The following is a 55815-nucleotide window of genomic DNA, read 5'->3' as shown; positions in this document are numbered from 1 at the left end:
CGGCCGGCACCTGCTCGGCAGCCGCCGCCTCCTCGACGGCGAGCACCTGCTGCACCGTGACCGCCGTGTACGGGGCGGGGGCGACGGCGGTGAGCTGCACGCCGGGCGCGAGGTAGCGGTCCACCTCCCCGGCACCGGTCAGATAGGCGGTCAGGAACTCCTCGAGCGCGGAGGACAGATCACCCTCCGGGACACTCACGCCATACGACGACGCCGGCACCTCGGCCCGGGCCGGGCCGGCCACCACGCCCGGCGCACCGGCCACCGTGAACGAGGCGCCTGCGCGATCGGCGGCCACCGGCACCGCGTAGTACCGCACCGATTGATCGGCGTACTGCGCAGCCACCGTCACCGACCACGCACCGTCGGCGCGGTGCGCACTGCGCACCGCCGTCACGGACTGAGGCGCGGGCTGCGCAGCAGCGGCCGGGTCGGGCAGTTCGACGTTGGGCGCCATCGACTGCGCAAGCCGCGCCTGCACACTCGTCGCGTCATCCGCGCTGCTGCGCAACCACGCGGCTACGAACAGCTGCGCATAGCCGGACGGGTCGGCGGCGTGCGCAGTGGTGCGCACAGCGGTGGGCTTGGCCTCGGTGGCCGCCTCGACCACGGTCGGGGTAGAGGTGAGGGCGAGGCCCAGGGCGATCGGGCCGGCTGCGATGACAGTCCAGAACGCCAGGTGCGAAAGACGGACACGGCGGCGCATCGCCTCCAGCCGGGCGCCGGCCGCCATCGGAGCAGCGGCCTCGTTCTCCGAGGCCTGCTTGCCAGGAGACATGGTCAAACTCCCAGGTCAGAACGGATGTTGCTGACCTTGAGGAAACCCGCCGACCCCGACCCGACCACCGACCACGAGAGGCCGACCACGGTCACGATGGGGACACGAAGTCCGTGGTCGGGGTCATGGTCGGGCCGACCATGACCCCGACCACGGGTCTGCGCGAGCTCGTGACACTCACCCTGTCCTGCGCAAGCCCAGATGCCGGCGACCGCTGCGAGGGCTTCATGCCGCGCGGCCAAAGGACCCGCACACCAATGCGCAGACGGCGTCCGCCCGGGACGGCTGCGGAGCCTGCGCAGTGCGCCATCCCAACCTGCGCACGAGAGCATCAGGAACTCTCGGGCGGACTGCGCAGCCGCTGAGCGCCACCCGACTGCGCACGACCCTCGACCAGGTGTGCAGACCCGATTGCGCACCGCCCCTCCGGGGATACGCAACCGGACCTGCGCAATGCGTGCGCGTCGGGCTGACGCCGCGTGGTCGGCCCGACCATGAGCCCGACCACGGCAGCTAGACGGGCATGTTGCCGGATCGTGACCGATGGTCGGGGCCGGTGGCCGTCAGCCTGGTCGGGGCCGGCGAGTGAGCTGACGGCATGCAACACACGCACGCCTCCACGCCCAGGACCACCGGCCGTCCCACCTCGGCGAGCCCGGTGCGCCGCCGTGGCCACCGCCTGCGGCCGGCTGCGGGGGCACGGCGGTGAGCCGCTTCGGGGCGGGGATCCGCCGGGGCATGATGGCCGGCGATCAGTTCACCCAGGTCGCCAACGCGCTGTTCCGCGACGCCCGGCTGTCGTTCAAAGCGAAGGGGATCTTCGGGTACGTCAGCACGCACCGAAACGGCTGGCAGGTGGCGATCGCCGACCTGGTCCGCCTGGGCCCGGACGGACGGGAAGCGGTCCGTACCGGCCTGAAGGAGTTGGAGGCGCACGGCTACCTGATCCGTGAACGCCTGCGCCGCCCGGATGGCACCCTCGGCGAGATCGTCTACTGCATCACCGACCGCCCGGCCGCCCTGGACATCGCGCTGGGCGAAGCCGACGTGGTGGTCACGGCCCCCGAGACCGAGTCGGCCGGCGGGTTCTGGGCGGGGATCCGCCGGGGTGTGATGGCGGCCGATCGGTTCACCCAGATCGCCAACGCGCTGTTCCGCGACACCCAGTTGTCCTTCAAGGCCAAGGGACTGTTCGGACTGCTCTCCACGCACCGGGAGGGCTGGCGGATGACCGTCACCGACATCGCCCGCCGCGGCCGCGACGGCGAGTCAGCCGTCAGGAGCGGGCTGAAGGAACTGGAGAAGCACGGCTTCCTGGTCCGTGAACGCGAGCGCGACCCAGACGGCACCCTCGGCGCGGCCGCCTACGTCATTACCGACCTGCCCGCCCTGCAAAACACCAGGTCCGGGCCAGAGTCGGGTTTTCCACCAGTGGATGACCCTACGTTGGCTGACCGGCCCCCTAAGAACACCAACAGAAAGAAGACCACTCAGCAGCACACCAGCCCCCTCCCTCCCGGCGCCCGCGCAGCGCGACCGCGCCGCGAGGCACCACCATCCCCACGGACGGCACCGACCGCACCGGCGCCCGCGGACCTCGGACCAGGAATCCGCCTGCTGCTGGCGATCGGCGCGCAGCGCCCCGAACTGCTGCTGACCGACCAGGTCCTCGCCGAGCAGGGCCGGACCGTCACCGCCATGCTGGAAGCCGGCTGGACGCGCAAGCAGCTCCAGCACGTCATCAGCGACCGCCCTCTGCCCCAGCCGGTCCGCACCACCGTCGGCGCGATCATCGCCGCCCGGCTCCGCGCCGCCCAGGCCTACCCACCGCCCGCCACGGTGGCCGACCACCACGCCACGCCCCCGTGGCACGACCCGCCGCCGCGATCGGCCAGTCCTGCGGCCGCCCGCACGGTGAGCGAGGCCCTGACCTACCGGGCCCTCACCGAATGCGCCGGCTGCGGTATGCCCGCAACCGCCCTGGGCGAGGACCTGTGCCCGGCCTGCCTCGGCTGGCCGCCGTGCCGTTCCTGCCCGGGCCCCACCCCCCGGCGCGCCCGCCCCGACGGCGACGGCCGCTGCACCACGTGCGCCTCCATCTTTATCGACCCACTGGAAGGAAGCAGCCCGTGACGGACACGCTGCACACCCCACCGCCGGCCGCGGCCGCGCACCACCGGCACCCCTTCACCCGCGACCCGGGCCGGTGGCAGACGGAGCAATCCCGTGCCCTGCGCACCGGCCACGTCCGCGACCACACCTGCTCGGCCGCGTGTCAGCCCGTGCTCGTACACGAACGCACCCCATGGGACTGGCTCGCCTGGACCGTCCCCGGCGACGGCACGCTGCCCGAGGTCCCCCATCAGGTCGGGGTACTGACCCCGGCCGCGACCCGCACCCAGCGCCTGGCCCTGCGCTGGCCGACCAGGCGCCCCGCCCAGCGCATCGCCCTGGACACCGTCTCGGTATCCCTGCGCTTTTCCGCCGCTGCCGTCGCGCTCGTCAGCCTGCTCGCCGCACTGTTCGCCATGAGCCACGGCGTCCCCGCCGACGTCGCTCTGCCGGCGATGCTGCTCGCCCCGCTGCTCGCCGAGCACCTGCCCGGCCGACTGGACGCCCGGGCCCGCGAACACGTCCGCAGCGTCGAAGACGACGGCGCCTGCCGCTACCTGCAACGCCTCGCCGCCCTGCACACCTCGCTCGTCCAGGCCGCCGCCGCAAGCGACCGCTACGAACTGCGCCGCTGGGCCGAGATCGGCCACAACCTGCTGTGGGACGCCGCCGACCAACTCCAGACCCAGGACACCCGCGCGGCCTCAGCCAGCCTCATCGCCCGCGAACGGCTGATGCTCCAACTCGCCGACCAGGTCGCCCAGATCCTCCAGCGCACCGCCGAGGACGGCACAGCCAGCGCGGGCCAGACCCGCAAGCCCGGGCGGGGGTGACCACTGGGCCCGTACCCGCCTGGCGTCCGTCCGACGACACCCCGGGCACCTCGCCACACACCCGGCACGTCACCTCTGAAAGGAACCTTCCTCATGCCCCAGCCCGAACCTGGTCCGGCTGTCCGCACGTCGGACGTCTACTTCCTCTTCGCCCACGAGCCGTACTACCCCGGCCCCGGAACGCAGGAGATCAACACCACCGTGGTGGCCGCCGCCTCTCTGCTCCACCAGCAGGTGCGCCAGCCCGACGGCGCCCGGATCCATGACCTGCTCACCCAAGGACGGCAGCCGGGCCAGATCATTCCGCTGGCCACCCTCACCCACGAACTGAACGGCGGCGCTGACTGGCCTGCGATCGGCGACTGGGAGCGCGTCACCACCGACCTCGTCCAGCTCGTGCAGACACAGATGTGCGATGCCCTCAGCCTCGGACTCCCCGATATCGCCCGGGCCCTGATCTGCACCGGACCCGGCCCGGACAACCAGCTGCAAGCGATCAACCCTGCGGCGGGCGAGCTCATCGTCTACGGGCCGGACGACCGCGCCGAAGTCCTGGCCGAGGTGGACCTGTTCCTCACCGCCCTGGTGGCCGAGCAGCCTTTGTGGCCGGGCGAAGGCCTCCTGCCGCCGCGGTATGAGCGCACCTGAATCCGGCGTTGGCAGGCCGGCCTGCCACAGGTGATGGCGCTGAACGGCCATCTCCTGCTCGGCGGTGAGCCCAGACCTGCTCAGTAAATCTCCCCACCCAGGGGCAGACCTGCGAATGAGCGCCACAAGAGAGGGGCCGCCCGATAGCCAGCCAGCCAGCCAGGTCCAGGGGCAGGGGCGGACCAACTCGGCCGCGGACCGCCTGCTGAGGGCGGCACGCGCCAGAGCCCGCGTACGCGTTGAGATCTCGTGCCTGAGAGAGGCGGCCTTCACGCGGTGTGCGTCCCTGGCGGTACGGCGGTACGCCCGGAGGCGACAGCCAGCGGGGGGTCGGCAGGGCTCAGGTATGGAGCCAGTCCTGGCCGGCCGTCACCTCGCCTGCGATGCGACACCATTGGGCCTCCCCGCCGGGCAGAGGCCAGGCCCAGGTCGGCTGTTCTGCAGCGTTCAGGTCGTGAAGGAGGCGGACGAGCTGTGGGCCGGCGGTGGCGGCGCCGTCCGGGACGGTGGGGCCGTGGACGGCGCGGAGTTCGGCGAAGCGTGCCAGTTCGTACTCGTAGAAGCCCACGGCGTCATCGATGCGTGCGGCCAGGTCATCGCGCGGCACCGTGCGGTGCAACTGCAGCAGCGCAGGCTCGATGGACTCGGCGATCGCCGCGGCGAGCCGTGCGTGACCATCCAGGATCAGATGGCAGTCCAGGCCACTGACCCACCACAACAGGACGGGTGGGAGCGTCCCTTCCCGGGCCTGCTTGCGGTACGCCTTGACCCGGCTGTCGTCGGCACCGGGCATCGGCCGCAACGGAAGAACCTCCCACGATCCGGAGTGGACAAACCAGTCGATGTATCCGTCCGGATGGCCCTCGACGAGCATCGAGCTCCAGTACTGGGCATGCGCAGTGTCAGCGTGGCGCCAGCGCCGCAGTGGACTCTCGCACGAGAGCAGCCATCGGCCCTCGTGCAGCGGGCTGTCCGGCGAGTCGATGAGGTACTGCGCGAAGCGGTGAGCCCACCGTTGCGGGCTGCCCGCCAGGGCTCGCCCCACATCGGCGCGTAGCGGCGGGACAATGGAGCGGTACTCGTCGGTGCGCCAGAAGTCCACGCCCTGGAGCTGCTCGTCGACAACGGCGAGCAGCACAGGCCGCGACAGCCGGGAGACCAGCAGTCGCGCCCCTGCGCTGAACACGCACAGCCCCGGCAGGTGGCAGTCCTGTACGTCCAGGGACAGGCCCACCCAAGTGCCGTCGTCCCGCGTGACGTCGCTGCGCTGCATGCCGAGAGCGTAGACGGCTGCTGCAGGGGAGGTCGATGGCACTCAGCCGGCCGACTCGACCCGCACACTTCCCGAGCGGGTGGCTCCGGCCGGAAACACCCGCGGTGCTCGTTGAAGCTCCTCACTCCGTTGAACACGGGACGGAGCGAGGCGACGAGCGGCCCTGGCCGATTTCAGGGCTCTGTCCGCGATTGTGTGAAGGAGAGCCTGAGCGGCGTCAGCACGTGGGCGGCTGCCGTGTGGCCTTGGTCATCTGAGCCCTTGCTGGACATTGACGGCCCTCCGTCAGACGCACACGATGGCCTGCATGCGTTTCCTGCGGCGCGTGCGCCAGGATGTCACCCGGGGCGAGAACCTGGAGATCTACTCGACGGCACTGCTCTCCGTGACCTTGGCAGTGCTCGGAGCTCTCGATATAGCCAGCGGCAAGGTGCTGGCCGCCGCCACGCTCGCAACGCTGGCCCTGCTCTCCGGTGGGCTGCTCGGCAGCCGCAGGCAAGTATCAGAGTTGGCAGCGCAGGTGCGCTCCCGAATGGCAGGAGAGGTCTCGGCGGAAGACTTCCTGACCCATGACAAGCCTGACCTCATCGAGCAGGTACGTGGCGCGCAGGACATCAGAGTCGTCGGGGTCACGCTGTCGCGGACCCTGCGGAACCTGGTTGACGAGTTGCAGCGCCGTGCTGCCGCCGGAGCGACTATCAAGGTGGCGCTGATCGACGCGGCCACCTCTGCCCCAGCAGAGGCAGCTCGTCGCAGCACCCTCTCCGACCGGCCGACCGTGTTCGAGAATCGGCTGCGCCCGTCCATCGACCTGCTTCGAGAGCTGGTGGAGTCCCCGGGAACTGACGGAAGGATCGCCGTGCGCTTTCTGCCGTTTGTCCCTGCCTTTGGCCTCGTGCTGCTGGACCCGCAGCGGCCCAGCGGATGCATCCATGTCGACATCTACTCCCACAGCTCCGCTTCCGGAGACGCCGTATTCAGTGTGTTGCCAGACCGTGACGGCCACTGGTATCAACACTTTCAGGATGAATTCGATCGAATCTGGGCATTCGGACGGCCAGCCGATGCCTCGGACGGCTTCCCGCCGGCTCCTGTCGCCGTTCCGTGAACCGTGACCCCCTATCGGTCGATGAAAAGTGACCCCTTCCGTGATCAAGTGATCAGTCTGGCTCCATGGGAGTCAGGTGGAAGAGGTGATCGGTGTGGAGGACTGGGCTGAGATCCGGCGGCTCCACCGTGCGGAGGGCATGTCGATCAAGGGGATCGCGCGGCATCTGGGGATCGCCCGGAACACCGTGCGGCGGGCTGTGGCCAGCGACGATCCGCCGAAGTGCCGGCGGGCGCCGAGGGGCTCGATCGTGGACGCGGTAGAGCCGGCGATCCGTGAGTTGCTGGCCCAGTATCCGCGGATGCCCGCCACTGTGATTGCCGAGCGGATCGGGTGGGAACGGTCGTTGTCGGTGCTGAAGCGGCGGGTGCGGGAACTGCGGCCGGTGTATTTGCCGGCGGATCCGGTCTCCCGGACGGCGTATCAGCCCGGCGAGCTGGCCCAGTGTGACCTGTGGTTCCCGCCAGCGGACATCCCTCTGGGCTTCGGGCAGACCGGGCGCCCGCCGGTGCTGGTGATGGTGGCTGGGTACTCGCGGGTGATGACCGCGCGGATGCTGCCGTCGAGGCAGGCCGCCGATCTGGTGAGCGGGCACTGGGACCTGCTGTCCGGCTGGAATGCGGTGCCCCGGGCGTTGGTCTGGGACAACGAGGCGGCCATCGGTCGCCGCCGCGAGGGGCGGGTCGTGCTCGGTCATGAGTTCGCAGCCCTAGCCGGGCTGCTGGCCTGCAAGGTGATCTTGTGCCGGCCCCGCGACCCGGAGGCCAAGGGGCTGGTCGAGCGGGCCAACGGCTACCTGGAAACGTCATTCCTGCCCGGCAGGGTGTTCACTTCCCCGGCCGACTTCAACACGCAGCTGGCCGCATGGCTCGAGGTCGCCAACCGACGAGTGCACCGCACCCTGGATGCCCGCCCGGCCGAGCGGTGGGAGGCCGACCGGGCCGCGATGCTGCCGCTGCCGCCGACCGCACCGCCGCGCTGGTGGCAGACCTCGGTGCGGATCGGCCGGGACCACTACATCCGCCTGGACACCTGCGACTACTCCGTCCACCCGGCCGCGATCGGACGGATCGTGCGCATCGAGGCGGACACCGAAACGGTGCGGGCCCACCTGGACGGCCGCCTGGTCGCCGAACATACGCGCTGCTGGGCCCGCCACCAGACACTGACCGACCCCGACCACGCCGATGCCGCCACGGCGATGCGGCACCAGTACCGCCAGACCGGTGGGGTCGGCGCCGCGGCGGTGGAGGTCGCACAGCCGGATCTGCCGGCCTACGACCGCGTCTTCCAGCTGATCGAGGGCGGCGGAGGACAGGAGTAAATGCCATGGCCACCCGCACCACCACATCCCGGGACGTCGCCGCCGAACTTGCCTTCCTCAGCCGTGCATTGAAGGCACCAGCCCTGCTGGACGCTGCCGACCGGCTCGCCGAACGCGCCACCGCCGAGTCCTGGACACATCAGGAATACCTGGCCGCCTGCCTGCAGCGCGAGGTCGCCGCCCGCGAGGCCCACGGCGGCGAAGGCCGCATCCGCGCGGCCCGTTTCCCCGCCCGCAAGACCCTGGAGGAGTTCGACTTCACCCACCTGCGCGGGCTGAAACGGGAGGCGGTGGCCCACCTGGGCACCCTGGACTTCATCACCGGCAAGGAGAACGTGGTCTTCCTCGGCCCGCCCGGCACCGGCAAGACCCACCTGGCCATCGCCCTGGGCATCCGTGCCTGTCAGGCCGGACACCGCGTCGCGTTCGCCACCGCCTCCCAGTGGGTCGACCGCCTGGCCGCCGCCCACGCCACCGGCAAGCTGCAGGACGAACTCCTGCGGCTGGCACGCGTCCCCGTTCTGGTGATCGATGAGGTCGGCTACATCCCGTTCGAACCGCAAGCGGCGAACCTGTTCTTCCAGCTGATCTCCGGCCGCTACGAACGCGCGTCCGTGATCGTGACCAGCAACAAACCGTTCGGACGCTGGGGAGAGGTCTTCAGCGACGACACCGTCGCCGCCGCCATGATCGACCGTCTCGTCCATCACGCCGATGTGCTCTCCTTGAAGGGAGACTCCTACCGGCTCAAAGACCGCGACATCGGCCGAACACCGAGCGCGGCAACCGGGTGAACAACTGCACACGGGGTCAAAAGTCACCGACCCCAAAGGGGTCCAGGTTCAGAGACCGCCGACAGCTCCACGCGTGTGAACGTCCGGCAGGCTGATCAGTTCCGTGAAGGTCATGGCTGGATGAGGATGCGGTCCGGAGGAGTTCGAAGGATGCTCGGCCGTACATGGCTCGCCTGAGTGTTTTCACCCGGTTCACGTGGCCTTCGACAACTCCGGAACTCCAGGGAAGGGTGAGGCCTGCAGTGACGGCGTCGAGGTCCTGGCGGAGTGAGCCGGCGAAGCGCCGCATCGGCTTCGGGGCGTCCTGCTCGGCCTGGCGAATCCACTCCAGCAGCAGGAATCCACGCCGGTGACGGACGAGATCGGCGAACGCGCGGGCAAGGTCGCAGGCCCGGGTGATGTCCGGGCAGGCGAGCCGGACCTCCAGCAGCCGCTTGTCCTGGCTCTCGGTGAGGGTCTCGCGGGACCGCATGATCCACGAGGCGATCTTCCGGGGACTGGGGATGTCGGCCCGGACCGGTTCGGCGGTGCCCGCCCGCAGGGCGGCGAGGTGCTTGCGGACGACCTGGCGGCTGCCCCGATCGCCGCGCTCGTGGATCTCCTGGAACAGGCGGCTGCCGCTGACCTGACCCTGCGTCTCGGTGAAGCGGGCGTTGAGATACGCCTTGAACGGCTCCAGCACGCCGTTCGGGCGGCGGTCCCGGGCGGAGGCCAGGAGTTCATCGAGGTCGGTGTCGCGGAAGCGGCGCACGGTCTTGCGGTCGAGGTTCAGAAACGGCTGTGAGCCGGGCTGCCTCTACGACGGTCCATTGCGGACACTGGGCGCCGATACGCCCGTTCCGGTCACCGGACCACACCTGTCGGCGGCGAGCAGGCCCGCGCTGCTCGTGCCCGTGCGATACGCCGCTGGCTGCTCCGACGCGCCGTCGATGATCTCCTGAACGTCTGCGATGAGACGGACGGACGAGCTGCTGGGATGTCAGCAGATCGGCTGGATAGGGTGACGGACTGTGGATCACAACAGGCACATGAGGACGAGTAGCACGTCCCGCGAGAGCGGTCTTTCCGGGCTGCTTCTCGCGGTGCCAATGGTCTCTCGTGAGATCCTGGCGCGCAGGAAAGACTCAGCGGAGTCCATTCGGCACGGTGGTCTCGCTCAGGGGGGCAGCTCGGCCGAGCGGCTTGGAGTTCCGCTCTACGTGAGGCATGGTCATGGCCTCTGAGCAGGAGCGGCCACCGGTATTCCTGACGCGACTACGCGTGGAGAGCTACCGCTCCATCGCATCCTGCGATGTGTCGCTTGGCCCGTTGACAGTCCTGGCCGGGCCGAACGCAGCAGGCAAGTCGAACGTCCTTGACGCGATTCGATTCGTCCGCGACGCCTTGCAGTCCTCGCCTGGGCGGGCGCTGGAGCGGCGGGGCGGCCTCGAAGAAGTGCTCCACCGGGACGCCTCGGGTGGTCAGGCCGACGTCTTCCGCATCCAAATGGACCTCGACATCCCCGCCTCCAGAGGGCCGGCGTTCAAAGCCGCCTACCTTTTGGAAGTCGGAACCCGCCCAGACAGCGATGATCCCGGTCCGGTCCTCCGCAGAGAAGAGCTTCGGATCAACGGACGGCTCCAGGCAGATGCCTTCATCCCGGAACTGGCAGGGGAACACCTTGTTTCCTGGAGGGACGACATTCTCCTGCCGCAGGCGTCCCGGACCAGCCGCGAGGCAGGCACGGTGTTCCGGAGCCTGACCCACATGCGCTTCTACGAACTCCTCACTCCTGTACTCCGGGCGGTCGACGACACACCTCAGAGAAGGGGTGACAGGCCGCTCGGCGAAAGCGGGGAGCACCTGGGCCGCGTGCTGGATGCTCTCTCGAGGGAGCACCCCTGGGTCAAGGACACCGTCGACGGCTATCTCGCCACCATGATCGACAATGCGGTGGGACTGGACGGGGTGGAAGTACGTGAGGCCGACCTGGCCTTCGTCGTCGGCCGTTTCCTGGGCGGCGAGGGACAGGTGGTCAAGGTGGATCGCCGGGCGCTGTCGGAGGGGACCCTTCGTCTGGCCGGCGTGCTCGCTGCCTTGTTCCAGCCGCGCGCGCTCAGGGGCAGCATCCCGCTCATCGCCCTCGAAGAACCCGAGATCTCCCTCCACCCGCCGATGCTCGGTGCGTTGTACGACGCACTGGCCGCCGCTGCTCGCAACACCCAGGTGATGGTGACGACCCAGAGCGCCGACCTGCTCGACAACGCAGCGGCCGATCCGTCGCACCTGCTCGTGGCCCGCGACGACGGGGCGGGCACCGTGATCGGTCCCATTGACCCAGCCGGGCGGCAACTCCTGGCCGACGGTGTCCTGACGCTGTCCGAACTCCTACGCAGCGGAGAACTGCGCCCAGCAACGCCCTCCGCGCGGCGAGCAGATCAGGGGGAGGACAGCGAGCGGTGAGCATCCCGTATCCGGTGATCGCGTCCATTGTTGAAGGCCACGGAGAGGAAAAGGCCCTCCAAGGCCTGCTGTACCGGCTTGTTCCGACCTTGGTGCCCGGCGCATACGCCGAGATCCAGCGTCCCTACCGCGTACCCCGGGACCGGATGCTCCGGCGCGACGTCCTCGACAACACGCTGACCATCGTCACCAGACGCACCCCGTCACCTACCGGTGTCCTGGTCCTGCTGGACGCGGATGACGACTGCGCCGTAGAACTGGCCGAACGCCTACGCACGCACGCTCACGCCACTCACGGGCACATGCCGCTCGTGGCGGTCGCGGCCGTCCGGGAATTCGAAGCATGGTTCCTGGCCGGCGCCGCGGGCCTGGCCGGACGGGCCGGTCTGCCCGAATCCTTGGTACCGCCACCTGAGCCGGAAGCCATCCGCGGTGCCAAGGAATGGCTCTCCCGGCACATGCCCCGCGGCTCCTCCTACCAGGAGACCGCCCACCAGCCATCCTTCGCCACCCTCTTCGACCTCGAGGCCGCCCGCGCTACGGCACCCTCGTTCGACAAGTTCTGCCGCGACGTGCAGTTTCTGCTCACTGGCGAGCCCGATGCGCGGCTGTGACGTCCCGCTTACACGGTTTCCCTCGCAGTCGGCCTGGCCCTGTCGGTCGGGCGGCCCGGTCCCTGGAAACCGTCGCGGGATCTGGTCACCCATGCTTCGGCAGCTGTCCCACGCCCCTCACGGAGGAGGCTGACGAGCCGACGCGTTCTTCGTGGTGCTCCGCGACAGCGTTTTCCGTCAGCACCCCTTCCACAGGGCCGTAGAGCCTCGTATCGCCGAGGAGAGGAGATCAGGAGGGCCCCATTGCGGCGGGACTCGCCGGAACGGGCAGGCTCCGTGCCGGGTGCGTTTTCTGCGAGTGCTCGAAGCGTCTTATGGTGCGGACGAGGCCGGCGACCGTCGCGTGCCAGCCGGCGGCGCGAGTGCTGAGTACGTGGCCGGCGGGGCGCTTTCGCGGCCCACTCGGACAGTTGTGTGACCACCTTCAGTAACTCCGAGGCCTCACATGGAAGATGGTTGCCACGCAGCCAGTCGCTGAGAGTGGCTACGGGCACCCCGGTCGACTGGCTGGCCCGGGTGAGGGTGAGGCGGGAGCCGGCTGCGGCCAGACAGATCTGCGGCTGCTGCCACAGGCCGCTCAACTCCGCCCAGGACCCCAGGGGACGGGCTGCCAGGGACAGATTCAGGCACGGTCTCCAACTGCGCTTCCGGCCGATAAGGACTTTCTCCGCTCAGACGACTACAGAGTATGAAGATGTCGGTACCTTCGTGTACGGGGGCGGCTGCGCTGCTGGGAAGTGCCCTTGCCCACGGGCCGTGGATTGTTCTTGGCCTGGTGGTCGCAACAGGGATCGCTGTTTCGACGTACTGCGTCTGCGCGGAGCGTGTCCGACGAAAGACCTTGATCGCTTTGCTCCTTGTGGCTCCCACCGGCACCGTCGTCGCGCAGAAGGGCGGACCGGGAGGGCCACAGATGTGGGTGCAGGTCGGGGAGGCTGCTGTCGGTGTGGCAGAGCCGATCAGTGAACCCGAACCCCAACTGCCGGTACCGCCTGGAGGTGGGGGGTGACAGCACGCATTCCTGCGTCGTGGCGTGCCGAGCTGGAGACGTGCTACATGCGGTGTGCGAGGGACGTCAACCGGCACGTCTTCTTCCTGACTCGAGGGGACAGGGAACTGACGGAAGATGTCGCGCAGGAAGCGTTCCGGGCGGCGGCCGGGAATTGGGAGCAATTGCGATCATTTAGTGAGACGCGGCAGGTGGCTTGGCTCTGCCGTACGGCAACGCATATCGCCGTTGACCACTTCCGACGCAACGAGACCGCGCGACGCAAACAAGCCGAGGTACTGCGCCTTCACTACCAGCGGCCTGCGGCAGACACCCTTCATGAGGCGCTCACGGAGGTAACCCTTGAGCACTGTTGGAAGGTGATCGAGCGCATGCCCCCGCAGCAGCATCTGGTAGCGCTGCTCCGTTGGAGGTGCGGGTACCAGAACCGCGAGATCTCAAGGATGCTGGGCATGGCCGAGGGAACGGTCAGCGCCCACGTTTCGGCAGCACGTCGCACACTCAGAAGCGAGGCAGGTTCTTATCTGCCGTTCGGAGCCGACGACCTGGAGGGAGGAAACAGTGACGACTGATAGCGACTCCGGCGAAGACAAAACCGAGACCGTTCTCCAGAACCTCTACAGTGCACTGTCCCAGGCCGCAGACCGGACTGCTGATGCCGGATTCGATTCCGCCGCTGGACTGGCTCGATTCACTACCTGGTTGAGTGACCGGTCGCAGACGGGCTCCCCCGACCAGACGCAGGCACCGGCCGCGGGAGCTAAGGGTGCTCGCACGGACAGCAAGGAGCCGTTTCCGCCCGTGCGGCGCAGTCAGGCGGTGCGGCTCATCACGGCGAGCAGGCATGCGCTGGCACAGAGCGGCGACGCTCCGGCGGTGATGGCCGAGGCCTGGCAGGCGCAGGCCCTTGCCCAGGCGATCGGCAGCCGTTTGGCGCTGTCCGGCCCTCTCGAACTCCGAGTCCAGGCACTCGGCCTGAGTGAGCTGGCGGGCCGTAGCTGCGGGGTGCTCGACCGCCCCGACATCGACACCGAATGCCTCCGCGCCGCCCAGCTCACCGAGTTGGGCGACGCCCGCGAGATGCTTCTTGGCCTCGCTGCCCTCCTCGGCGAGGTCGGCATCGCCCTCGTCGGGGTCGCCTGTGCGACGGACGAAGAGGGGACGTACTGGCAGTGCATGGAGGCCATCGATGCGGCGGACGAGTCCCGGGACCGGGTGCTCGAGATGCTGAGACAGCTTGCGGCCCATGATCAGGGGGCTGTGAAGCGGGGGTCGGCGGCAGGATGAGGATGGCTCTTCCGTCCGCCACTTCCTGTCGCATCATGTGTAGGAGCTGACGGTTGAGCTTGTTCCGCTTTGACGGACACCATCGGTGTGGGTGGTCAGGCCGCGAGTGCGGTCTCGTATTCGGCGGGACTGCGGTAGCCAAGGCTGCTGTGCAGTCGGTGCAAGTTGTACCAGCCCTCGATGAAGTCGAAGATCGCGGTGCGTGCGGCGGCCCGGCTGGCCCAGGAGCTTGTGTCGAGCAACTCCCTTTTGATGGTGGCGAAGAAGGACTCGGCGAGCGCGTTGTCCCAGCACTGCCCGGTGCGGCCGACGGACAGGCGGACGCCCAACGTCGTTGCCAGGGTGGTGAATTGCTGACTGGTGTACTGGGCGAGTTCAACCCGTGGTTGCAACACCGGGCTGTCGCAGTGAGCGTAGCTGCTCTTCGAAGACCTCGGCCGGCGTTCGCACGTGGCACATGAGCTGCGTTCGCCGGGCAAGAGGCCGACCGCGGACGACCTGATCAAGAGGTACAGGTGGCGGGACCGACGGCGGATACGGGAAGCGGTCCGTCAGAAGGAGGAGACCCGGCGGGCGGGGACGTCATGAGGCTTCACCCATATCTGATGCCAGGTCACCCGGCTGGGAGCCGCATCGACCGCACTACGTCACGCATCGCAACCGTCACGTTGCCGGGAAGACCTCAATGGTTCCCAGCCTCGTACGAGCCGGCCACCAGACCGGGGCACTGGCTTTCCTCTCAGGGAGGTGGCTGCTGAGTAGATCCTCCGCCATCCATATTGACCGGTCAATTATCTGATTGTACGGTCTAGCGGACGGCGCTGGTCATGTGCAGATCGGGCGGGAGACCGACATGACGAATCAGGCAAGGGTCCAGCCCTCTGGCGCTCGACTACCGGCTGAAAGGATCTCCACCGGGGGAACGGCGCCGGCCGTTACGGGGCCCAGCGCGTCGTCAGCGAATCGGTGAAGGCGGGGCCGATCGCCCGTCATCTGCGGTCCGGAAGGCTCCAGGCGCAGCCGCGCCCGTACCGTCGTCGGCTCGGCTCCGTGGTCACGGTCGAACCCGCCCGGCAACCGCGCGGACCAGGTCGGGAACAGCACCCCGCCCATAAGGCTCGGACGTTGAAGACTGGGCTGGTCAGCTCGCTCTTACCAGTCAATCGAGTGAATGTACGGTCTAACCATGACCGTGCCACTCTATGTACAGATCAGGCGAGAGTTCGAAGCGAAGATCCTGTCCCGGGCCCTTTCGCCGGGCTCGCGTCTGCCAAGCGAGATGGATATCTCCGCCGAGTACGGCGTCAGTCGTGCCACGGCCCAGCGGGTCCTCAACGACCTGGCCGAGGCGGGGCTGGCAATCCGCCAGCGGCGCCACGGATCGTTCGTGGCGGACGTGACGCGGCAGATCAATCTGCTCAACTTCGTCACCCCTGCGGCAGCCGCAAAGGGCGCGCCGGGCAGACACGAAGTGGTTTCCGCGCGGATCGTCAGGGCCGCCGACGCCATCCTGACCCTCCCTGGCGCCTCCGCCGACACGGCCGTAGTGGAATTGGTCCGCCGCAAACTGAACGTACGCGAGGAGCCGCAGTCGGTCGAGCGGCACGTCGTCCTCTTCGCGGCCGCCCCCGACCTGCTGAACGAGAACCTCGAAGACCTCGTCACCCTCCCGTATCTGCAGCGCAGAGGAGTACCGATCGACTCGATCCGGCTTTACCTCGACCCGGTGGCCCTCGACGAGCACGACGCCGCATTGCTGCACAGCGAGACCGGAACGCCCGCGCTGCTGAGGCGCAGGGAGTTGCGTGCCGATGACGGCAGCACCGTCGAGGTGGTGACGACCCTCGTCCGTCCGGGAACCGCCGAGTTCTTCCTGGAGCTTCCCGTCCCCGCCATGTGAGCAGCGTGCCGCTGCCAGAAAGGATGCGCACACAATGAAGGTCATCATCGTCGGTGCCGGCGTGCTGGGCGTGAGCGTCGCGAGGCAGCTTGCCGTCGCCGGCGAGGACGTTCTCCTGCTCGATCAGCGGGGAGCCGGCACCGGCACGACCGCGACCACCTTCGCCTGGACCAACTCCAGCCGGAAGCCCGACCCGGACTACCACCGGTTGAACCTCGCGGGAATGGAGGAGCACGCCAGGCTCGCCGGGCAACTGCGCGGCGCACCGTCGTACTTCCCCAGCGGAGCGCTGCAGTGGGCGGACGCCGCAAACGAGCAGCGGCTCGCCGACAACGTGGAACGACTGCAGGCACTCGGCTACCCCGCACACTGGGTCACCCCCAACGAAGCGGCGCGGACCGCAGGCGGCCTCCGCATCCCGGCGACCATCACGTCCATCGCACACTTCCCCAGCGAGGGATACGTTCTGCCGGACCGTTTCGTGAACAACCTGCTGGCGGACGCTGAGCAGCACGGAGCCACGTTCACGATCGGCGAGGTCGTAGCCATCAACGACGGGCCTGACCGAGTATCCGTCACCCTGGCCGGAGGCGAGGTCTGCACCGGCGATCGAGTCGTCCTGGCGGCAGGCCGCTGGACAGAACGGCTCGCCGCACGGGCCGGGATCGACGTTCCCATGGTGACGGATGCCGGTCGCGGAGCGCAGACCGTCGGCCTGCTCGGGTACGCCAGGTCACCACAACTCGACCTGCGCTGCGTGATCCACAGCCCCGGCCTCAACCTCCGCCCCGAGGCTGGCGGGCATACCGTCCTGCAGGCTCTCGATCTGAACGCCCACGTCGATCCGGCGGACCCGCCGTCCGCGGACGGGGACATCGCAAGCACCCTCGCCCGCCGGTTCTCCGCCCTGCTGCCCGACCCCGGCCGGGCACCGGAGATCGACCTGCGCATCGGCTTCCGGTCACTGCCCGCGGACGGCCACACCGTCGCCGGCTATGCCTCCGCGCAGTCCCGCGTCTACTGCCTCGTCTCGCACAGCGGGGTCACCCTGGCGCCGATTCTGGGACGCCTGGTCGCGTACGAGATCACAACCGATCAGGAGCAGGACCTCCTTGGGGCCTTCCGGCCCACACGATTCACCGGCGTACGGCGCTCGGACATCGAGGTGGACCAGCACGCCACCAGTCTGGGCGAGCAGTAGCCGACAGCTCTCTCCCGCGATTCCCTTCGGCGCGATCGAGCGTGCCGGGAACAAGCTTCTCCCTCGTTCTGGCTCTTCTGGATCCTGGCCGCAGCATGGAACACGGCCGCACTACCTAAACGAAGATCACAAACCATCACGAGATGTCATAGGTGTTTTTGAACCCGAAACTCACTATCTGATTCGCTGGGCAGGCCGACCAGCACTCCGCCGACCGTGCCGTCTTCAGGGCCGGCAGCGTTTCATTGCCCAGGATGTCGTCGGCAGGTGGCCCGGCAGTGAGACCGGCTGCGGCTCGTGTGGAACACGACAGTTCGAGGACTGACCTGCTCTCCTTCAGGCCCACCGTTATGCTCGCGCTGTGCGAGAACAGAGGCGAATGGCCAAGACGGCTCGATGGCTGATGATTTGGGTCGTGTTCACCATCGTCATGCGCTTCGTCACCGGCTTCGCGGGCATTTACCGGGGCTGGCTGAACACTGCGGTGACGTCCGGGTCGGTCGTGGCCGTCTGGTTCCTGGGCTCGTGGTTGCGGTCCCGCAGGGAACGCAAGGCCGCGACGTCGTAGCCAGACGGCGACTCGGAGGGCTGACGGGACCGGCTCTCGGCCGGGGTACCAGCAGGAAGCGGACCGTTTGATCGTCATCGTGCGCAACCTGAGGCCATTCGGTAGTGCGCACGTATGCCAACGGCCCAACGCCTGCGTTCCATGAGCGCGTTCGGCTTCCTCAACCGGCATGCCCGTAGGCGCTTCCCGCATCGAACCGACTGTCGGACTCAGCTCGGACATCGGATAACTTGTGGAGGAGAGTTCTGATCATGGCGGGGGCTCCGCTGTGAAAACTGCTGGGGGAAACACCGTGGATGACCTGACCAGTTCAGCACCCCGTCTGCTGCGATGGATCGGCCGAGGGATCGCTGGAGTCCTCGAGTTCATCAACCTGCGAGACGGACTCCGCGGATCCGGGCGTGCCAAGCGCCGTCACGGGCGTCGAACTCAGTGATGAGTCCCTAGCCCGAGGCGATCCTCTTGTTCCACATGCCAGCGCGGGCGTTTTTGCGGGTCAGGCGTCGGGTCATCATGGTGATGAGTGCCCAGTTCAGGTGTGCTTCGGAGTGCTGCGGGAGGCGTGTCGTAGTCGCGTGCGTTGCGGCGGGCGTTCATGCACCAGCCGAATCGTGCGCTCGACTTTCCAGCGGCGGGGCAGGACGACGAAGCCCTGATTGGTGAGCATCAGCCGGTCAGACACCAAAAAGCCGGTACCGAGGGGGAGTTCGCGGCCGTTGCGGCGCAGACCGATCCGCGCCACCGTGGCGGCCGCCCGTACGCCGCGCGGCAGGAAGCTCGCGGCCTGCAGTTCGCTGGCGAGGCCGATGATGCGCTCGTAGGCCTGCGGCAGGTCCATGGGCTGGGCGCGGATGCCGGCAACCATCGCCGCGGGCGGTACCGCGCCCCGGTCGAGGATCCGCTCGGCGCGCACCGCCAGCGCCTGCGGCGTGTCGGGGAAGCGCACCCCGGCCGCCTGTTCCTCCTCGATCCGCTCCCGTTGCGGGGTGACCTCCCGGTACCGTCGTGCGGCGTCGGCGGCGTGCCGGTGCTGTTCGTCCTGTATCCGATCCGTCACGGTCATCGCTTCCACCATCCTGCTTCTTCCGGTTGTGCCTGCTGCCGTTGCGATGAGGCGCCGCTCTCCCCGGCCGCCGCTGTGAAGGGCGGCCGGGGAGAGGCTCCTTCTAGACCGGGCCGAGCCAGGTGCAGGGCTCACCCGGCGGGCAGTTCCAGCCCCGGTCGTCCGGGCTGTCCCAGGAGGACGGGTCCGAGACGTCGGAGCCGAAGGTGGACTTGGGCGGGGGCTCCTCCATCAGGAAGCCCACCTTTTCCTGTTCGGGTTCCTCCTCGGTCTTGTACTTGTAGACGCGCACCGCCTTCAGGAAGGGCTGGTACGTGTCCCAGCGGCGCTCTACCGTCCCCAGCAGGGGGAGGTTGAGCCGGGCACGTGAGTCCGCAGCGTTCGCTTCGGACTTGTCGTTCATGCCACCGTCCTTTCAGGACCTCGCCGACGGCCGTGGAAGAATCCGCCGCCGGCACGCGGTCCTCACTTGAGGAAGGCGCCGATCGCCTTCGTGGCCAGCGGCAGCAGCCAGGCGAAGTCCGCCTCGACGCCGCCGCCGTTCTCGGTGCCCGCGGCCTTCGCGACCGGGGCGGTCCGGTCGACCGCAGGCGCCTGGAAGGGCGTCCGCAGAACGGCCGACGGGGCCGCTGGCGGTGAGTAGTCCTGGTTCATGTCCGTGTCCTTTCCGTGCAGGGTCGAGGTGCTAAGCCGAGCCGGAGAGCCAGGCGTCCAGGACACCCTTGGCGCCGTGGCCGATCAGCTTCCACGGCATTTCCCAATTCGCCTCGGCGCCCGGCGCGTTGGCGTCGGTGCGTGCCGGGGGCAGCGGGCTCCGGTCGATCGCGGGCGCCTGGAAGGGCGTCCGCAAGGTGGCGGACGACGTGGGGCTCTGCGGGATTTCACTGTTCATCCCGGTGTCCTCTCAGGGCCGTGCAGCGGTGCCGGGGGCTCAGGCGCCCGTCACCGCTGCCGCGACGGATGGTGCATGGCGGCCTCTAGAAGAGGACCTTCTTCGCGATGTCCAGCAGGTTGCCCCAGCCGAAGTTGGCCTGGACGCCGTCGATGCTGTCGCCGGAGCCCTTGGGCCCGACCGGGTCGCGGTCGATGGCGGGGGTCTGGAACGGCGTCCGCGGAGCGCCGGACGGAGCCGACTTCTCCTCGCGCCGCGTAAACGACTCGTTCATCTTTCTCACCTTTCCCTTGGTGACTGGCCGGCGAGCGGTTGCCGCCGGAGGCTTGGGTGCTGCTCCCGCTACGGACCTGTCAGAGTGCTTCCGAGCGCCGCGCGTAGCACATCTGCCGGGCAGGTCCCCACAGTTCCGCGCAGCCCGAGCGGGCCGCCTGCACACCGTGGCCACTGCGCCGCTCCTGCGGCTCCTGCCACAGTTCGCGGCAGATTGGCGGCGCCTGCAGGGGAAGTGAGGCAGGCACGGGGGTGGTGGTCTTGTCCATGAGAGAGCTCCTCGGTGGGGGCGGGGGCGGTCACAGGCCGCCGATGAATGTGTGGACCGGAGCGAGACTGACCGGCAGTTCGTCGCTCACGTCGAACGTGAACAGGTACGACACCGGCGCCCGCTGGTCGTTCTCCGGGTCGAAGAAGGTCATGACGACGTCCTGGCAGTCCGAACCGGGGCGGCAGAAGGGGCTCTTGGACACGCTGACGGTGTTCAGCGAGTAGAAGTTGTCGCTGCTGCCGGGGACGTGCTCCGCGGACAGGACGCCGTCCTGGATCTCGTGGCCGACCAGGAACGCGTTGGTGCCCGCCGCGTTCAGCGCGCGGTCGCCGGAACTCTGGCCGAGGTTGCGGAACTGCCAGTAGATCTTGTCCAGCAGGGCGCGCACGGACTTCTTGAGGAACGTTCCCTTGACGCCGGCGAACTCATCGCGGACCTGGGCCTCGGCAGAATACTGCGCCGACTGGGACGCGTCGGCGTCCTTGTGTGCCGCCTCCGCCTCCTTGCGTGCCGCCTCGCGTGCCTCCTGGACGCGCTTCTCGATCACTGCGGCGACTACCGCGTTGACCAGCAGTGTCTCGTTCCAGGTGAACAGGCCTCGGCTCTTGACCTCGACCACCGGGACGACCTGGCCCGAGTACAACCGGACCGTGCGGTCCGTCAGGATTCCGGGTACCGACACGCGGGAGACGAAGTCGTCTTCGTCCTTGTTCTTGGCCTGTCCCAAGATGGCGTCCCGGAAGGTCCGGTAGACGTAGGAGACCGGCGGATACGAGAAGGTCTCAAGGAGCTGGGCGAGCTTTTCGGGGTGGTCGGTGGCGCCCTGGGCGCGACGCTGGACCTGCTGCGAAGACTCCTTGGGGTCTTCGATGATGGGCCGGGTCCAGTCCATGCCCACCGGCATCTCGGCCTCGAGGGCATAGAGCGGGGTGGCGTCCATGTTGAGCGTCCAGGTCAGCTTGTCGCAGGCCCACGGGTTCTTGCTCAGGTAGGCGTGCAGTTGCCTGGGGTCGTAGATGTTCGGCTGGACCTCCTGCTCCGCCTGGTCCTTTGTGGCCTCAATGACCCAGTTCGGCATCTGCTGGCGGAAGCTGTCCCGGCGGGCCTCGGTCTGGAAGTCGAACCCGATGGTGCCGATCGCGTAGATCAGCTGCTTCCCAGGGGGCGGCGGGGCAGCGGGGGCAGCAGCGGCGGCACCGTCCCCGCTGGGACGCCCGCCTGCGCCTGCGCAGGTACCGCCGCATCCAGCGCAGGACGGGCAGACGCCCGGGTTCGCCGGGTAGGCAGCGGCCGGCGCGGCGCCGGCGGGCGCCGCGGGCTGGGCTGCGACAGGCGCAGGGGGCGCAGCGGCGGGCGCGGCTGTGACAGGCCCGGCGGGCTGCGCGGGAGGCGCGGCGGGGGGAGGGGGTGCGACCGGCGCGGCGGGTTGGACGGAGGCCTGCACCCCAGCCGGTACCGCCGCAGACGCGGTCGGCCAGGAGGGCGGCGGCGCGGGCCACGAGGCCGGCGGCGGGGGCGCGGCAATCGGTGCCTCACCGGGGACCGGTGCCTGTGCGGGTGCGGCCTGTGAGGGCGCGGGCTGCGGTGCCGGGGCTGGGGCACCCGCGGGCGCCTGGGAGGCGGCGGCGGGCACGGCCTCGGGCGGTTCCTCGGTCTGCGCGTGTACGGCGTTCGTGTCCATGACGATGGCTCTCTCCTTCGGTTCGGCGTGAGTCGTCCGGTAGCCGGCAAAAGCCGGGCGTTTCTCCCCGTTGACCAGGGCGAAGGCGCCGGCGGCATTCAGCCGGCCGCCGAGCAGCCTGCGGCACTGGGGCGCATCGTTGGGCCCGCACGGCGGGCGGATCGCGGAGTCGCGCACGGCGCGGCCCGCGGCGAGCGGGTCGGCCTTGCGGCCCTGCGCCAACTGCTGTGCCACCAGCAGCGCAACGACCCCGGTCACCGCCGGGGCGGCGAAGCTGCTGCCGGTCAGCGAGGCGAGCGAGCCGCCGGGCGCGGCGCCCTGGATGTCCTGTCCGGGCGCCAGCACGCCGTTCAGCCGGTACGCGGCACCCCAGTTGTTGATGTCGAGCGGCGCTCCGGCGGCGTCGGCAGCCCCCACGGCGAGCACGGACGGCGTGGCGGCGGGGGCCTGCAGGCAGTCGCACCCGTCATTCCCGACGGCCGCGACCACCAGCACCCCGTTCTCCTCGCACAGCCGAAGCGCCCGCGCCAGCATGCTGTCCGGCGCACCCTGGGGGGTGCGCTCCCCGCCGCTGATGTTGAGGACATGGGCCCCCGCCTCCACGGCCTGTTCGACGGCCCGCGCCAGGTCGAGCTGCGGCACGCGCGTCACCCGGCCGTCCGGGGACTCCCGGAACACCGGCAGCAGCAGGCCCGTGCAGCGCGGCACGAGACCGGACACCGGCGAACCGGGCTGCCCGAACAGAAGGCTCGTGACATGCGTGCCATGCAGCGACATCGGCCCCGGACCAGCCGGACCGGACACCAAAGTGGGCAGCCGGGTGAGGTTCGATCCCGGGAAACAGGGATGCGCCACGTCCACCGGGCCGTCGAGGACCGCCACCCGCACCTCGGGGCTGCCGAGGAGCTCCTGCTCCCCGGCGATCCCGCGCACCACCGACCGGATGTCCATACGAAGCCTCCGCGCACCGAGGTGTCCCGAGGATTTTCCGACGCAGTCCCCTGCGGTCCGATGTGGTCCGGCCCTCCTGTACGACGCGCCGGGGCCACGCGACAAGGTGTCCCACCGGCGCGCTTCGCATTCGTTGTGACATGAGTCGGAGGACGTTCGGGGCGCGTCGTGGAGGCGTTCCCAGAGCGTTCTCACCGTGCGTTGCAGAAACGTTCCTGCAACGTGAGCGCAGCGTGTGTACGGCGTCGGCGCAGCATCAACGCGGCATGGCCGGCAACGTGCCGGTGCATGCCCCCGGTTGCAGTCACATATGGCGTCGCGCAGAGTGAAAGGCGTGTCGCAAGGAGCACGTCTCGAAATCCTGCGTCCCTTCCAAGTCACCTGTGGGGGGCGGCGCGTCGCCATCTCCACCGGGGCTCAGCGGCTGCTGGCCTTCCTGGCTCTGCGCCGTGAGGGCACGCACCGGCGCTCGGCCGCCGAGCAGTTGTGGCCGGACTGCACGTCCTGCCGGGCGGCCGCCAATCTGCGGTCCGCGCTCTGCCAGGGCAGAAAGCTCGGATCGGCCCCCGCCATCGACCTCGCCGGCCACAGCCTCGTGCTCGCCTCCTCCCTTTCGGTCGACTTCCACGACGCGTGCGACGCGGCCCACCGCCTCGTGTCCGGCGACGGCACGTTCTGCGACGGGGACCAACTGGTGGCAGACCTCAGCCAGGTCCTGCTCCCCGGCTGGGACGACGAATGGCTGCTCCTCGAACGCGAACGCTGGGACCAGCTACGGCTGTACGCCCTGGAGGCGCTGGAGGCGCTGGCGCAGAGCTTCCAGACTGAGGGCCGTCATCTGTCCGCGCTGCAGGCGTCGCTTGCCGCCGCCTCTATCGACCCGTTCCGTGAGACCCCGCACCGGATAGCCGTCGAGGTGCACCTGGCCGAGGGCAACGTGGCCTGCGCGGTCAAGCGCTACCAGGACTACCAGCGGTTGCTGCGGCGGGAGTTGAAGGTTGCCCCTTCACCTCGGCTGACCCGCCTCGTCCGCGACCTGACGCGGACCTAGGCAGTTTCGTTTGGATCAGTCGGTCGTTGGTCCGGGTGTGCCGTTAACCGATGTGCAGTGGGCGCGAATCGAGCCGTTGCTCCCGGACCGGACGCCGAAGCGCGGTGGCCGGTGGAGGGATCACCGGGAGGTGATCGACGCGATCGCCTTCAAGTTCCAGACCGGAACGCAGTGGGTCCATCTACCGGAGAGGTACGGCAACTGGCGAGGCGTCTACAACCGGTTGCGGATGTGGGCTGTCGACGGCACCTGGGAACGGGTCTTCACCACACTGATGGCCCAGGCAGACGCCGATGAGGACCTGACGTGGGCCGTGTCGGTGGACTCCACGATCGTGCGAGCTCACCAGCACGCGGCCGGGGCCCGCAAAAAGGGGCCCCGGCCGGCGAACCGGCTGACCACGCCATCGGCCGGTCCCGCGGCGGGCTGACCACCAAGATCCACCTCGCAGCCGATGCCCGCTGCCGACCCCTCGCGTTCGTTCTCACCGCCGGACAAGCCGGCGATGCGCCCGCCTTCACCGACGTCATGGCCCGCCTGCGCGTCCCCCGACGACGTGGTCGTCCGCGCACCAGGCCGGACGTGGTCCTGGCGGATAAGGCCTACTCATCCCGCGCGATCCGCGACCACCTGCGCAAGCGCGGCATCCGGGCGGTGATCCCGGTCCCGGCAGATCAGCGTGGCCACCGGCTGCGACGGGGCAGCCGGGGCGGCAGGCCGCCAGCCTTCGACCGCGAGGCCTACAAACAGCGCAACACAGTCGAGCGGTGCATCAACCGCCTCAAGCAGTGGCGCGGCATCGCCACCCGCTACGAAAAGACCGCGACCATCTACCTCGCCGGACTCCACGTCGCAGGCATCTTCCTCTGGTCCGCCCGCTGATCCAACGCCCGCCGAGCAGGTCCGTCCGACGAGTGCCACGTCCGGGGACGCGACGGCAGGGCGAATGCGGGAGCCCTTTCAGCGGACGACGTCGAAGACGTTCTTCTGCAGACCGTTGGCGTAGACCTCGTGCTCGACGAGCTTGAGCTTCTGGGTGTCCTTGTCCGTGGCGCTGAAGAGCCGCTTGCCCGCCCCGAGCAGGAGCGGGAAGACGAGCAGGTGGTAACGGTCGATCAGGCCGGCGTCCGAAAGGGCCTGGTTCAGGGAGGCGCTGCCGTGGACGATGATCGGGCCGCCCTCGGTCTCCTTCAGCGCGGCAACGTCGTCGAGCGAGCGCAGGATCGTCGTCTCGCCCCAGTTCGACACCAGGTTGTCCTCGGTGAGGGTGGTGGAGACGACGTACTTCGGCATCACCTTGTAGTCGGGGAAGTCCTCCATGTCGGGCCACACCGGGCTGAACACCTCGTAGCTGGTCCGGCCCATCAGCATCGCGGTGGCCTCCTTCTGTTCCCGGCCCTTGATGTCGAATGCCTCGGGGAGGAACTCGATGTCCTTGGAGGTCCACCCAGAGTTCCGGTAACCGAGCTCGCGGCCCGGGGCCTCCACGACGCCGTCGAGCGAGATGAAAGCGGTGCTGATCAGGGTGCGCATCTAAGGTTCCTCATTTTCTCGTGTCCGGTTCTCAGCAGATTCGGTCGGTGCACGCTTCGCCCACACTCGCGGCTGCAGCGCACCAACCATGACCTCTGACTGCGGATCACGGAAAAACTCATCGGCCGTCGCCCGTCCCTTCCGGCGGCCTCGGCCATCCGGATCACCTCGGGGAGCCACACACGTGCCCGACTGCGGGACCTACCAGCAGCGCAACAGCGACGAGCGGTGCATGACTCGCCTCAACCGGTGACACGGCATCTTGATGTAGTCGGGCTCGGTGATCCAAACGAAACTGCCTAGGCGATCAGATATGCCCTCCGCCGCCCGATCAAGCCGCCCGCTGAAGGCCTGTGCTCGCACTGCGGCGCCGGCGTAGGCAGAACGCGTAAGGCATGCGACTACGGCCTGCCCCCTCATCGGTTAAGGGGGCGTCTGCGGTGTCGCACTGCGCCGGCGTGCTCCGGCGGGGTCTGTCTGGGTGGGGTGGCGGATCGGGTGTGCGCATCGTGGGCCGGGACTGACGGTGGTGCTTCGCGGTGCGTCCGAGAATGGCGGGCTGGGTGTGAGGTGTGACACGAACCGGATGGTTGGTGAAGGATGAACTGTCTGTGGGGGTGGTGTTGTTGCAGCTCACGGGCCTGATTCGGATACGCGGCCGGGTAGCGGACTCACGTTCCGGTGATGCGTGGTGATCGCTGAGTAATAATTCTTGAGGGCCGCATGAGTCTCAGGCCCGCGAAATCGACAGGGTGGTGCGTGAGGGCCCGACACAACTGGGCGCTCACGCGGGTGAGTTGGCCCGCGTCCGGACCCGCCGGCCTCAACGGAGAGGACCGGTACACCCCCTGGAGGACTGCATGGGCAACGGCGACGTCGGCACTGACGTATCGCCTCAGGACGGCGGCCGCGGCCAGCGCGTCCAGGCCCCTCCCGATCTGCCGCTCGACTTCGAGGGCTTCTACCTGGGGCACCAGGAGTTCTTCCACGACTTCGCGGAGATCCACCTCGGCAGCCGGCGCACCGCCGAACAGGTCGTCCACCAGGTGTTTTTGGAGATCCTCGGGGGCTGGGACGGGCTGCTGCAGCAGGGCGACCTCGAACAGCAGACCCTCGCCGTCCTGCACCGGGGCGTCACCCGCCGCCTCGAGGAGGACGGCCGCCCGCCGGCGTTCCTCATCAACGGCCCGATAGCGCACAACCTCGCGGCGGTCCGCAGCCAGCTGGAGCTCAACAGCAGTGCCGGCGGCCTGTACGAGGCGATCCTGGAGCTGCCCACCCGCCAGTTCACCGTGATCGTCCTGCGCCACCTGCTCGGCTACCCCACCAAGCGCATCGCCCGCTACATGGGACTGGACACCCGCACCGTCGACTACCACGGCCGCAAGGGCAAGGAACGCCTGCGCATCCGGCTGGACCTGCCCGCGGCCGGCGGCAAGAACCACAAGAACACCAAGGGGGCAGCACTGTGACCGTCATTGACACCCTCCTGGCCGACGCCCGCATCCCCACCACGCCGCGAGAGGCCTTCGACGTGGGCGCCGCCCTGCGCCGCCTGGCCAACGACGCGGCCGTTGCGGCCAGGCCGCACCCGGACACCGTGCGCGCCGCCCAGGCCGGGCAGCGGCTGTCGGTGGTGTGCCGGTGGATCCTCAACAAGCCGGATGCCGCCGACCACGTCGACCGTCTCGCCCAGGAACCCGACGCGGGCGAGCGCGGAGCAGCTGGACGTCGACGGCGCCCTCGTCTTCGCCTGCCTGCTCCACCTGACCGACCACCCCGAAAGCGCCCAGTTCTGGTGGCAGCTCGCCGCCGGGGCCGGCCACCGGGCTGCCGCCTACTGCCTGCACCTGCACCACCTCGCCCTCGGCGAGGCCCGCGAGGCACAGCACTGGCTGCACGAGGTCACCGACGACGTCCTCGACTCCGAAGCCCCCGACCACGCCTTCCTCGCCACCCTGGAGGCGGTGGCGGCGTATGTCCGAAAGACCGGAACCAGCCTCGCGGGTGCCCCGAGCGGGGGGCTGGAGATGGAGGTCGACCGGCTGGCTACCACCAAGAGCGGCTCGTGCATCATCGTCCAGCGCCCCGACCGGCGCCTGGCGGACCTGATGCACGACTTCACCCGCCGCTGACTTGGCGACAGGGGCGGGCCGTGCGGCCCTGGCCCGTGCCGGGAGAGCACACCGCGCTGACGGCGCGGGCACAGCCATAAAAATGCAGCCGGGCGGCGCAGCAGCCGGGGCTGGGGTGGGGGAGCCCGTTGTGGGGTGAAGACCGCGTGTGGGCTGGGGTTTTGGCGACTGGGGAGGTAAACGGGGCGGGGCAGCAGGTTGGGTAGGGTGAGCGCATCCTTCCCCGGGGTCGGTAGGCCGCGGCCGCGTCGACCGACGCGGGAGGGGAGGGATGGGAGATGGCGCCACGTCCTCCGTCGGGTCCGGTGGATCCGAAGGAGGGTGATCAACGCACCTGAGGGAGTCGGTGTCCCTCGAACTGGCTACCGTGAGGCGGCCAGAGGGCCTTCCCGAGCGACCGGGAAGGCTCTGGTGCGGCAATCGCCGCTCTGGGCGGGAGGTCTCGCATCCTGATGCTTCACGGGCAGGGGTGCGGGGCCTCCTTGCTGCGGCCTGTGTACCGCCGGCGCACGGCCGGTGGGACGGGTCCCACTGTGGCCGCTTCCCTGGACGATGGCCCGGCAGCGGCCAGCACCCCCCATCCCCTCTTTTCACGAAAGACCTGGTCACCGGCCATCAGGCAGCGCAAGTTCGCTCCTGATCCAACGTCAGGGTGCTCCTAAAATGTACCCTGGCCGGCGGGGGTGGTGGCGTTGGCGCGGGGGCTGGGCGTGTTCTTTGACGGGGCGCGGCTGCGGCGGGCCAGGACGGGGGCCGAACAGGGGCGGGGCATGAGCGCTGCGGAGCTGGCGCGGCGGGTGGGCGCGAGCAAGGCGCAGATCCTCGCCTACGAGAACGGCCTCTACCCGCCGGACCCGCAGCGGATAGCGGCGCTGGCCCGGCAATTGGGGGTGGCGCCGCTGGAGTTGGCCGATACGAGCACGATGCACACGTGGACGCTGGCCGATCTGCGGCGGGCCAGTGGCCTGCGGGCACGGGACGTCACGGCACGGCTGAAGGTCTCGCCGCGCAGCTACCGGCGCCTGGAGAACGAGGGACTGGCCTCGGCACGCCAGTACGCACTGGCGGCCGCGGTAGCGGCCTGCCTGCAGGTCAGCACCGGGGACATCGACCGGCATCTGAACAACGTGCCCGCTGTCGCCGAACGCCTGACGGGCAGTCGGCGTCTGCTGGCGCCGCTGCTGGAGCGCCACTGCGCGCCGGGCCGGCTGGGGGCAGTGCAGGCGGACGAGCCGGAGGTGGTCGAACTGGCCGGCCTGTACGGGCGGCCGGCGCCGACAGTGGCCCGTCTGGTGGCCCATGAGGTGGCCCACATCCGCGGGGTGCAGCGCCGGCAGGCCGCCCTGGGCGCGGTGGCCGACTTCGCCACGTCAGCCGCCGAACAGGCCGACGCGCGCAGCAGACAGGCCACCGAAGCGATGCGCATCGTGGAGGCCACCACCTCCCTGCCCAGCCGGCTGGAGTCCTTCTTCCGGTGCCTGCTGCCCGCCGACTGCTGGCACGCCCTGGCGCTGCTGCACGTGGTGCGCGCGTTTGGTCTGTGGCTGACCCCCGCCCAGCTGGGCATTGACGAATCGGCCATAGAGGCAATCCCCGCACCGATGCTGCAGACCTCCGGCCGGCCCGGGACCGGGCAGCCCAGGGGCTATCAAATCTGTGCCGCGGGCGTGGAGCACTGCGAGGCGTACCGGCCGTGGTACGACGCCCTGTATCCGGCCGTCCGGACGGCCCTGCACACCCGGGAGAGCCAGATCGCCGGGCACGTGCCGGGCGCGGTGCTGCAGCAGCACTTCCGGCAGGCCCACACACTGCTGTTCAGTTTCGACGGACTGCTGTGCCGGGTATTCGGGCCAAGCCTGCCGACGGTCTCCGACCAGCTCATCCAGACCGCTCACGCGCTGCAGCTGCCGGTGGGCCCGCAGACGCCCACCGACCCGGTGGGGATGCTGCGCCACCTGGGCCGGCAGGCCTCCCGGGCGCAGTACAGCCGCCTGGACCAGGTGCTGGCGCAGCAGGAGAGTGAAGCGGTGCGGCAGGCGGAGCCGCTGGCGGGCGTGCAGCAGCTGCTGCGGGTCCTGGCGGCCGGCAGCTGGCGTCTGGCGGTGGCCACCGACCATGCCGCAGCCGCGGTCGAGGCCTTCCTGGCCCGCCTGGAGCCCTCCATCGCCGCCGACCGCATCCACGTCTTCGGCCGGCCCGCCGACCCCCGCCTGATGAAGCCGCACCCCCACACCGTGGCCCTGGCCGCTGCGACGCTGGGCAGCCCGCGCCGGCGCACCATCCTGATCGGGGAATCCGTCGCCGACGCGCTGGCGGCCCAGGCGGCGGGCATCTTGTTCATCGGCGTGGCCGCCACCCGGGGCAAGGCCCGCATGCTGAGAGAGGCGGGCGCCACCCTCCACGTCGCCTCCCTGCGCGAAATCACCTCCATCGTCCGCTCGTTGACACAGCCCCCGTACCCGGCACCGACCGGACACGACGCCTAGACGCCCCACCGCAAGCCACCCGCCTGCGCAGCCGCCACGCCCTGCTGGCCGGGCACGAGGGCACGTGGCGCCCTTCAGCGCGTGCCAAGGCGGTGCGCTCCTGAAAACCCCACGGTGCGAGCCGTAGGAATCTGCCTCGTTCACGAGGGGGAGGAAGTCAAACTGTCGGCAAGGAGAGACCCGTCAGGCGAAGGGCGCGGTCGTCGGCGCCTGCTCTGGCGGAGAGTTGGGGGGACGTGCCATGGGGACAGCACGCGCACGGTGGTTGCAGGTCGGCGGCTGGGGGCTCGTGGTCGTGGCAGCGGCCGTTGCTGCCGTGGTGTCGGCGGTGGCGGACATGTGGCCGGGCACGGCCGGTTCAGTGCTGGTGGCGGGCGTGGGCGTGGTGGTCGGCGTGCTGTCGGGCCGGGCCACGCAGCGGCTTGACCTCGATGCCGCGGCAGCGCGTCAGCTTGACGATGAGCTGTTCTTCCACGACCAGGGCGGCCGGCGGGTACGGGAGATCACCGATCCCGTTCTTCTTGGCGTGTATGCCGCGGCGCCCGTTGCATCGGATGATCCGGCTCAAGTCCGCACACCCCCCTTCGTTCGCCGGGACCGCAGTGCGGATGTGGAACGGGCAGTGCAGCGGGGTGGTTTGGTCGTACTGGTCGGCGAGTCCACGGCGGGCAAGTCCCGCGCTGCTTTCGAAGCCATGCGCGCCTGCCTGAGCGACCATGTGTTCATCCGGCCCAGGAGCCGGGCGGGGCTGCGTGCGGCGGTGGATGTGGTCCAGCGCGAACGGCACTGCGTCATCTGGCTGGACGATCTTCCCAAGTACCTGGGTAGTGACGGGCTGAGCGCCCACCTGCTGGACAGACTTTTGGGAGACGGCAGCCGGCACGTCGTCGTCCTGGCCACCCTGCGAGCGCAGGAGCGCGCCCGATTCCTCCGCGACAGCCTGTCTGGCGAGCCCGGGAGCGCCGGGATGGCCCAGGAGCATCGGGAGGTTCTCGACCGGGCTACGGAAGTCCGCATCGACCGGACCTGGACAGCTGCTGAAGTGGCTCGCGCCCAGGAATGCGCGGATGATCCGCGTATTGCGGCCGCACTCGAGCACTGCGACGAGTTCGGCGTGGCCGAATACCTCGCGGCCGGACCCCGGCTGCTGGCGGCCTGGCAGGACGGGTGGGCACCCGGCACCAACCCGCGCGGGGCCGCCATCGTCGCCGCCGCCGTCGACGCCCGGCGAGCCGGCTTCTACCGAGGCCTGTCACCCGGCCTCCTGCGGTCCTTGCATGAGCCCTACCTGCAGCAACGAGGCGGTGCGCGGCTGAGACCAGAACCGTGGGAACAGGCCATGGAATGGGCCACGCGGGCCGCCTACGCCACGAGCGGCCTGCTGGTGCCTGACGGCCTCGACCACTATGTCGTCTTCGACTACCTTCCCGACGCCGTTGAGGCGGACACCGCCCCGCCCATACCCGCTGCGACCTGGCAGGAACTGATTGGCCAGGCAGAGCCGGCCGAGGCGGCCTACCTAGGCTGGACCGCCTACGACTGGCACCGGCAATGGGATCATGCGCGCGACGCGTTCGCCGCCGCGATCGACGGCGGATATGTGATGGCGGCGGTCGGCCTGGCAGCATGCCAGGGCGGCGTCAGCGGTGACACCGACGCGGCGATACGCACGCTGCGCTCCGCTCTCACTGCCGCCCGCGCCGACACCGAGCCGGTTCATCTGGTGCGGCTGGCCGAGCAGCTGGCGTTTTGGACCACTCTGGCCGGCCGGCCCGTCGAGGCGCTGCACATCGCCCAGCAAGCCGCAGCCGACAGCAGGGCGCTCAGCCCCGGTCAGTCATTGCCGCCGCGCATCGTCGTGGCCCGCTCGACAGGGCAGCTGGGCGACCCCACGCGGGCACTGCATCTGGCACGCGAGGTCGCGGCCGACAGCGTTCGCCTCCTGGGCGAGGACCATCCCACGACCTTGTCCTGCCGATTCGAGGTCGCCCTGTGGACCGGCTATGGCGGTGACGCCGCCGGCGCGGTACGACTCTGGCAGGCCCTGGACGGCCACCTCACCCACAGCCGCTTGGGCACCGTGGAGTTTGTCCTGGATGTGCGGCGTAACCTCGCCTACTGGATGTTGATCGCGGGAGACATCGAGCACGGCCTGCCCTGCATCGAGCACGTCGCAGCCGACCATGCCCGTCTCCTGGGCGCCTGCCACCTGCTCACGCTGGCGGCCCGCACAGCCCTGGCCCATGCCAGAGGCCAGGCCGGCCGGCCCGCCGAGGCGCTGCAGATCGCCGAAGACGTGATCACCGACGGACTCGACGACACCCGGGCGGCGCACCCGGTGATCCTCAACGCCCGTTTCGAGGCAGCCCTGTGGACCAGTGCATGCGCAGACCTCGACGAGGGCATCACCCGGCTTACCGGGCTGCTCGCCGATGCCGCACAGAGCCTGGGCCCCGACAGCGCTCTGGTGCGCGACTGCCGCCGCTGCCTTGCCCGGCTGACCGCCCGGGATGACAGCCCGCGACAGCCCTACCCCACCTCGTGGATGAGGCTCGCCGAATGGTGAGACGAGCCTGCTGACCGGCCCCGGCTACGTCGTCCAGCGGCCGGCCGCCTGCGGCCGGACAACAGGCCCGCTATCCGTGCGCGTTGGTGGTCCAGGCGTCGAGGGTGCCTGTCATGCGGCGGGTGAGGGGGTGGCCCTCGCCCAGGGTGCGTCGGGCGGCGTCGGCGGCGGCCTGCAGCAGCTGTAGTGCCTGCCTTTGGTGGCCCGTCTCCTTCAGCAGACGGGCGAGTTTGTACTGGGTGGACAGAGTCTGCGGGTGGGTGACGCCGAGGACGGTGGTGCGGCCGGCCAGCGTGGCCTGCAGCTCCTGGTGTGCTTGGGCGAGTTCGCCGGCATCGTGGAGCAGACAGGCCAGGTTGTGGCGTGTGGTCAAGGTCCGCGGATGCAGCTGCCCCAGCGTGTGGTGGCGTAATTCCAGGATGGACTGGTATTCCTGGCGCGCCTGTTCCAGTTCCCCCTGGTCGTGCAGGATCCGGGCCAGTTCGTGCCGGGCGGCCAGAGTGTGGGCGTGCTCGTCGCCCTGCAGCCGGCGCCGGACGGTGAGGATCTGCTCGAAGTGGACGCGCGCCTGCTCCAGTTCCCCCTGGTCGTGCAGGACGCGGGCCAGTTCGTGCCGGGCGGTCAGGGTGTCCCCGTGCTCAGCGCCCTGCAGCTGCTGGCGCGCCACCCAGATGCGCGCATAGGCGGTACGGGCCGGGGCGAGGTGGCCCAGGTCGTGCAGGGCGCCGGCGAGGTTGTGGCCGGCGGAGAGGGTCTCGGGATGGTCCTCGCCCAGTAGCCGCCGTCGCACTGCCAGCACCTGCTCGAGCTGCTGGCAGGCCTGCTCGAACATGCCCTGCGACTGCAGGTAGCGGGCGCCCAGTTCGGCGCTGTCCATCCCGGCCAGCCGCACCGGCGGATCCAGGCCGGTGTCGGCGCCGGCCTGGCGGGCCAGCTCCAGGGTGTGCGGGGCCAGCAGCTGCCAGGCAGGCCAGTGCGCCGGCTCCTCGGGGGGATACAGCCCCTCCAGATCGGCGCCCTGGTGCAGCAGGCTGAGGGCAGCCGCCACATCGGGCCGCTCGCGGCTGGCATCCCGCACCAGCGGGTGCAGCCGCACCACGGGCAGGCCGCCGGCCGGGGGCGTGGGCACCTCCAGTTCCAGCAGGCCCAGTGCGGCCAGCTCCGTCAGCATCCGCCACAGGGTCGTGCCGTCGACGGTGTCAAACCCGGCGACCGTCTGCGCCAGGACGGCCGGGCGCAGCAGCAGGGTGGGCGGCAGGGGCGCATCGGCGAACGATGCAAGGACCTCCAGCAGCCGCCCCGCCAGCGCAAACCCCCGCTGCCGCAGCAACTCCACGGCGAGATGACGCGAGCGCGCCACCACCCGCACCGCATCGACCGGGCCCCGCCCGCCTTCCAGCGCCTGCCGGTAGGAGGCGAAATCCAGCGGCGTGCCCAGGGCACGGAACGCCCCCGGCACTGCTGATGCCTCGGCCAGAAACGACCCGGCCAGGTGCAGTGCCAGGGGCAGTCCGCCCAGCCGCGCCCCCAACGCGCGGGCCTGGGTGACGTCTCCTGCCCGATCGCCGGCCCGGTCCAGCAGCATGTGCGCGGCGTCGGCCGCCTGCAGCGGCTTGACCGCGTGCAGCACGGCCGCAGCACCCCAGGCGCTCATCGCCCCCTGGCGGCTGGTGACGATCACCAGGCCGCCCACCGCGCCCGTGGGGCGCACCCATCCCGTGCCGGATATCAGCCGCCCGGGGCCGTCCAGCAGGGACGGATCATCGACACTGTCGAGCACCAGCACCCAGCGGCGGGGCAGGTGCGCGAGCCGGCGCCACAGGGCATCCGCCGCGTCCTCGCCCCTGATCTCTTTGGCCCGCAGTCCCGCCTGACGGGCCACCGCCCGCAGTCCCGCCTCCACGGTGGCCTCGTGCCGGCCATCGATCCACCACACCAGAGGCCCGCTGTCGGACGCCTGCTCGAGGAGGCGGTGCACCGCCTCCAAGACCACGGCCGTCTTCCCGCAGCCGCCCAGCCCGTGCACCACATGCAGCCGGCCGCCCCCGCCGCCCTGACACAGTCCGAGCAGCTCGCTCACCAACGTTTCGCGCCCGCGCAGCGGAAGGCGCGGATCGCGCTCACCCAGCGGCGGCGCCAGCGTCACCGCCACACTGGCGCGCTGGGCCGGCTTGCCGGTGACCACCACCTGGTCTACTCGCAGATGGCCGGCCGCCAGGCCGCCGGAGTGCGCCACCACCGACTGCTGCGCGCCGGTCGTGGCCGCATCGCCCTCTGGTGCTACCGGGCGGGGCTTCTGCTGCCAGGTGGCTGCTGGCCACCCGTCGTGAAAGGGGCACCGTGCACGCCTCCTTCCACGTGGACCACCGCTCCGGCCACCGCACCCGATGACGCCTGGACGGACACGTCGCCGCCCGCCGCCACACCCCCGTCGGTGGCCGTGACCGCGCCGGGTGCAGGCCGGGCCGCGCGCACGGCCGCCACCAGCTGCGTCAACTCGGCTGCGGCCGCGCCCTGTTCCGGCGCCGGAAGGGAGTCGAGGAACATTTCGATCCGGGCCTGCCAGGAGCTCTCCCAGCGGATCGCCTCGTTGCCACTTTGACCGCCGGCCACCAGCGCATGCCCCGTCTGATCCAAGCGGCTCAACTCCGCCGCCTCACGCCCCTCGTCCCCGCGGGCGATTAAGCGTCCCAGACGCTCACGCATCACCACCCACGCATCCGTCCCCACGGCCTGCACCACGGCCGTACCACCCGCCGCGGCCAGTGCCACCAGCGACTCCGCCAACATCACGCCCCCGATGTCCCGTTGACAGTGGCCGCCCCGCCGCGCCCTTGTTCGCGAGTCCACTGTGCCGTCTCCCTGGACACCGACAGCTTTCCCACCCACTGACCAACCCACCGCTACGGCAAGCGAGTTGGCTCAATTGCCGCCCGTCACCGGCTCACACCCACCTCCCCGCCGCCCGTGGGACCGGCCGCGGCAGGCGATAAACGCCCCCGCGCGGCCGGGTCGGTAGCGTTCCGCCCCAGTATCTGCACAGCGCGTGCGTTCCTGGCCCCGCCGCTGCCCCACAGCAGCGGGCCCGTCCCCAAAGGGGGGATCATCGTTGGTCCGTCCGATGCTCGTCCGCAAAGGCAAAAGCAAGCTGCGCCAAAGCCGCCGTGACGAGTTGAAAGACCAGTACAAGAAACAGATCGGCCCCCTGCGGGTGTATCTGCTGCTTGAGTGCGCCCCGCTGGTCGTGGACCCGATAGAGATCGCCGACGAGGCATTCGAATGCGTATTTGAAACACCTGGCCGGTATGTCACCTATGGCGAAGTGCGAAAGATCGCGGAAGGAATCGTCGACGAACGCAGGAGGGCGGGCAGGGCTCAGAAGGTAGCCGAATACTCGCTGGAAAAGATCTTCGATCCCTATCTCATGCCCAACGACGCACCCGTGCGCGAGGTCCTGCGTGCCCTGGACGCACTCAGCCTCGCCGAACGTGGCGCGATCGAAGCAGCCCTCCTGCATCTTCTGACGATGGAAGGCCTGGCCGAAACAGTCGGAGGAAGCGCATCCACGAGAAGGGTTCAGAAGAAAAAGGCGCTCGAGAAGCTGGCCGAGGCGAAGGTCGACCTGGAGCCGCTCGAGTTGTTCTTCGCAAGCATGAGGGGAAACTGTGGTGGAAACTAGGATGGATAATGATCTTACGCTCCGGCTGTTCCGGCCCTACCTGGCCCTAAAGCGCGGCGTCACGGCGGACGAAGAGGACCTGGACCGCCGCTTCGACGCGATCATGGACAACGTCGCCAGGAAGCAGGCGTCGCCGCGCACCGCCGCCCCCCGCCCGTCGCGCTGCATCTGCCGGGCGGCCTCCCACGTCGGCCGCCGGATTGCAGCCCACCTGGCCAAGGGCACCGTGGCGGGGGCCGGGGTCGCGGTGGCGGGCTACACCGCACGCATGGTGGCCGATGTCGCCAGCCTCGCCGTCATCACCGTGACCGCTGTCGTCACCGTCTTTGCCGTCACCGCTGTCGGAGATCACTACGAGATGCGGCACAAGAGAACAGCCGACACCGAGCACGATGTCGTGACGTCCACCACCTTCGAGTAGGTGCGTGTCACAGGAACGCGCAGACCAGGTGCCGGTTCAGCTGCTGCTGTGGGGCGGCATGTGGTGTCCGTTCGTCCGGTACCGGCTTGGTGGTCCGCAGGTATCCCGTGTCTGGTCCGCTCGTCTTCCTCGTCGCTTGGGCGCTGCGAGGCGAACACGACTGTGCCGAGCCTCATGCCTGGCGGTCCTAGCGGCCGTGGGGGACTGATTCGCGGGGACCGGCCTTGTGGTCAGCGGCTGGACGCGACGCGAGTCTCGCCCAAGGCCGGGCAGCCGATTGCGCAGAAGGGGCTCACCGGCTGGCCGACGGGAGGGGAATGCCTGTGCGGTGGCTGGTGTTGTGCACGGTGTGGTGGTGAAGGGGACAGTGTCCCCGGGCCTCACCCATTGCCTGCAGGGACGATCGTTTAGCTGAAGCCCTGCAGAGCGTTTCGCCGCGTAGGCGACCGCCCTTCACGACCACACCCTTCGTCTGCGGCGTTGGCCGGCGTTCAAGCCGGCCAACGCCGCACGCGTATACGCCGCCGCCCGTGACCGCCGGGCCAGGACAACAGTTGCGCTGGTCATGGACCACCCCTACGACCACCTCGATCTAGACGCGGTCGACTTCGCGCCGATGGATCACACCGCCGAACGACTGGCCCTGCTGACCCTGGAGGAGGCGCACGACCTCCTCCAACTCCTGCAGGCCATCGCACAGGGCGGCCATCAGCTCTCCTGGCAGGCGGACCGATTCGCACGGGAGATCGCCGCGCGTATTCCGTCAGAGAACTGATGGCTGCCCTGCTGAGCCGCCTGGACCATCACTGACGTGCTGCGGGCGGGCAGATCACGGGGGCAGGGGGCCGCCGGCGCCGTCGCCCCCTGCGCTGCCCAGTAGTCGCACACGGCATCGAAGCCCTGGAACGCTCACTTCAGCCGCACGCAGTCCCCAACTGTCGAAACCGGGGGAGGCTTGGGGCGTGGGTGGCCCCGGTGATTGTGTGGGTGTCTCGGCTGGGTAAAAGCCTGCAGAATAGGCCGAGTTGGGGCGCAGCGGTGGTTTGCCCGGGGGTGGTGGCGGTGGCGGCAGGGGCGATCCAGGGCGACACGTTTGATCTGAAGGAGCTGTTCGGGCAGGCCCGGTATCACATCGAGTATTACCAGCGGGAGTACGCCTGGTCGGCGGAGGATGTCGGCACGCTGGTGGAGGACTTGTTCGAGGCCTTCGAGACGCTGGCGCGTCAGGGGCGGCTGCACCACAGGGATGCGGAGGCGTTTTTCCTCGGCCCGTTCGTGTATGTCCAGCAGTCCCGCAGCCTGCGGTTCTTGGTGGACGGCCAGCAACGGTTCACTACACTGCATCTGCTGTTCCTGCACCTGTACCGGGCTGCGGTCGATTGGGCACAGCGGGATGTAGTGAGCAAGCTGGAGCGGGTCATCACCGATTTCGGGCACGGCGACCGCCTGCTGTTCCGCCTGGACATCGACGAACGCCAGGACGCGCTGGAGGCCCTCTACCGCGACCGGCCCTACGAAGTACCGGCGCAGGCCTCTTTGTCGCTGCGGAACCTGCACGAGCGCAGCCGCCAGATCGCCGACTTGTTGGAGACACGGCTGGAAGCCGAGCACTGCCCACTGTTCGTGGACTGGCTGCTGTCGAAGGTAGTGATGGTCGGCATCCGTGCCCCCAGTCGCGACAGCGGTTTCCGGATCTTCGAGTCGATGAACGACCGCGGGGCCCGCCTGACCCCAGTCGACCTGGTGAAAAGCTTCCTGCTGTCGAACGTCCGCAGAGACGAGGAAAAACTCAACGAGCAGTGGCGCCACATGCTCGCCGAACTCACCAGCGTCCGCGACGACACCGACGCACCCCGCACCTTCCTCAAAGCCGCCCTGCTGTCCCGCTACGCCGACCTCGGCGAGGACAACGACACCGCCGACGGGCAGGAGATCGACGCCGCACTGCACATCTGGGTGCGCAAGAACCGCGATCGCATCGGACTGCGCCAGCCGGACGACTACTTCCGCTTCGTCGAAGACCTCCTGCGCCTGGCCGCCCATCACCGAACGTTCCTCCAAGCATGCAAACGCCCTTATCCCGACCAGGGGCTGTCCGCGGTGTACTACAACGACACCAACGGCCTCAGCAGCCAGATGGCCCTGATCCTGGCGGCCATCCAGTCCCACGACACCGACACGCACGCCAAGCAGAAAGCAGCCCTAATCGCCAACTTCCTCGACCGGCTCTACGTCGAACGCATCCTCAACGACGAACCCGTCCAGACCAAGGACTTCCAGAGCGACGTCTACCGCCTCATCCCGCGCCTGAGGAACTGCACGGCGGTCGCAGACGTGGCCGAACTACTGTCGGCCGAGCTGCCCGAGACCGCCTTCGAACAGATCGCCACCTTCGGCATGCGCGGCAACAACAAGGCTCAGGTGCGCTACTTGCTGGCCCGTCTGACCGCTTACGTCGAAACCGGCCTCGGCAGAACAGACATCAGCGCCGGTTACCTCGGGGCCGAGCGCAGCTGGCAGATCGAGCACCTCTACGCCAACCACCCCGAACGGCACGTCCCGCACGACGCGCCGGACGAGGTCACCTTCCGTGCCTGGCGCGCCCGCCTCGGTGTCCTGGTCCTGCTGCGCCAGAGCGACAACGCCAGCTACAACGACCTGCCCCTGGAAACGAAACGGCACCGTTACGCTCGGGAGAACGGCCTGGCCGCGATCCTCGCGCCCGACTACCGCAAGAACCATCCCGCCTTACGGCGGTTCATCGCCGACAACGACATCGAACGCCACTTCCGCGAACTGGGCCACGCCACGATGGAGCAAGCCGTCGAAACCCGCGGTGAGCTGTACCGCCGCCTGTGCCTGCGGATCTGGGATCCCCGCCGCCTCGGCCTGCGCCCGCCCGCCCTCCGGGCCCCGAACAGCCAGGCGCCACCCCCGGCCGCTCCGACCCGGTTAGCACCCGCACCGCGCCGCCGCCCGCTGCGCACCGACCTGGCTCGCATGATGCGCGAGGGCATCCTAGCCGCGGACACCCAGCTAGAGGCTGACCACGGCGGCCGCCGCCATACGGCCACCGTAGACGCCGACGGAGTCATCACCCTGCCTAGCGGCGACACCTTCACCAGCGCGGACGAGGCCGGGAAGACCGTCTGCGGCACACGTCGCTGCACCGGCATGGCCTTCTGGCACGTCACCACCGGTGACGGCCAGTGGCTGTCCCTGCGCGAGGTGCGCAACCGAGCCCAGGAACAGGGGCGTCTAGGAACGGCCCGGAGCAGATAGCCACAGCGGCAAAAGGGAATCACTGCGACCGGATCCGAGCCCCGTCGGCCCCGTCCGGCGGGTGAGGGTACTTCGCTGTGGTTTCGAAGGCGAGGGTGCGGTCTGGCGTCTGGCATGCGAAGGCCTGCCGGGGGTGGGGCGCTCGAATGCGAGGGAGTCTGGAGGTCAGTTGCCGACCGGCGTCTTGCAGACGTGTGCTCGCGGCGGGCGCCGGGGCAGGACACCGAAGCCGTCGACGGCCAGCTTCCTGTCCGCGCAGATGCAGCGGGCGGTCGTGTGTGGCCCGTCCCTGACGGGCGGTGGGTCTGTTCGAGTCGGGGGTCTCGGTCAGGCCCGTTGCCGGCATCCGGCAGGGACGGGTGCTTGAAGAGGGCCGGCAGAAGAGGAGGGGTGGTGGTCTGCGCCGATGTCGCTCTGATGCCGGGTCAGGGGTGTTCGGGTGCTGGGGTTGCTGGGGTGTTGTTGTGGGTGGTGGTGCGGAGTGTGCGTCGTGCGGTGTTGATGAGCTGGAGGACGGCGTCGGGTGCGCAGAGGTCGCCTCGGTGGCGGGGTGGTATCAGCCAGTAGGTGCCGGGTGGGGTGGTGTGTTCGAGGGCGGGGATGCCCAGGTAGGTGCCGGGGCCGAGGAGTGGGGTGTCGTGGGTGCCGAGCCAGGGGAGGCCGCGGCTGTGGGGGATGAGGGCGTAGTAGGTGGCTCCGGTGCTGAGGTGGTCGTGGATGACGGGCCCGTCGAGTGCGTTCCGTACGGCCTGGGCGAGGAGTTCGGGGGCGTCGGTGTGGGTGTGGGTGGCGGCGTGGATGAGGATGCCGGGGATGCGGATGGCGTTGAAGCGGCGGCCCAGAGGGAGCAGAGCGACGCTCTGGTCGGCCCATTCCGTGTAGGCCTGCACGGGCGCATCGTGGGCGGTGGCGAGCCAGTGTCTGATGGTTTGGGGGCTGTCGGGGCGCCTGCCGCTGCGCAGCGGCAGGCCTGACGGCCCGGTGTGCGGGGGGCGGGTTTGGGGATCCATGAGTGGTGGTCTCCGGTAGGCGGGCCTCGTGTGCGCGGCGTGGCGGCCCGCGGGATTCGGGGTGGCGTGGTTCCGTGTCGGGCCGTGGGGCCGGTTCCCGTACGTCGGTAGGGGTTCTGGTGAGCAGCTGGGCTGTGCGGGCGGTTGGTGTGGGTGTCGGGGTGTGGGGCCCGCCCCGAGGCTCGGCCTGTCCAGGGTTGGGGACTCGGGGCGGGCGTTTTGAGGACCCTCGGTCAGGTTGATGGCGTCCACCGCTGGAGTGGTGCGGTTCGCCTGTAGGGCCGGGGTCAGTGTCGGCGGATGGTGTGGGCGCAGCGGGTGTGGATGCGGCCTGCGCGGAGGGCGGAGCCGCTGGGGCTGACGTGGTCGTAGGGCAGGGTGTCCTCGCCGTCGCGCAGGGGCTGGTCGCAGGCCAGGCACATCACCACCCCGGCCAGAGCCTCGTGGTGGTCGCACAGGGCGGCCAGGCTGCGGGCGAGCCGGCGCGCATACGCGAGAGCACCGTGCTCACCAGGTCTGGCCACAGCGCGGAGTCTGCCGCGGGCCTCACCGACGCAGGCCAGTGCGCAATAGCGGGACACATCCTCCTTGTCCCGCTGCCGGGCAGCCTGTTCGACCTCGGGAATGATCAGCTGCATGTGCCCGCGCAGCACCTGCTGCACAAGGTCTAGCGCCTCGCCTACGGGCAACTGCGCATCGGGGTCCATCAGTTGGCTGATGGTACGGCGCATCGTGTCAATGTCCACCGGCGGTGCGACTGTCCCGGCCGTCACTGTGTGGTTCATTGCGCAGCCCCTGCCGTGGTCTGTGCAGTACCGCCTTCGCAGGCTACGAAATAGGGCATGAGGCGTTTCGCAGGCTTGTCTTGCTGTAAGGCAAGAACGGTGGGATGGCGTATGCAGGCCGCGTCCCGGTCGGAACCCCTCGGAATGAGTGGCTCCGGGGGGCGCGGGCGGTGCCTGGCACGTCCAGTGCCGTTGAGCGGTGCGTTGGTCATGGTTATTGGCCCTTCCAGCGGGGGCGCCCGGCCTGACGGGGAGGCAGGACCGGGCTCTCCGTCAGGCCGGAAAGCCAGGACGCAGGATCTGCGGTGACGAGCGGCGACTGATGAGACCGTAGAACCCGAGCTACGCAACTCCCAAGCACCTTGCGCGAGTTTGCAGCATGCTGATTGACGGGCTGGAACGGCTCGTCGACCATCGAGATGTCGCGCAAACCTGAGCAAGGACGAGGACGGGAGACAGAGCGTGAAGTTACGATTTCTCGGCAGCAACTCAACCGGTGGCGACTGCCCGACGCTATATGCCACCGACCGGGACAGCTACATCGTTCAAGGCTGGCAACTGTTCGCGAACGAGCTGCTGATGCAGCTTGATATACCCGAGGGCGAGAGCGCTGTGGAGGTGCCGACCGAGTTGTTCGAGCACCTGAGCAACGACGGCCTGAGGCCTGGGGACATCAAGCAGGCCGCAGTCCCGGTCATGATCGTCACCCCCCAGGGCACGTGTGTCGTTCAGGGCAAGGCGGTGACCGACCCGGACGCCCTGTCCCAGATGTCGATCCCCGACTATGAGACCTGTGTCGAGATACCGAAGCCGGCGATCACCGCCCTACTGGAGGAAACGCGTGGAGCTGATCTCCAGCGCTGAGCGCAACCGGCTCTTCGACCGCTTCAAGCACGATGCCTTTCACCTGGAGCTGCGAGACGATTACTCCGTGCCCGGCGAGCGCGGACCGTTTGAGAGCTGGCTGAAGGGCGAGGACGTCGACTACGCCTACCTCACGCCCTGGGCCCGCCTCGTGGAGCTGGCCGCCCGCCGCGGCATGACAGTGCGCCGGGTCCGGGTCGTGACAGAACCCCTGAGCCCCTACATTCAGTGGGAGCACGCCACCACGACCCTGAACGAGCAAGCTGGCGAGGCCGTCCGATGGCTGCCCCGACACCTCCTGCCGGCAGGCGCCACCTTTCCCTTCGATGGCCGGGACTGGTGGTTGTACGACGACCGCCTCCTGGCTGTGGGCTACTTCGATTCGGACGGCCGTGTCCTCGGATCGGAAATCATCGAGGATCCGGGCGCCGTTGCCCAGTGCCTACGCCTGCGGGACCTCCTGTGGGCAGCCGCCATCCCTCACACCGAATACAAGCCCTGAACCATCCATGACTACACAGGTAGATGAGGCGCTCCTAGCGCTCGGTGCCCGGCTGCGCGGCTTCCGCAAGGATGCTGGATTCACCAGCGGCCGGGCCTTCGCCCATGCCACCGCCTGGCACGAGTCGAAAGTCTCACGCATCGAGCATGGCAAACAGCGTCCCAGCGAGGACGACATCCGCCTCTGGTGCGAAATCACCGGCCAGCATGACCAACTAGGCGACCTGATCGCGATCGTCCGCCACGTCGACGAACTGTGGCTCGAGTGGCGCCGTCAACTCCAGGCCGGTGCCGAGAGTCGGCAGCACAAAGCAATCCCCGTCTACGCCAAGACCAAGGTGTTCCGCATTTGGCACCCCACCGTCATCTGGGGAACTCTCCAGACCACCGAATACGCCGCCAGAGTTTTTGAACAGGTCGTCAATTACTACGAGATCCCCGATGACACCGAAGCGGCCGTCGCCAAGCGCCTCCAGCGCCAGCAATACCTCTACCAGGGCGAACGGATCTTCAACGTGCTGCTTGGCGAACAGGCGCTCTACACCAACTTCGGCGGGCCCGACGTGATGAAGGGACAGCTCGATCGCCTCCTGGCGGTGATGCGACTGCCCAGACTCAGCCTCGGCGTCGTCCCCCGCTCGGCGCCCGCCGCGATCTGGCCGGGCAACTCGTTTTCGATGTTCGACGACAAACTTGTCCTCGTCGAGACCTACTCCGCCGAACTGTCCGTCTCCCAACCACGGGAGATCGAGCTCTACACCAAGGCGTTCGCCTTGCTGCAGCAGTCAGCGGTCTACGGCAACACTGTCCGGGAACTCATCCTCACCGCGATCCAGCACTTCGACCGGATACCGACCGACAAGGAGGACGCGTCGTGCCCATAGAACCGAACTGGCGCACCAGCTCGTACACCACGCAAGACTCCTGCGTTGAGGTCGCTGACAACCGCCCGGACGCGGTCATGGTGCGGGACACCAAGCACCGCGAGCACGGTGTCCTCTGCGTTGAACCTGCGGTCTGGACCGACTTCATACGCTACGTCCGGCTGCAGTGAACAACCTCATCGGCACGACCCCGGTGACCGCTGTCGTGGGAGGGACGGAGTCCATCACAGGTCGGTCCAAGGGCGGTGTTCGCCGCCGGCCAGTGGCACCCACACGGCCTGGGCGGGACCGTGTTGCTCGATGTCTTCCAGTACGGCGGCTCCGAGCGGCACTTCGCGGGCGAGGGCCGTTACGAGGGGGTGGTGGGAAACCATCGCCTGCAGATCGCTGATCCGATTGTCCAGTCTGGTCCGGGAGGCACCGGTGAGCACGAAGAGTACGCGGGGAAAGACCGGATACCAGCGAAGCCAGGCAGGGCCTGTGGAGGGCGGCCTGCGGCGGCCGGCGGGCTGGGCCTCGTACTGGAAGAGACGGGCGTACTCGATCAGCTTCACGGCCAGCCGTTCGCTGCTCATGGTGGTGCGATCGACTTCCACGAAAGCGCGCAGTTTCCGTCGGTGTTCGCTGTTGACGATGGTGTAGTGCATGACGGCGTCAGCCACGGTTCGCTCGCCCTCGCCGATGGGGTGAGCAACTTCAGGGGTCCAGTCCCAGGGGCCGTGCTCGTGCCCGAGCCGGCGGGCGTCTGCCGCGAAGGGCAGGTGGGTGCGCACGACCGTGAGGGTGTGCGGTGTCTTCAGCGACGCTGCGGTTGTCGAGGTGATGGGGTACGGCGGTCGCCCCCGCAGGACAGGTAGATCTCGGGTCAGACGTGACCCTTCCGGTGTGAGGTACCAGGCGTGGGTACGCGACCGGCCCGGGTCTGGGAGCGGGGTGAGGTCGACGAAGCCCGTGGAGCGCAGCTTGTTCAGCACCCGCGAGAACAACTGGCGGGAGCCATCAGGCTTCAGCATCTGGCGCAACTGGCCGGTCGTGGCCATGCGATGTAGGGCGAGCGCGGTCAGGACCTGCAAGCGCAGCGGTTCAGCGGGGCTGGGAGCCAGTTCGGCGGCCCGAGCACCTGACGTGGAACTGGTCATGGGGAAGAGGCAACCCCTGACCCCCGACCTAACCGCCGACCACGAGGCCCCGACCAAGGTCACGCCCCAAGAACGTTTTCGGGGTCGGGGCCATGGTCAGCTTCAGGCCCCGACCACGAGACTGCGCGACAGCTCACGAGCAACCCGGGGCCGCGTGGGAGTCAGGAACAGTTCACGGCAGCGGTCCTGGAAGCTTGGCGATGGCCGGTCCGCAGCAGCAGACACTGCTGCGGGGCGTGGTGGCGAGCCACGCCATGCCGGCCATCGTGCGACACCCGGCCCGCAAGGGACCAACGCCCGTAACCGGCTGCCGCGTTCATGGGGCGGTGAGCGGATGTGCGCTCACCGCCGGGTTTCACTTTTTGGACTTGCGCTGGGAGGCCTGCTCAAGGATGCGCCGGCGCGTCCACCGTCGGCGCCCGTTCTGGCGCCCGGCGTTCTCGGCGAGCGCGTCCGGGGTTTTCAGCAGCGGCAGGTTGCCCTGGGAGAGACTGCTGGTGAAGGAGCCGGCGGTCTTGTACCCCAGAAGGGCGGCCGCCTGGGTCGCGCCCAGGAGTTCGTCGGGGTCGCCGTCGACGGGCACGTCGGGCAGCGAGGATCCGCGGTCGACGCCGGCACGTCTGCCGCGCCCGGGCCGCGTGGCCATCCAGTCCAGCAGGGTCTGAACGCGCCACATCTGCCGGCGGTAGGGGTTCTCGTCGGTGCCCAGCTCTTCGACGACGTCCGGGTCGGGGAAGTACCCGGGGTGGTCACGCATGAAGGTGGTGACCTGGTTGCGGTTCTTGTAGCCGAGGAACCTTGAGGCGTCCGCCGCGTTCAGCAGCTCTTCTGGGTCGCGGGAGGGCGGTGTGTGTTGCTGGAGCCTTGCCGGTGCGCGGTGGGCGAACCACTCCGTGACCTCTGCATGGTCCCACAGGCGGGCGCGGCCACGCATGCCTGTGACCTCGGGAAAGGGCACGCCGTCCGCGTTCTCCGCGCGTTCGGTGTACAGGCTGGTGATCCGCGCGGGCGTCAGACCCTGTTCAGCCGCGATCTCGGCAGCGTCGGCCAGGCGAGGCTCACGGCGCGAGGTCATGGCAGAACCGTCCGTCCTGTCAACAATGGGCCGGCCCGCCCGGCTCACAACACAAATAATGGCAGAAGTCCCGGTTGAGGGTCCAGTCCGCACTCCAATGTTTTTCCTGGACGGCCGCGCTCAGGGACTCACTCCTCGGGGATCAGGCAGATGCCGCGGCGCGCGGCGTCCTCGGCCATCTCCGCGTATGCCATGGCGGCCGGCGTCATCTCCCACTCGGCCAGGGCCAGCAGCAGGATCACCTCATCGCGGTCCTGCGATGCATCACAGGGCATGCCGGCCGCGTTCGCGGCGAGCATGAGCTCCTCGGTGGGCAGCCCGCCTAGGCGCGCTGCCACGCTCCGCTGCAGATCCTGCAGCCCCTGCTGGTACAACTCGTTCGCCTCACGCAGGAGCAGCACCAAGTCCTCGCCACGGCTAGCCGGTGCCACCGCAGCGAGGTCGAGGATGCGCTGGGTTGTCGTCATCATCATTGAGTATCCCTCCAGCAAGGGCGTGAAGGGTGGGGTGGTGGTCAGCTGCAGCCGCCGTACAGCGCGCGGCCGCTGCCGCGGGCCAGCTTGGGTTCTCGGATCTCGGGGGCCAGGCTGATCATGCCGGGCAGAAATGCCCAGTGGTCCATGTTGAAGGCGTCGGGCCGGGTCTCGATAGCGTCCAGGACGGCGGACGCCACCTCGGCGGGCGTCTCGGGGTACCGGGTGGCCTCGGTGTCGGTCATCGCAACTCCAGTCGTGGGGAACGGTGGTGGAGTGGTGCTGGTGGGACTCGAACCCACGACCTCAGGACTTATAAGATCCGCGCTCTTCCAACTGAGCTACAGCACCTCGGTGTGCGGTTGTGAGGGCCGCGCCCTTCGGCCCGGTCGGGCGGGGCGCGACCTCGTTCTGGGGGCCGGGCTGGGAGGGTCTGCGGAGGTGTGGCGGCAACCGCTCTCGACTTATAATAATAGTGTCTTTGAGGAGAGGGAACCCACCCCTGACCTGCGCTTCTTACTCCCGTGCCGCCTGGGCGAACGCGGCCAGCATGGAAATCACGGAGCTGGGGCGCCCGGACGCTTCGGCCTGCACCCCCTCACCGGAGGCGCCGACGAGCACGGTGACGCTGTCGACCTGAACGGGGCCGTGCTCGCCGGGCGGCCTGGTGTCGTGCTGCCAGATGACCCGGGTGCGCCGGTACTGCTCCTCGAGCCGGGCCCCGGGCAGTGCGCCGGCCACAGCCTCGGCGACGGCGCGGCGTCCGCTCTCCTCCGCCTCCTGCCTTGCGGCGAGTTCGGCGGCCTGCTGCGCGGCCTCGGCGTGCAGGGGATACAGCCGCCGGGTGATCTCGCGTGCCACATGGCGGGCGCTGCGGGGTGACTCCGATCGACGGCGCGATCACCTTGGTCTCGTCCGGCAGCGCGGCGTAGATCTTCAGCTGGTCGGGGCGGCGGTCATCGGGCTGGCACAGGCGCAGGGCGCGGCCGTCGCCGTCGATGATGAGCCGTCCCAAACCGCGCTCGTAGTCGGCGAGTTCGGCCGTACGGCAGTGCGTACCCAACTCCCGCGCCACCTCGGCGGCGAACGCGTCCAACTGCTCCTGGGTGGTCAACTCCTGCGGCATGGCGACTTCTTCACTCCTTCGGATGGCTGGTGGGTGTGGTCGGGGCGGGACTCCTCGCGCCCTGGTCGCGGAGCTCGGCGTCGCGGCGGGCGTCTTCGGCGGTGTAGCCGGTGTCGCACCCTGGTTCGCACAGCTGGCCTGGGGGTGCGCCGCACGTCTCGCACCGGTCGTCGAAGTCCTCGGGGCGCCACGGGCGCAGCTGGCCGCTCACGCGGGGAGCTTTCGGATGATGACCAGGCCGAAGTGGCGTCCGACGGGCATGGCTTCTCCTTCCGTGGGGGTGGTGAGCAGCGCGAGCGGTCTGCCGGACCGGTCAGGGGGCGGTGGTCCACAGCGGGAGGCCGGTGGTGGTGCGGACGCTGATGCCGGGGCGCACCGGGACGTCGCGGTAGTCGGACACCTTCACGTAGCCGCCCCGCTGGGTGTCGATGCGGACCGGGGCGCCCTCCCATTCCCACTGCTCGATGAGTTCAGCGGGGAGGTTCCCGATGTCGTCGGCTTCCACCTGAACGGCCCAGGCGGTCAGCTCCTCGCCGTACTCCTGCCCCCACTCCTTCAGGATGGTGAAGAGGTGGCCGAAGTCGTCGACCAGGGCCAGGGCGCGCGCCTGGTCGGGGGCGGGGTCCTCGGCGTAGGTCGGCGCATCGGGGCGGGTGCGCCAGGGGCGTCCGGACGGGTCGGGTATGCGGAAGCGGTAGAGGAAGCGGGCAGCCCACCCGCGGCTGGCGAAAGCGGGCATGCCGCCGCCTTGCGGGGTTGCCTCCCGTCGCGCCTCCCTCAGCTCTCCGTCGGAGCTGGGTTGGCCCGGATCACGGCCGTGATGGCCTTGATGGACGGGGTGTCGTGCTGACCCCTGCGGTCCGGCGTGACGCACAGCCCGGACCGGGTCCGGCGCGCGACGCCTGAAGCGACGAAATAGGGCAGGTCATACTGCCACTTCCGGCCCCCGTCGGCCGGTCGACCTACACGGAGGTTCAGGAGGAAACCACCGTCAAGGGGCGCCCACGCCTGCTGTGTCTTCCAGCCGTGAGCCTCAGCGAGCGCGAACAGGACAGCAACCGGCTTCGGCAGGGCGTAGCCCTCGGGAGCGGTACCCGTGATGCCTGCCTCTAATAGTGTCTTTAGGGTGAAAGTGAACCCGCCCCCTGACCTGCGCCTTCCTCGGGCTGTCAGGGGGCGCCGACCAGGGACGGGCGGCGGCCGCGCGGGCGCCTGCGCTGCTGGGCGCGCAGGGAGTTGGCTTCTGCCTGGGCGCTGCGGGCGCGCTCGTGCTCTTCGGCGGCCGCGTTGACGCAGTGGGGGGCCCACCACTGCAACCCTCGGATCTCGCGGGTCAGTGAGTCTTCGCGGTCGGCGAGCATGAGCAGCAGGACCGGGTGCGGGGAGAGGGCGAGCCACCGTGCGGCGGTCCGCCATGCGGCCTCGGCGGCTCGCAGTGCGGGGCGGGCGGCACGGGCTTCGCGGCTCCAGGCGGACGGCTTCGGCCTGGTGGTAGGAGGCGGACCAGGTGAGGAAGCGCAGCAGGCCGGGGGTATCGCGCTGCCGGGAGGCCTCCAGGATCGCGGGCAGGTCGGTGCGCTGCTCGACGTGCTCGGCGCACCCGCGCAGGACGGCGGTGAGTACCGCTTCCGTCTTCTCCGACGGCGGGTGATCGGCGGCGGACAGTATCGGGTGCACCGAGACCTCGGGGCGGTCGGTGTTGTCGCGGTAGAGGGTCAGGCTGCCCCGGTAGCCGGTGCGGCTGCTGGCGAGCCGCGGGAGGTCCTCGTCGGGGGCGGTGGTCTTGAAGGCGTTCGCGGGGCCGAGACAGGCGCGTACGGCGGTGAACTGGTCCCAGCGGTGAGGGTCGGTGGTGCCGGTGACGTGCACGCTGCCGCGCATCGCCCCGCCCAGCTCGAACACGACGGCGTCGGCCTCGCGGGGGCCGGCGGTGGCGCGTACGGGGCCGGCGGGCGTGTCGATGGTCAGGCTCGGGCTGGTCATGGGCTGCGACTCCTCGGGACTCGACTGGATGGGCTGGGGCGTGCCGCCCCGCGCTCGCCGAAGGGGAGGGTGCGGGCGCGGGGCGCGGTCGGCCAGTGGCGCGCTGGCCGGGGCGGCCGTCCACGCCCCGGTACCGGGGGAGGTGCGTGAACGGCGTCTGCGGGGGTTACTCCTTCGGCTGCTTGTGTCGGCGGAGGTTGCCCCGGTCGGTCAGGCTGGGACGGCGGCCACAGGGACAGTCCGCGTAGCGGCGGCCGTGCATCTTGAAGAACTTCCCGCCGAGTGCGTGGCCGTTGACCTGTTCGGTGGTGCCGGAAACCGGCTTGGTGTTGGTGCAGTAGCCGTCCGGGGTGACGGCGGGCTTCTCGCTCATGAGCGCTCCTCGGCGGTCTCGTGGGGGCGGTGCAGTACGGGGGCGTGGCAGACCACGTACGGCGCGGCGTCGTCTGCGGGGACGGCCGTGACGGTCTTCTGGAGTTCGGCCGGGCCGATGGGGTGCAGCCATCCGGCCCGTACGTCACAGCCGCACGCGCGGATGCCCGCGTCGGCGGTCGTGGCGACCAGGACGGCGTCACGCACGGTGCTGTTCTCCAGGGCGAACGTCAGCAGCACGAAGAACTGCACGTACTCCTCAGCGGAGTGATCCACGCGCACCGAATCCGGCTCGACGGACACGTACAGGTCGGCGCTCACCTCCGTGCCGTCCGTACGCTCGGCGTTGATGCTGAGCTCGTGGTTCCCCTCGCCGAGGGCCGGGAACAATGCGGTCAGCGCGTGCAGGGCGCGGCCCATGGCGGACGCCGTGGCGGCGTCGTCGGGCCGGGGAAGCTTCGGCTCAGGCATGCGGGGCCTCCTCGTCGGAGTCGGGGAGCTGGATGAGAACGGGGGCGGGGTAGACCTCGCGCTCTACGGCGGCCACGTCGGGGCACGGCATGACGGCGGCCTGGAGGTCGTCCGTGTCCAGGGGGTGCAGCCACCCGTCACGCACAGACCAGCCGCACGCGCGGGGGTTGGGCTCGGCGGCCGTGGTGGCGACCAGGACGGCGCTGCGCATCGTGCTGCCCTCCAGCGCGAACACCAGCAGCATGCGCAGGGCGCAGAACTCGTCTTCGTCCAGGACGGCCAGGCGCAGTGGCTCTATGCCGATGGAGAGATCGGTTCGGCCCGTGACGAACGCGTCGTCGGTCCGATGGGCCACGAGGTTCAGCGTGTGCTCCGTCTCCGAGTGCCTGGAACACGGCGGAAAGGGCGGTCAGGGTGCGGCTCATGGCGGCCGCGATGGCGTCGTCTCCGGGGTGGGTGAGCTCCGGGCGTGCAGACATGAGGGCTCCTTGCGGGGCGGGGCGGTGGGCGACGGAGGCCGGCCGCACTGCGCCCCTGGGCACAACGTGTGTCTTGTGGCGCGCGGTCGGCTCCGCCGACGCGTCGCGCTGCCGCTACGCGGCAGGGGCGGCGAGGCGGGGTGGGCGCGCTCCGTGCTCCCTGAGCGGGTGGCAACGCGCGCTCCGCGCTCTGAGGGAGGTTGGCCCGTGCGGGCCCGGGCTCGGGGAAGTTCCCGGCCCGCACGGGTGTCTATCAGCTGAGGCCGCCGGTTTCGGGGCTCAGCGGGTGCGGAGCTGGAGCAGGCGCCGGTGTGCCTTGCTCTTGATCTCGTCGTCGGCGCCTTCGAGTACGGCCGTGGCGCGTGCGATTTCCTCGGTCATGGACTTCGGGGGGCGCCGGGGGGTGAGGTGGTCGAGGTAGCCGGTGATGGCGCGCTCGGCCGCGTAGGCGGTCCGTCCGACGCGTTCGCCTTCGGTGCGGAACATGTCGGTGATGGCGTCCAGCCGGGCGGCGTGGTTGGTCCGCTTCCGGCTGGAAGCGTCCTCGTCGAGGGGCCACAGGTCGGCGATCACCTGGTGGAAGTCGGCGATGGCGATGTCCGTGCGGGCGAGCGCGGTCTCTTCGTCGGCGAACCGCTCGAAGTACCGGGAGGAGAGACCCAGGGTGCGGCGGGCTTCCTTGATCTGGCTGGTGGCTCCTGCGGTGTGCCGGACGGCCCAGCGGGTGACGGCGTCACGGACGGCGAACCGCTCGGTGTTGGCGCAGACAGGGCGCCAGGGGGTGACGACGCACTGGAACTGGCCGTTGCCGGAGTGGTCGTTCATGACGGCGATGTACGGCACCACGATGTCGTTGATGCCGTCGGCGTCCACGGTGACCGTCTCCGGGAGGCGGATGGAGATGAACACGCGCTTCCCGCCGCGCAGCAGTCCGGCGGACTCCACACCACGTCATAGCGGCTCACCAGTTCCTGAAGGAACACGAACCCCGCCCGGTTCTGGATCGGGGTGTACCGGGAGCCGACCGCGCCGAGAGCGGCGCCGGTGTCGGAGCGGACGGTGTGCTGCTGGTCGGCGTGCTCGCGCGTCTCACCCTGCCACTCGTACAGGGCGGGCACCGTGGTGACCTCGAAGTCGAGGCCGGACAGACGCAGTACCTCGTCAATGTCCGTGGTGCCTCCGGGGATGATCTGACCGAGGCCGTGCCAGGCCGGGGAGGACGCGTACAGGAGATGGTGCCGTCCGCCCGCTCGTCGAGCCCGTGGTTCGCGATGATCTGCTCGATCTGTCCCTCGGTGTTGCGGGAGACGGTGAACGTCTCGCCACGGTCCCAGCCGGTGAGGACCTCGTACCGGTCGGCGCCGATCATGCGGACCTCGCCCGGTCCACACGGGCCTGCAAGGCGCGCTCTTGTTCGCGGACGGCTTCGATCTGTGCGCCCTTCTCGCGAGCGAACGCGGTGTTCACGTCGGTGATAGTCACGGTTCCCCTTCGGTGTTGGTTTCTGCGGGTTCGGGGCGGGGCCACCACCCCCGAACAACTTCAATAATAGTGTGTTTAGGCGGTAGGTGAACCCACCCCTGAACTGGCGGTCTTCGTACGTCGGCGTCGCTGCCCTCCGGGCGGTGGACTTGACCGCCGGCGCAGGCTGGGCAGGGGCGGTGAGCGCCGGCCCCTGGACGTCGGGGCCCTCGTGCTGCTGCGCTCTCGTTCGCGGTCACTGCGGCCTGCGGCTCGGCTGCTTGACGTGCGTCTCGCCGCCCCGCACCTATCGACGGGGAGCGCGGACGCCGGACGCCGGACGGCGAGCCGTCGGATAGTGAGCCTGGCCGGGTGCCGCGCCCTGCCGAGGAAAGGAAACAGGGCGCGGCGGCTCGGTGTTGCTGCTACTCGGACTTCGGCGGCTTGCGGCCGGTCTCGGTCATGCCGGGACCTCTGCGGCGCTGGCCTCAGCGGTCAGGGCTTCCTGGATCAGGGTGTCCAGGGCCTGGCCGATGCGTCGCCTGGACACCGGTCCCATGGGACAGCAGCCCCTCTCGGTCGATCCGCTCGAAGACCGCTTTCCTGGCCGGGCTCGGGGGAGTGATGCCGGGCATGACTCCGGCATCGATTGCCCGCTGCCTGAAGTCGCCCCAGACGCCGCACCAGTCCCGGGTGTCCGCCAGATCATCCAGCTCATCGGCCGTGGCGGGAAGGATAGCCAGGATGTACTGAGCCTCGGTCCGGTATTCCCCGCAGTTCTCGGCGATCCACTTCACCAGCGGATCGTCGGATGTCTTGAGGGCTTCCCATGCGGCCTTCTGGGCATCTGCGCTCATGGTGTAGGCCTTGCCGATCTCCTCGCTGTAGGCGCTGTCCTGGCGCCGCCCCTCCTCGCCGTAGCCGTGCCGCTCCGGGTACTTCTCGCCTGCCGCAGTCACGGCTGCGCTCTGAGCCGTGGTGGCCGCTTCAACGCTCTCGACGTACTTCTGTACCTCCGGCAGCATCTGCCGGGGATCCCTGCTCTGCCATTTGTCGCTTCCCCTTCGACGTTGGTTTCTGCGGGTTCGGGGGGCGGGGCCACCACCCCCCGAACAACTTCAATAATAGTGTATGTCAGGGGTGAGTGAACCCACCCCTGACCTGCACACTCAGGCCAACGCGCGGTAGTCAGGGAGGGGCGTAAGGCTCTCCCGACGTACGTTCGTGACCATCGGCACCGGCGCGACACCGCGTATCCCGCACAGGTCATAGCGCAACTCGGGGGCTCCGCCGAACGGGTCGGCGTGCGCGTGGATCGCGTGCACCCAGTAGGAACCGTGACGGTGCGTCAGGCTGCCGTGATAGTCGACCTTCTGCCACAGCACCGGTCCGGCGTGCTGCGGGTCCAGACTCCGCGCGACCTGGAGCACGAGCCGATCCGCCACACGACCGGACAGCAGCATCACGAACGCGCTCGCCACCGTCGCGCGGTCGACCGGCACATCCGCCATGGCCGGGCCGGTGTGGCCGGTGCGCACACCCATGGCCCAACCAAGTTCGAAGAACGGCCGGACCATGTCCAGCAGCTCGCGAGACACCCTCAGGGCGTCCGGTCCCGCTCACTGCGCGCCAACTCGGCCAGCGCGTAACGGGCCTGCTCCTTCTCGGCGTCCGTGAGCGGGGCTCCGATTTCCTGGGCCTGCCCTGCAATCCGCGTGTTCTCCATGGCGTCCCTTCTCCTTTCAGTGATGCCGGGTGGAAGGGGGCGCCCCAATCGGGGCGCCCCCGGGCGGATTACTTCAGGAACCCGTTCGACCGGAGGAATTCGGCCGTGATGTGCGCGATTCCGTGGGGCTTGTAGATCTGCGGGAATCGCCGCAACTCAACCTCCATGCGCCCCGACTTGTCCGGGTCGATGAATTCTTGAACCAGACGGTAAGGCTCCTCACCCGTTGGCATCTCCAGAACGACCGGACCGGCGGCCTTGGTCTCGAACCGAATTCCGGTGTAGTTCCGGTCGGAGTTGTGCACGATCTTCGCCTCTGCTCGCCTGCACAGCAGGGGCAGGAAGTTCGCGATCGTGCGGGCCTGAACTGCAAGCCCGGTCATGGGCGCGTCCGCACCGCGCACTTGGCGCACGATCCCGTCAGAGATCTGAAGTTCCACGTCTTTCCCCTTCGTTGGTCCCTTGCGGTTCCCGGGGGTCGCCTCCCCCAAGACTATAAATAATAGTGTCTTTTTCGGCTGGATGGAACCCCCTGTTGCGCTGCGGGTTGCGCTGGATGTTGCGCCATGGTGTTGCGGTAGAGGTTGCGCTGGATGTTGCGCGGCCTAGAAGCCGGCTTCTACGTCACCCCAGGTCACCCCACGAATCAAGCATGGTACGTCTGCTGACATCCCCTCTGCGGCCGCTGCTCCTGCCCAAGTTGAGAAGAGAAGGGGTGGTGGCTGGTGTGGTCGGTGCGGCGGCGTCGGGGATCGGGGCGTGGCTGTCCTGTGTTGCGCGTCGGCCGGGGCCGTCGCGCGGGTGGGGGAGTGCAGCCGGTCAGTGGTGACCGGTGGCGGGTCGGCTGTGGTCCCTCTCTCTCCTCCCTTTTTTCCTCCTCCAGCCTCCTGCCGGAGGCAGCCCCTTCCCTCTCCCACGGGCAACCGGGCCCCGGAGGGGCCCTGTTGCCCTCCCTCGGTATTCCGTGATTTACTTTTCCTCACGGAATACCAATCAAATACCCTCGGTTTTAAGGGAATCGGAGATTCCCCCTAAACTCCGCTCCAGGAAAGAGAATATGACACACCCTCAACTCACACCCCAACTCCCCACCCATACAATAAAAATGAGCACCCGAATTTGTGCCGGAGGCACAAACCCTATCCGCCCGTCTTTTCGTTCCGGAGGAACGCAGGTTTATGAATGGCCGGAGGCCAATTCCATAAACCCCCGCCGGAGGGCGGGCAATTCGCGCGGGGACGCGCGAAACGAGCGGAGCGAGTATTCGGCTGCCGGAGGCAGAGCGAAGCGG

At 69.2% G+C, this 55815-nt stretch carries 57 protein-coding genes, 1 tRNA gene and 2 pseudogenes (1 of these 60 only partly in view); 27 read left to right on the top strand and 33 right to left on the bottom strand.

The genetic code is table 11. The features are described 5' to 3' along the window. A protein-coding gene (locus QFZ76_RS00430; RefSeq protein ID WP_307671796.1) for a conjugal transfer protein crosses the window boundary here: on the bottom strand, nt 1-778 show its 5' portion. Its footprint begins 155 nt before the window's first position; 778 of the gene's 933 nt are visible here — the first part of the coding sequence; the start codon lies at nt 776-778; its stop codon lies beyond the left edge, outside the window. 741 nt (nt 779-1519) lie between these two features. On the opposite strand from QFZ76_RS00430, the gene QFZ76_RS00425 reads away from it, so the two are divergent. The 3 genes from QFZ76_RS00425 to QFZ76_RS00415 all read left to right on the top strand — a co-directional run bounded on the left by QFZ76_RS00425 (nt 1520) and on the right by QFZ76_RS00415 (nt 4371). After that, the gene (locus QFZ76_RS00425) at nt 1520-2911 is read left to right on the top strand and encodes a hypothetical protein (protein WP_373464241.1); all 1392 of its coding nucleotides are present in this window, start codon (nt 1520-1522) and stop codon (nt 2909-2911) included. Continuing rightward, nucleotides 2908-3723: a hypothetical protein gene (locus tag QFZ76_RS00420; protein WP_307671794.1), complete on the top strand. Its 816-nt coding sequence runs from the start codon at nt 2908-2910 to the stop codon at nt 3721-3723. Before QFZ76_RS00425 ends, QFZ76_RS00420 begins: the two co-directional genes overlap by 4 nt. A 93-nt stretch (nt 3724-3816) precedes the next feature. Next, nucleotides 3817-4371, top strand: a complete 555-nt coding sequence (locus tag QFZ76_RS00415; protein ID WP_307671793.1) for a hypothetical protein — start codon at nt 3817-3819, stop codon at nt 4369-4371. Nucleotides 4372-4711: 340 nt separating this feature from the next. Here the strand turns inward: QFZ76_RS00415 and QFZ76_RS00410 are convergent, their stop codons facing one another. After that, nucleotides 4712-5644, bottom strand: a complete 933-nt coding sequence (locus QFZ76_RS00410) for a hypothetical protein (RefSeq protein ID WP_307671792.1) — start codon at nt 5642-5644, stop codon at nt 4712-4714. 307 nt (nt 5645-5951) lie between these two features. Between QFZ76_RS00410 and QFZ76_RS00405 the strand changes: the two genes are divergently transcribed. The 3 genes from QFZ76_RS00405 to istB all read left to right on the top strand — a co-directional run bounded on the left by QFZ76_RS00405 (nt 5952) and on the right by istB (nt 8870). Beyond that, on the top strand, nt 5952-6752 hold the full coding sequence (locus QFZ76_RS00405; protein ID WP_307671791.1) for a hypothetical protein: 801 nt from the start codon (nt 5952-5954) through the stop codon (nt 6750-6752). Between the two features lie 85 nt (nt 6753-6837). Next, nucleotides 6838-8076 (top strand): IS21 family transposase, encoded by a 1239-nt coding sequence (gene istA / locus QFZ76_RS00400; RefSeq protein ID WP_307671843.1) that lies wholly within the window; start codon nt 6838-6840, stop codon nt 8074-8076. 5 nt (nt 8077-8081) lie between these two features. Further along, a complete protein-coding gene (istB, locus tag QFZ76_RS00395; protein WP_307671790.1) occupies nt 8082-8870 on the top strand; it encodes an IS21-like element helper ATPase IstB in 789 nt (262 codons plus the stop codon). Between the two features lie 16 nt (nt 8871-8886). On the opposite strand, the gene QFZ76_RS00390 is transcribed toward istB, so the two are convergent. Next, nucleotides 8887-9621 carry a transposase gene (locus QFZ76_RS00390; protein ID WP_373464236.1) on the bottom strand — a complete coding sequence of 245 codons (735 nt, stop codon included), beginning with the start codon at nt 9619-9621 and terminating at the stop codon, nt 8887-8889. A 461-nt stretch (nt 9622-10082) separates the two neighbouring features. On the opposite strand from QFZ76_RS00390, the gene QFZ76_RS00385 reads away from it, so the two are divergent. From QFZ76_RS00385 to QFZ76_RS00370, 4 genes are all read left to right on the top strand, one after another. Continuing rightward, complete coding sequence (locus QFZ76_RS00385) at nt 10083-11312, top strand: AAA family ATPase (RefSeq protein ID WP_307671789.1); 1230 nt, start codon at nt 10083-10085, stop codon at nt 11310-11312. Then, a complete protein-coding gene (locus QFZ76_RS00380; RefSeq protein WP_307671788.1) occupies nt 11309-11926 on the top strand; it encodes a DUF4276 family protein in 618 nt (205 codons plus the stop codon). Before QFZ76_RS00385 ends, QFZ76_RS00380 begins: the two co-directional genes overlap by 4 nt. A 1005-nt stretch (nt 11927-12931) precedes the next feature. Beyond that, nucleotides 12932-13507 (top strand): RNA polymerase sigma factor, encoded by a 576-nt coding sequence (locus QFZ76_RS00375; protein ID WP_307671787.1) that lies wholly within the window; start codon nt 12932-12934, stop codon nt 13505-13507. A gap of 229 nt (nt 13508-13736) precedes the next feature. Then, a complete protein-coding gene (locus tag QFZ76_RS00370; protein ID WP_307671786.1) occupies nt 13737-14222 on the top strand; it encodes a DUF6099 family protein in 486 nt (161 codons plus the stop codon). A gap of 95 nt (nt 14223-14317) precedes the next feature. On the opposite strand, the gene QFZ76_RS00365 is transcribed toward QFZ76_RS00370, so the two are convergent. After that, nucleotides 14318-14614, bottom strand: a complete 297-nt coding sequence (locus tag QFZ76_RS00365) for a transposase (RefSeq protein ID WP_373464235.1) — start codon at nt 14612-14614, stop codon at nt 14318-14320. 794 nt (nt 14615-15408) lie between these two features. Here QFZ76_RS00365 and QFZ76_RS00360 point away from each other — a divergent pair. The 3 genes from QFZ76_RS00360 to QFZ76_RS00350 all read left to right on the top strand — a co-directional run bounded on the left by QFZ76_RS00360 (nt 15409) and on the right by QFZ76_RS00350 (nt 17891). Continuing rightward, nucleotides 15409-16122 (top strand): GntR family transcriptional regulator, encoded by a 714-nt coding sequence (locus QFZ76_RS00360; RefSeq protein ID WP_307671785.1) that lies wholly within the window; start codon nt 15409-15411, stop codon nt 16120-16122. A 34-nt stretch (nt 16123-16156) separates the two neighbouring features. Beyond that, complete coding sequence (locus tag QFZ76_RS00355; protein ID WP_307671784.1) at nt 16157-17323, top strand: FAD-binding oxidoreductase; 1167 nt, start codon at nt 16157-16159, stop codon at nt 17321-17323. Between the two features lie 415 nt (nt 17324-17738). Then, a complete protein-coding gene (locus QFZ76_RS00350; RefSeq protein WP_307671783.1) occupies nt 17739-17891 on the top strand; it encodes a hypothetical protein in 153 nt (50 codons plus the stop codon). Nucleotides 17892-18349: 458 nt separating this feature from the next. Here QFZ76_RS00350 and QFZ76_RS00345 read toward each other — a convergent pair. The 7 genes and pseudogenes from QFZ76_RS00345 to QFZ76_RS00315 all read right to left on the bottom strand — a co-directional run. Beyond that, nucleotides 18350-18543: pseudogene (locus QFZ76_RS00345) on the bottom strand (IS5/IS1182 family transposase); the annotation flags it as partial. Nucleotides 18544-19057: 514 nt separating this feature from the next. Then, nucleotides 19058-19357 carry a hypothetical protein gene (locus QFZ76_RS00340; protein ID WP_307671782.1) on the bottom strand — a complete coding sequence of 100 codons (300 nt, stop codon included), beginning with the start codon at nt 19355-19357 and terminating at the stop codon, nt 19058-19060. 62 nt (nt 19358-19419) lie between these two features. Further along, nucleotides 19420-19608 (bottom strand): hypothetical protein, encoded by a 189-nt coding sequence (locus tag QFZ76_RS00335; RefSeq protein ID WP_307671781.1) that lies wholly within the window; start codon nt 19606-19608, stop codon nt 19420-19422. A 31-nt stretch (nt 19609-19639) separates the two neighbouring features. After that, nucleotides 19640-19846: a hypothetical protein gene (locus QFZ76_RS00330; protein ID WP_307671780.1), complete on the bottom strand. Its 207-nt coding sequence runs from the start codon at nt 19844-19846 to the stop codon at nt 19640-19642. Between the two features lie 85 nt (nt 19847-19931). Next, nucleotides 19932-20120 carry a hypothetical protein gene (locus QFZ76_RS00325; RefSeq protein WP_307671779.1) on the bottom strand — a complete coding sequence of 63 codons (189 nt, stop codon included), beginning with the start codon at nt 20118-20120 and terminating at the stop codon, nt 19932-19934. Nucleotides 20121-20199: 79 nt separating this feature from the next. Continuing rightward, complete coding sequence (locus tag QFZ76_RS00320) at nt 20200-20388, bottom strand: hypothetical protein (protein ID WP_307671778.1); 189 nt, start codon at nt 20386-20388, stop codon at nt 20200-20202. 30 nt (nt 20389-20418) lie between these two features. Then, entirely contained in the window at nt 20419-23022 is a 2604-nt protein-coding gene (locus tag QFZ76_RS00315) for a S8 family serine peptidase (protein ID WP_307671777.1), read from the bottom strand. Nucleotides 23023-23356: 334 nt separating this feature from the next. Between QFZ76_RS00315 and QFZ76_RS00310 the strand changes: the two genes are divergently transcribed. Further along, nucleotides 23357-24073: a BTAD domain-containing putative transcriptional regulator gene (locus QFZ76_RS00310; RefSeq protein ID WP_307671776.1), complete on the top strand. Its 717-nt coding sequence runs from the start codon at nt 23357-23359 to the stop codon at nt 24071-24073. Between the two features lie 10 nt (nt 24074-24083). After that, a pseudogene (locus tag QFZ76_RS00305) lies at nt 24084-24955 on the top strand (IS5 family transposase). Nucleotides 24956-25033: 78 nt separating this feature from the next. On the opposite strand, the gene QFZ76_RS00300 reads toward QFZ76_RS00305, so the two are convergent. Continuing rightward, nucleotides 25034-25606 carry a dihydrofolate reductase family protein gene (locus QFZ76_RS00300; protein WP_307671774.1) on the bottom strand — a complete coding sequence of 191 codons (573 nt, stop codon included), beginning with the start codon at nt 25604-25606 and terminating at the stop codon, nt 25034-25036. A gap of 860 nt (nt 25607-26466) precedes the next feature. Here QFZ76_RS00300 and QFZ76_RS00295 point away from each other — a divergent pair. From QFZ76_RS00295 to QFZ76_RS00280, 4 genes are all read left to right on the top strand, one after another. Beyond that, nucleotides 26467-27078, top strand: coding sequence for a sigma-70 family RNA polymerase sigma factor (locus tag QFZ76_RS00295; RefSeq protein WP_307671773.1), 612 nt, complete (start codon nt 26467-26469; stop codon nt 27076-27078). Nucleotides 27079-27270: 192 nt separating this feature from the next. Further along, complete coding sequence (locus QFZ76_RS00290; RefSeq protein WP_307671772.1) at nt 27271-27741, top strand: hypothetical protein; 471 nt, start codon at nt 27271-27273, stop codon at nt 27739-27741. A 683-nt stretch (nt 27742-28424) separates the two neighbouring features. Beyond that, nucleotides 28425-30227: a helix-turn-helix domain-containing protein gene (locus tag QFZ76_RS00285; RefSeq protein ID WP_307671771.1), complete on the top strand. Its 1803-nt coding sequence runs from the start codon at nt 28425-28427 to the stop codon at nt 30225-30227. Nucleotides 30228-30468: 241 nt separating this feature from the next. Continuing rightward, a complete protein-coding gene (locus tag QFZ76_RS00280; protein ID WP_307671770.1) occupies nt 30469-32793 on the top strand; it encodes a tetratricopeptide repeat protein in 2325 nt (774 codons plus the stop codon). Nucleotides 32794-32863: 70 nt separating this feature from the next. Here QFZ76_RS00280 and QFZ76_RS00275 read toward each other — a convergent pair whose 3' ends face one another. Both QFZ76_RS00275 and QFZ76_RS00270 read right to left on the bottom strand, forming a co-directional pair. Further along, complete coding sequence (locus QFZ76_RS00275; RefSeq protein ID WP_307671769.1) at nt 32864-35029, bottom strand: tetratricopeptide repeat protein; 2166 nt, start codon at nt 35027-35029, stop codon at nt 32864-32866. Between the two features lie 44 nt (nt 35030-35073). Then, nucleotides 35074-35583 carry a hypothetical protein gene (locus QFZ76_RS00270; protein ID WP_307671842.1) on the bottom strand — a complete coding sequence of 170 codons (510 nt, stop codon included), beginning with the start codon at nt 35581-35583 and terminating at the stop codon, nt 35074-35076. A 331-nt stretch (nt 35584-35914) separates the two neighbouring features. Here QFZ76_RS00270 and QFZ76_RS00265 point away from each other — a divergent pair, with 331 nt between their 5' ends. From QFZ76_RS00265 to QFZ76_RS00250, 4 genes are all read left to right on the top strand, one after another. Further along, nucleotides 35915-36472: a hypothetical protein gene (locus QFZ76_RS00265; RefSeq protein ID WP_307671768.1), complete on the top strand. Its 558-nt coding sequence runs from the start codon at nt 35915-35917 to the stop codon at nt 36470-36472. Nucleotide 36473: 1 nt separating this feature from the next. Further along, entirely contained in the window at nt 36474-36893 is a 420-nt protein-coding gene (locus QFZ76_RS00260; RefSeq protein WP_307671767.1) for a hypothetical protein, read from the top strand. A gap of 565 nt (nt 36894-37458) precedes the next feature. Next, nucleotides 37459-37668, top strand: a complete 210-nt coding sequence (locus QFZ76_RS00255) for a DUF6417 family protein (protein WP_307671766.1) — start codon at nt 37459-37461, stop codon at nt 37666-37668. 287 nt (nt 37669-37955) lie between these two features. Then, complete coding sequence (locus QFZ76_RS00250) at nt 37956-40175, top strand: DUF262 domain-containing protein (protein ID WP_307671765.1); 2220 nt, start codon at nt 37956-37958, stop codon at nt 40173-40175. 425 nt (nt 40176-40600) lie between these two features. Here the strand turns inward: QFZ76_RS00250 and QFZ76_RS00245 are convergent, their stop codons facing one another. Then, nucleotides 40601-41065: a hypothetical protein gene (locus tag QFZ76_RS00245; RefSeq protein ID WP_307671764.1), complete on the bottom strand. Its 465-nt coding sequence runs from the start codon at nt 41063-41065 to the stop codon at nt 40601-40603. Between the two features lie 407 nt (nt 41066-41472). Then, complete coding sequence (locus QFZ76_RS00240) at nt 41473-41916, bottom strand: DUF6415 family natural product biosynthesis protein (protein ID WP_307671763.1); 444 nt, start codon at nt 41914-41916, stop codon at nt 41473-41475. A 516-nt stretch (nt 41917-42432) separates the two neighbouring features. Between QFZ76_RS00240 and QFZ76_RS00235 the strand changes: the two genes are divergently transcribed. The 4 genes from QFZ76_RS00235 to QFZ76_RS00220 are packed head-to-tail and all read left to right on the top strand — an operon-like array spanning nt 42433 to nt 44389. Further along, complete coding sequence (locus QFZ76_RS00235; protein WP_307671762.1) at nt 42433-42834, top strand: hypothetical protein; 402 nt, start codon at nt 42433-42435, stop codon at nt 42832-42834. Further along, the gene (locus QFZ76_RS00230; protein WP_307671761.1) at nt 42812-43336 is read left to right on the top strand and encodes a DUF6879 family protein; all 525 of its coding nucleotides are present in this window, start codon (nt 42812-42814) and stop codon (nt 43334-43336) included. The genes QFZ76_RS00235 and QFZ76_RS00230 overlap by 23 nt, the downstream gene beginning before the upstream one ends. Before the next feature lie 7 nt (nt 43337-43343). Then, nucleotides 43344-44219: a helix-turn-helix transcriptional regulator gene (locus tag QFZ76_RS00225; RefSeq protein ID WP_307671760.1), complete on the top strand. Its 876-nt coding sequence runs from the start codon at nt 43344-43346 to the stop codon at nt 44217-44219. Continuing rightward, nucleotides 44210-44389, top strand: coding sequence for a DUF397 domain-containing protein (locus tag QFZ76_RS00220; protein ID WP_307671759.1), 180 nt, complete (start codon nt 44210-44212; stop codon nt 44387-44389). Before QFZ76_RS00225 ends, QFZ76_RS00220 begins: the two co-directional genes overlap by 10 nt. Nucleotides 44390-44443: 54 nt before the next feature. Here QFZ76_RS00220 and QFZ76_RS00215 read toward each other — a convergent pair whose 3' ends face one another. The 17 genes from QFZ76_RS00215 to QFZ76_RS00135 all read right to left on the bottom strand — a co-directional run bounded on the left by QFZ76_RS00215 (nt 44444) and on the right by QFZ76_RS00135 (nt 54964). Next, nucleotides 44444-45358 carry a replication-relaxation family protein gene (locus QFZ76_RS00215; RefSeq protein WP_307671758.1) on the bottom strand — a complete coding sequence of 305 codons (915 nt, stop codon included), beginning with the start codon at nt 45356-45358 and terminating at the stop codon, nt 44444-44446. A 355-nt stretch (nt 45359-45713) separates the two neighbouring features. Beyond that, nucleotides 45714-46433, bottom strand: a complete 720-nt coding sequence (locus QFZ76_RS00210; protein WP_307671757.1) for a hypothetical protein — start codon at nt 46431-46433, stop codon at nt 45714-45716. Nucleotides 46434-46561: 128 nt separating this feature from the next. Then, complete coding sequence (locus QFZ76_RS00205; RefSeq protein ID WP_307671756.1) at nt 46562-46906, bottom strand: hypothetical protein; 345 nt, start codon at nt 46904-46906, stop codon at nt 46562-46564. Nucleotides 46907-46947: 41 nt separating this feature from the next. Continuing rightward, nucleotides 46948-47151: a hypothetical protein gene (locus QFZ76_RS00200; RefSeq protein ID WP_307671755.1), complete on the bottom strand. Its 204-nt coding sequence runs from the start codon at nt 47149-47151 to the stop codon at nt 46948-46950. A gap of 32 nt (nt 47152-47183) precedes the next feature. Then, nucleotides 47184-47257: transfer RNA gene (locus QFZ76_RS00195), tRNA-Ile, on the bottom strand. Between the two features lie 165 nt (nt 47258-47422). Next, nucleotides 47423-47767 (bottom strand): hypothetical protein, encoded by a 345-nt coding sequence (locus QFZ76_RS00190; RefSeq protein WP_307671754.1) that lies wholly within the window; start codon nt 47765-47767, stop codon nt 47423-47425. 275 nt (nt 47768-48042) lie between these two features. After that, a complete protein-coding gene (locus QFZ76_RS00185; protein ID WP_307671753.1) occupies nt 48043-48243 on the bottom strand; it encodes a hypothetical protein in 201 nt (66 codons plus the stop codon). A 102-nt stretch (nt 48244-48345) separates the two neighbouring features. Then, nucleotides 48346-48771, bottom strand: a complete 426-nt coding sequence (locus QFZ76_RS00180) for a hypothetical protein (protein ID WP_307671752.1) — start codon at nt 48769-48771, stop codon at nt 48346-48348. A gap of 38 nt (nt 48772-48809) precedes the next feature. After that, nucleotides 48810-50015: a hypothetical protein gene (locus tag QFZ76_RS00175; protein ID WP_307671751.1), complete on the bottom strand. Its 1206-nt coding sequence runs from the start codon at nt 50013-50015 to the stop codon at nt 48810-48812. Between the two features lie 166 nt (nt 50016-50181). Then, nucleotides 50182-50388 (bottom strand): hypothetical protein, encoded by a 207-nt coding sequence (locus tag QFZ76_RS00170; protein ID WP_307671750.1) that lies wholly within the window; start codon nt 50386-50388, stop codon nt 50182-50184. Continuing rightward, on the bottom strand, nt 50385-50858 hold the full coding sequence (locus QFZ76_RS00165) for a hypothetical protein (protein WP_307671749.1): 474 nt from the start codon (nt 50856-50858) through the stop codon (nt 50385-50387). Before QFZ76_RS00165 ends, QFZ76_RS00170 begins: the two co-directional genes overlap by 4 nt. After that, nucleotides 50851-51213: a hypothetical protein gene (locus tag QFZ76_RS00160; protein ID WP_307671748.1), complete on the bottom strand. Its 363-nt coding sequence runs from the start codon at nt 51211-51213 to the stop codon at nt 50851-50853. The genes QFZ76_RS00165 and QFZ76_RS00160 overlap by 8 nt, the downstream gene beginning before the upstream one ends. Nucleotides 51214-51616: 403 nt before the next feature. Continuing rightward, nucleotides 51617-52282 (bottom strand): DUF932 domain-containing protein, encoded by a 666-nt coding sequence (locus QFZ76_RS00155; protein ID WP_307671747.1) that lies wholly within the window; start codon nt 52280-52282, stop codon nt 51617-51619. 1004 nt (nt 52283-53286) lie between these two features. Continuing rightward, the gene (locus QFZ76_RS00150) at nt 53287-53823 is read right to left on the bottom strand and encodes a hypothetical protein (protein WP_307671746.1); all 537 of its coding nucleotides are present in this window, start codon (nt 53821-53823) and stop codon (nt 53287-53289) included. A 144-nt stretch (nt 53824-53967) separates the two neighbouring features. Beyond that, nucleotides 53968-54396 carry a hypothetical protein gene (locus QFZ76_RS00145; protein WP_307671745.1) on the bottom strand — a complete coding sequence of 143 codons (429 nt, stop codon included), beginning with the start codon at nt 54394-54396 and terminating at the stop codon, nt 53968-53970. 2 nt (nt 54397-54398) lie between these two features. Continuing rightward, nucleotides 54399-54524, bottom strand: a complete 126-nt coding sequence (locus tag QFZ76_RS00140) for a hypothetical protein (RefSeq protein ID WP_307671744.1) — start codon at nt 54522-54524, stop codon at nt 54399-54401. 68 nt (nt 54525-54592) lie between these two features. Next, nucleotides 54593-54964 carry a hypothetical protein gene (locus QFZ76_RS00135; RefSeq protein WP_307671743.1) on the bottom strand — a complete coding sequence of 124 codons (372 nt, stop codon included), beginning with the start codon at nt 54962-54964 and terminating at the stop codon, nt 54593-54595. Between the last annotated feature and the right edge of the window lie 851 nt (nt 54965-55815).

It is taken from the genome of Streptomyces sp. V4I2 (genome assembly GCF_030817655.1).
Classification (GTDB): domain Bacteria; phylum Actinomycetota; class Actinomycetes; order Streptomycetales; family Streptomycetaceae; genus Streptomyces; species Streptomyces plumbiresistens.
Note: the sequence above shows the minus strand (reverse complement) of the source record. Positions and strands in the feature narration are given on the sequence as shown.

Coding starts and splice junctions, on each gene's coding strand:
- QFZ76_RS00355 (WP_307671784.1), top strand. CDS start 16,157: ATGAAGGTCATCATCGTCGGTGCCGGCGTGCTGGGCGTGAGCGTCGCG.
- QFZ76_RS00200 (WP_307671755.1), bottom strand. CDS start 47,151: ATGACCGACACCGAGGCCACCCGGTACCCCGAGACGCCCGCCGAGGTG.
- QFZ76_RS00330 (WP_307671780.1), bottom strand. CDS start 19,846: ATGAACAGTGAAATCCCGCAGAGCCCCACGTCGTCCGCCACCTTGCGG.
- QFZ76_RS00150 (WP_307671746.1), bottom strand. CDS start 53,823: ATGCTGCCGGAGGTACAGAAGTACGTCGAGAGCGTTGAAGCGGCCACC.
- QFZ76_RS00255 (WP_307671766.1), top strand. CDS start 37,459: ATGGACCACCCCTACGACCACCTCGATCTAGACGCGGTCGACTTCGCG.
- QFZ76_RS00165 (WP_307671749.1), bottom strand. CDS start 50,858: ATGCCTGAGCCGAAGCTTCCCCGGCCCGACGACGCCGCCACGGCGTCC.
- QFZ76_RS00180 (WP_307671752.1), bottom strand. CDS start 48,771: ATGCCCGCTTTCGCCAGCCGCGGGTGGGCTGCCCGCTTCCTCTACCGC.
- QFZ76_RS00425 (WP_373464241.1), top strand. CDS start 1,520: ATGGCCGGCGATCAGTTCACCCAGGTCGCCAACGCGCTGTTCCGCGAC.
- QFZ76_RS00385 (WP_307671789.1), top strand. CDS start 10,083: ATGGCCTCTGAGCAGGAGCGGCCACCGGTATTCCTGACGCGACTACGC.
- QFZ76_RS00335 (WP_307671781.1), bottom strand. CDS start 19,608: ATGAACCAGGACTACTCACCGCCAGCGGCCCCGTCGGCCGTTCTGCGG.
- QFZ76_RS00295 (WP_307671773.1), top strand. CDS start 26,467: ATGGGCAACGGCGACGTCGGCACTGACGTATCGCCTCAGGACGGCGGC.
- QFZ76_RS00270 (WP_307671842.1), bottom strand. CDS start 35,583: ATGTTGGCGGAGTCGCTGGTGGCACTGGCCGCGGCGGGTGGTACGGCC.
- QFZ76_RS00260 (WP_307671767.1), top strand. CDS start 36,474: ATGGATAATGATCTTACGCTCCGGCTGTTCCGGCCCTACCTGGCCCTA.
- QFZ76_RS00240 (WP_307671763.1), bottom strand. CDS start 41,916: ATGCGCCGTACCATCAGCCAACTGATGGACCCCGATGCGCAGTTGCCC.
- QFZ76_RS00175 (WP_307671751.1), bottom strand. CDS start 50,015: ATGACCAGCCCGAGCCTGACCATCGACACGCCCGCCGGCCCCGTACGC.
- QFZ76_RS00410 (WP_307671792.1), bottom strand. CDS start 5,644: ATGCAGCGCAGCGACGTCACGCGGGACGACGGCACTTGGGTGGGCCTG.
- QFZ76_RS00170 (WP_307671750.1), bottom strand. CDS start 50,388: ATGAGCGAGAAGCCCGCCGTCACCCCGGACGGCTACTGCACCAACACC.
- QFZ76_RS00225 (WP_307671760.1), top strand. CDS start 43,344: ATGACTACACAGGTAGATGAGGCGCTCCTAGCGCTCGGTGCCCGGCTG.
- QFZ76_RS00360 (WP_307671785.1), top strand. CDS start 15,409: ATGACCGTGCCACTCTATGTACAGATCAGGCGAGAGTTCGAAGCGAAG.
- QFZ76_RS00265 (WP_307671768.1), top strand. CDS start 35,915: ATGCTCGTCCGCAAAGGCAAAAGCAAGCTGCGCCAAAGCCGCCGTGAC.
- QFZ76_RS00140 (WP_307671744.1), bottom strand. CDS start 54,524: ATGGAGAACACGCGGATTGCAGGGCAGGCCCAGGAAATCGGAGCCCCG.
- QFZ76_RS00215 (WP_307671758.1), bottom strand. CDS start 45,358: ATGACCAGTTCCACGTCAGGTGCTCGGGCCGCCGAACTGGCTCCCAGC.
- QFZ76_RS00280 (WP_307671770.1), top strand. CDS start 30,469: ATGGGGACAGCACGCGCACGGTGGTTGCAGGTCGGCGGCTGGGGGCTC.
- QFZ76_RS00210 (WP_307671757.1), bottom strand. CDS start 46,433: ATGACCTCGCGCCGTGAGCCTCGCCTGGCCGACGCTGCCGAGATCGCG.
- QFZ76_RS00315 (WP_307671777.1), bottom strand. CDS start 23,022: ATGGACATCCGGTCGGTGGTGCGCGGGATCGCCGGGGAGCAGGAGCTC.
- QFZ76_RS00300 (WP_307671774.1), bottom strand. CDS start 25,606: ATGCGCACCCTGATCAGCACCGCTTTCATCTCGCTCGACGGCGTCGTG.
- QFZ76_RS00340 (WP_307671782.1), bottom strand. CDS start 19,357: ATGAACGACAAGTCCGAAGCGAACGCTGCGGACTCACGTGCCCGGCTC.
- istB (WP_307671790.1), top strand. CDS start 8,082: ATGGCCACCCGCACCACCACATCCCGGGACGTCGCCGCCGAACTTGCC.
- QFZ76_RS00325 (WP_307671779.1), bottom strand. CDS start 20,120: ATGAACGAGTCGTTTACGCGGCGCGAGGAGAAGTCGGCTCCGTCCGGC.
- QFZ76_RS00405 (WP_307671791.1), top strand. CDS start 5,952: ATGCGTTTCCTGCGGCGCGTGCGCCAGGATGTCACCCGGGGCGAGAAC.
- QFZ76_RS00205 (WP_307671756.1), bottom strand. CDS start 46,906: ATGATGATGACGACAACCCAGCGCATCCTCGACCTCGCTGCGGTGGCA.
- QFZ76_RS00320 (WP_307671778.1), bottom strand. CDS start 20,388: ATGGACAAGACCACCACCCCCGTGCCTGCCTCACTTCCCCTGCAGGCG.
- QFZ76_RS00290 (WP_307671772.1), top strand. CDS start 27,271: ATGCCGCCGACCACGTCGACCGTCTCGCCCAGGAACCCGACGCGGGCG.
- QFZ76_RS00415 (WP_307671793.1), top strand. CDS start 3,817: ATGCCCCAGCCCGAACCTGGTCCGGCTGTCCGCACGTCGGACGTCTAC.